This is a genomic window from Streptomyces sp. NPDC002886 (assembly GCF_042888445.1).
Taxonomy (GTDB): Bacteria; Actinomycetota; Actinomycetes; order Streptomycetales; family Streptomycetaceae; genus Streptomyces.
Window position 1 is genome coordinate 57055 of record NZ_JBIAPV010000015.1, and the last position, 56680, is coordinate 113734.

Below are 56680 nucleotides of genomic sequence, written 5' to 3' on the forward strand. Positions count from 1 at the left end.
GCAGCACGTGGAACACCCGGATCACCCGCACCACCCGGACCACGTGCACCCCGTACGGCCCGATCCGCGCGGGCGGCGCCTGCCGGAGGGGCCCGACGGGCTCTCGGCCGTGGTCGACTTCGCCGGCAGCCTGTGGGGGTCCTTCCCCGAGCCGGCCCCCTCGCCCCGGGTGGCGCTCCAGGACGCCGTCCTGTACGAGCTGCACGTCGGCACCTTCACCCCCGAGGGCACCTTCGACGCGGCCGCCGCCCGCCTCGGCCACCTCACCGCCCTCGGCATCACGCACGTCGAGCTGATGCCCGTCTGCTCCTTCCCCGGGCGGCACGGCTGGGGGTACGACGGGGTCGCGCCCTGGGCGGTGCACGAGCCGTACGGGGGCCCGGCCGGGCTGGTCCGGTTCGTGGAGGCCGCGCACACCGCCGGGCTGGGCGTGGTGCTCGACGTGGTCCACAACCACCTCGGCCCCTCCGGCAACCACCTCCCCGTCTTCGGCCCGTACTTCACCGAGACCCACCACACCCCCTGGGGCGCGGCGGTGAACCTGGACGCGCCCGGCTCCGACGAGGTGCGCGCCTACTTCCTGGGCAGCGCGCTGGCCTGGCTGCGCGACTACCGGATCGACGGGCTGCGGCTGGACGCGGTGCACGCGCTCGCCGACGACCGGGCGCTGACCTTCCTGGAGGAGCTGTCCGCGGCGGTCGACGAGCTGGCCGCCGAGACGGGCCGGCCGCTGTTCCTGATCGCGGAGTCCGACCGCTGCGATCCGCGCACCACGAGCCCGCGCGCCGCCGGGGGCCTGGGCCTGCACGCGCAGTGGAACGACGACTTCCACCACGCCCTGCACTGCGCGCTGACCGGTGAATCCCAGGCGTACTACGCGGACTTCGCCGAGGCCCCGCTCGGGGCGCTGGCCAAGACCATGACCCGGGCCTTCTTCCACGACGGGACCTGGTCCTCCTTCCGGGGCCGCCACCACGGCCGGGCGGTGGACCGCGGCCGCACCCCGGCCCACCGCTTCCTCGGCTACACCCAGACCCACGACCAGATCGGCAACCGCGCGCTGGGCGACCGGCTCGCGGCCTCCCTGTCCCCCGGGCTGCTGGCGTGCGCGGCGACGGTGGCGCTGACCGGGCCGTTCGTGCCGATGCTGTTCATGGGCGAGGAGTGGGGCGCCGGCACCCCGTGGCAGTACTTCACCGACCATCCCGACGAGGAGCTCGCCGAGGCCGTACGGGCGGGCCGGCGGCGGGAGTTCGCGGATCACGGCTGGAAGGCGGAGGAGATCCCCGACCCCCAGGACCCGGCCACCCGGGACCGCTCCTGCCTCGACTGGGCCGAGCCGGGCAGGGGCTCCCACGCCCGGCTGCTGGACTGGTACCGCACCCTGATCGCGCTCCGCCGCACCCACTCCGACCTGCGCGATCCCGATCTGGCGGCGCTGCGGATCGCCCATGACGAGGAGCGCCGCTGGCTGACGTTCCGCCGGGGCGACGTCCGCGTGGTGGTGAACCTCTCCGGGGAGCCGGTCACCGTCGCGCTCGGCCGCAACGGGGTCCGGGTGCTGGCCGCCTGGGTGCCCGTGGAACATCCGGACGCCGACGGGCGGGTCCACGTGCCGGCCGAGTCGGCGGTGGTGCTGGGCCCCTAGGGTGCGGGGGCCCCTGGGCCCCCGCAAACCGGTCGCGGAGGTGCGGGGCCTTCTGATGGGATCGGGCCCATGAAGATCGAATCCGACGAGGAATCCGCCGGCGCCGGCGGGCAGACGGGTACGGCCAAGTACGACCGGATCGGGGTGGGTTACCGGAAGGTCCGGCGGCCCGATCCCCGGCTGGCCGCGCTGATCGCGGACGCCCTGGGGGACGCCCGTACCGTGGTCAACGTCGGTGCGGGCGCCGGTTCGTACGAGCCGGAGGGCCGTGAGGTGACGGCCGTGGATCCGTCCCGGGTCATGCTCGACCAGCATCCGGGGACCCGCAAGGTCAGGGCCGGCGCGGAAGAACTACCCTTCCCCGAGGGCACGTTCGACGCCGCGATGGCCGTGATGACCGTCCACCACTGGCCTGACCCGGCGCGCGGGCTGGCCGAACTGCGGCGGGTCTCGCGGCGCCAGGCCGTCTTCACCTGGGATCCGGAGCACACCACGGAGCTGTGGCTCTTCGAGGAGTACCTGCCGGAGGCCGGGAAGCGGGACCGCTCCGCCTTCACCCCGCTGTCCGTGGTGACCGGGGAGCTGGACGCGCACACCGTGGTGCCGTTCCCCGTCCCGCACGATTTCACCGACGGGTTCCGGGCCGCCTTCTGGCGCCGGCCCGAGTCCTACCTCGATCCGGTGGTACGGGCCGCCAGTTCCACCTTGGCGAGCCTGCCGGCCTCCGTCGTGGAGCCCGCGATCGCCCGGCTCCGCGAGGACCTGCGCTCGGGGGCCTGGCAGCGGCGGCACGCCGACCTGCTGGACCGGGAGAGCGTGGACTACGGCTACCGCCTGGTCCTCGCCGGGTCCTGAGACCCGGCGAGGAGGCACCCTCCCGCTGCCGAGCGCCTACTCCACCAAGGCCAGCTCCCGGGAGGCGTTGTTGAAGCTGCGGCAGCCGTCCGCGGTGACCGTGATGATGTCCTCGATCCGGACCCCGAACCGCCCCGGGAGGTAGACCCCCGGCTCCACGGAGAAGCACATGCCGGGGACGAGGGGCTGCTCCTCCCCTTCCACCATGTACGGCGGTTCGTGCGTGGTGACTCCGATGCCGTGGCCCGTGCGGTGGATGAACTGCTCGCCGTAGCCGAACTCGGTGATCACCGCGCGCGCCGCCCGGTCCACGTCCTGGCAGGCCGCCCCCGGACGGGCCGCCGCCACGCCCGCCAACTGGGCCTCGCGGACGATGTCGTGGACGCGCTGCTCCTCCTCGGTGGGCTCGCCGACGTGGACGGTACGGGAGATGTCGGAGCCGTAGCCGTGCTTGAGGCCGCCGAAGTCGAGGACCACCATGTCCCCGTGCCGGATGACCCGGTCGCCGGCTTCGTGGTGCGGGTTGGCGCCGTTCGGGCCGGAGCCGACGACGGTGAAGTCCACCTGGGAGTGCCCGTGCACGCGCAGCAGCGCGTCCAGGTCGGCGGCGACGTCGCTCTCCCTGCGCCCGGCGAAGGGGACGTGGAGGATCTGCGCGTACGCGGCGTCCGCCGCCTCGCCGGCCGCCGCGAGCCGGGCCAGCTCGCGCTCGTCCTTGACCGCGCGCAGCATCGGCAGCGCATCGCTCAGGGAGACGTACGAGGTCGTCGGCAACTCCTTCTGCAGTCCCAGCAGATGCAGCGCCCAGGTGTTGTCGCTGACCCCGAAGCGGCCGGTCACGTCGAGCAGCGGCGAGGTCACGCCGTACGGGTTCTTCCCGTCGGCCCAGTCCCGCAGGGTCAGGGCGCCCGCGCCGGGGGACTTCGCCGCGTCGGGCGCTTCCAGCGCGGGGACGACGAGGACGGGGTCCTGCCCGGCGGCGAGGACGAGCAGGGTCATCCGCTCGGTGTCGACGGGCCGGTACCCGGTGAGGTGGGCCAGGTCGGGCCCGGGGGCGACCAGCAGGCCTGCCAGCCCCGCGTCGGCGGCGGCCTGCGCGGCGGCGGCCATCCGGGCGGCGTAGTCGGCGGCCGTGAAGGGATCGAAGTCGTGGTCCATGACTCCGATCCTCCCGCGCCCCGCCCCCGGACGGCAGGGGGCCGCGCCGATCACCCCGGCCCCACCCCACACGGCCCCGCAGGGCTTCGCCTCAGGCCGGGGTCACCGCGCGCAGGGCCCACTCCAGCGGCCCCCGCCGCAACTCCGTACCGCGCAGGAAGTGGGCCCAGGCCAGGCAGCCGATCACCGCGGCACCCGAGAAGCCGCCCAGCACCTCCCACCCGCTCCACCCCCGCAGGAACACCGCCAGGGCGAGCGCGTGCGCCACGTACACCGTCAAGGCCATCGCGCCGACGGCGGCCAGCGGCCGCAGCAGCCTCGCCGTCACCCGGCCCGCGCCGTGCGCGGCCAGGCCGAGCAGGCCTATGAGGGCCGCCCCGACGCCGGAGTTCCCGAGGGTCTCCAGCGGGGTCTGGCTGTAGGGGCCGGCCACCAGCAGCCAGTCCCAGGAGGTGCTCGGGACGGCTCCGAACTGCTCCCCCAGCACGGCCGCGACCGGGTCGGGCTCCGCCGCGGCCCAGGGGTGTTCGCGTGCGACGGCCTCCAGCAGCGGCTCGCGCCGACCGCCGGGGCCCAGCGCGAGCCAGGAGGCCCCGTAGCCGGCGAGGCCGGCCGCCGCCCCGTAGCCGGTCAGCATCCATGCCGAGCGCCGGCTCCGCGGATCGGCGAGGCGGCCCAGGGCCATGCCGGCCAGGACGTACGGGAAGTAGGTGAGCAGCGGGTACGCGCCCGAGAGCAGCAGGTCCCGCAGCATCCCCCCGGCGCCCGCCCAGCTCGCCAGGTCGGCGGGGAGCGGCGTGGCACCGCGGCCCGAGGTGCGCAGCCCGAGGGCGGGGCCCAAGAGGTACGAGAGGACCGGGCCGAGCACCACCGAGGCGCCGGCGACGGCCGCCAGGGTGCGGGTGCGCAGCCGGGTGAAGGGTTCGGCGGCCAGGAAGTAGACGGCGTAGAAGGCCAGGATCACGAGGATGCCGGGCGAGAGCGCGGCCAGACCCAGGCCGAGCGCGCCGAGGATGGCGCAGCGGGTCAGGGTGGCCCGCAGGGGCGGCGGGCCGGCGGCGCGGGAGCGGGCGAGCGCGAGGGAGAAGCCGGCGATGAGCGTGAAGACGGCCGGCGCCCGCCCGTCGGCGGCGACGAGCAGCCAGCCGGGGCCCTCGGGCGCGGGCGGCGGGCCGACGTGCACGGCGAACATGCCGAGGACGGCGATGCCGCGGGCGGCGTCGAGACCGGTCAGTCGGTTTGATCCCATACGGGTAGGGATGGGGATCCGGGGCCCGGGGTTGCCTGCGCCCCGGCCCGCGCCCCGGCCGGACCCCCGGCCGGACCCCCGGCCGGACCCCCGCCCGGGTCCGCGCGGACCTGCCCGGACCCGGGCCGGGCCGGGCCGCCGGAAAAGGCGTCGCGGGAGCACCCCGCTGATCAGCTATGCTGTGCTTGCACATCGAACGGGCGGTCCGCCGCCCTTCGTGGTGGGTGTAGCTCAGTTGGTAGAGCACCTGGTTGTGGTCCAGGTGGCCGCGGGTTCAAGTCCCGTCACTCACCCTGTTGATCCCGTGGGGGTCACGAGTTTTCCTCGTGACCCCCACGGGTTTTTTCGTTCCCCCGCGGGAGCGGCGTGGCAGGATCAACCACATGAAATGGGACATCGGGGGTGCCCCGGCGCTGTTCCTCGCCGTCCTCGTGGCGGCCGCCGTGTTCGGGGCCGCGGTGTGGCTGTGGCCCCGGCTCGCGGGACACGGGGTGCGGCCGGTGCTGGGGCGGGCCGGGCTGCAGCTCGCGATCACCCTGACGAGCGGTTCGGCGCTGCTGCTCGCGGTGAACTCCTCGTACGGTTTCTACGGCTCCTGGCACGACCTGCTGTCCCTGCGCCGCGAGGACCCGGTGACGGCGGGCGCGGACGCCTCGGGCCGGGACGCGCTGCTGTGCGGGGCACCCACTCGTGGCGGCACGCCGGCTCCGACGACCCCGCGGTGATCGGCCGGATCGAGGCGGTGACCGTGCGCGGGGCCCGCAGCGGGCTGTCGGGGCAGGGGTACGTGTACCTGCCGCCGCAGTACGTGCACGCGTCGGCCGGGCGCCGGGCGGAGTTCCCGGTGGTGCTGGCGCTGAGCGGGTTCCCGAGCACGCCGGGGGTGCTGATCGACCGGCTGCGGTACCCGCAGCTCGCGCTGGACGCGGTGCGGGCGGGCCGGATGCGGCCGGCGGTGCTGGTCCTGATGACCCCGACGGTGGCGCCGCCCAGGGACACGCAGTGCGTGGACGTCCCGGGCGGGCCGCAGGCGCACACCTTCTTCGCGCGGGACCTGCCGGCGGCGGTCTCCTCTTACTACGGCCTCGCCCGGGACGCCCGGGGGTGGGGCGTGATGGGCAATTCGGTGGGCGGCTACTGCGCGCTGAAGTTGGCCCTGCGCACGCCGGACGCCTACCGGGCGGCGGCCGCGCTGTCGGCCCCGTACGCGGCCGCGCGGGACGCGGACACCGGCGACCTGTTCGGCGGCGACGCGGGCCGCGCGCTCCAGGACGACCTGCTGTGGCGGCTGCGGAACCTGCCGCAGCCGCCGGTGTCCCTGCTGGTGGCGAGCAGCCGCACGGGCGAGCACCAGTACCCGCGGACACTGGAGTTCATCGACGCGGTACGGGCGCCGGCGCGCGCCTCCTCGATCATCCTGCCGAGCGGCGGCCACAACTACGAGACCTGGGCCCGCGAGGTCCCGTCCGCCCTGGAATGGCTGGTGGGACGGCTGAGCCCGCACTGACGCCCCACGTATCGTCGTCGCCTACGACGAGTAGACGACGGGGGAGCACGCACATGGACGGGGACGTGGAGGGTGCCGCGAGCGGCGGGTCGGACGGCTCGGCTTCACTGCTCGCCGCGGTCCGGGCAGGAGACGCCTCCCTGGTGAAGGTCCTGCTCGCCCAAGACGGCAGCATCGACTGGGTGGACGAGGCGTTCCGCCTCGCCCTCTCGACGCGCTCGGGAACCATCGCCGATCTGCTGCTCTCCTCCGGCGCCGACCGCGGCGCGTGCCCGCCGCACGAGCTCCCGTCGCTGCGCGAGGCGGTGGAGTCGGGGTCGGCCATCCTGGTCGAGCTGCTCCTGGATCCGGAGGTCCGGCAGCAGGGCGGCGAGCCCGAGCTCCTCGTGATGCGGGACCTCGCCCGCCGGCTGCACGAGACGGGGGTCGAAAGCCGGCTGCGACGCCTCACCGGCTCCCGGGACGATCTCGTCCGCACCCGGGTCCGGAACGGCGCGTACGACAGCGTCGACGCGTACTCGCTCGGTGGGATCACCGTGCGCGACGGCTACGCGGCGATCCTCACGGACCTTGAGAGCCTGCTCGGCGAGCGCACCTCGTTCGAGGAGCTGATGGCGCGAGCGGTCCGCCACGACCAGCAGCACTGCTCTTGGGGGGCCGCCACCATGCTGCTGTCCCACCGGCGCGACCAGGAGACCTGGGCTGCCGCCGCGGCGCTGCGCTCGCGTCCGGAGCCGTCCCACCGGCTGTTCGGCGCCGAGGTGCTCCGGCTGACCCACCTCTTCGACGACAGCGAAGAGGAGGTGTTCACCGACCCCGCCCGGGAACTCTTCATCGACTGGTCGGCCCGGGAAGAGGACGTCGCCGTACTCACCGAGGTGCTGATCGCACTCGGTGAGCACTGCGATCTCCGCGCCGTCGCGGCCCTCGTGCCCTTCGCCGGCCACCGCGACTCCGGGGTGCGGCGCGCGGTGGCCCGCGGCTGCGGTACGTGGCCCGAGGCGCCCGTCTTCGCCGATGATGTCCGCGCGACGCTGCTGGGGCTGATGGCGGACGTGGACGCCGAGGTCCGGCAGACCGCGTGCCACACGGTGGCCGAGGGCAAGGACCGTCATCCCGCCCTCGTCGAGGCCATGGCCGCCCTGCTGGACGACGCGGACCGCCAGGTCCGGGTCAAGGCCGTGTACGGGCTGGCGCTGCACGACGACGAGCGCTGCGTGGAAGGGGCTCGCCGCCTCCCCCCGGCACCGCCCGGAACCCGGTACGAGTTCGACCTCGACGCGGTGTGGCGCTACGAGTGGCGCCGCGACGGCCGCTGACGCCACGTCGTGCCGTTGCCCTCACGCCGTCACCCGCGCAGGAAGGCCTCCACCTCCGTGGCGAAGGCCACCGGGGTCTCGTGCGGCGGGTAGTGGCCGGCTCCGGGCAGCGGCTGGACGCGGCAGTTGGGGTACGAGACCTGCCAGGTGCCGCGCATGACGTCCACCGTGAGCGCGAGGTCGTACTCGCCGACGAGGACCAGCACCGGGACGGTGCTGCCCTTCACGGCGGCGGACAGGTCGAGCGGCTGCCAGCTCGCCAGGTACGCGGCGAAGGCCTCCGGCAGGGACACCTCGAGGGAGTGCGCGACCATCCGCTCCAGCCAGTACGGGCTCGCGCGGCGGCCGGTGACGATGTCGAGGATGGCGCGGCGGTTCTCCGCACTGGCGGCGGCCCCGTAGAAGAGGTCGTGGGTGGCGTCGTCCATCGCGTAGGGGCCGGCGGGGACCGGGTTGATGCCGATCAGCTTCTCGACCCGCTCCGGGGCGCGGACCAGGACCTGCTGGATGGCCTTGCCGCCCATGGAGTGACCGAGGAGGGAGAAGGTGTCCCAGCCGAGCTCGTCGGCGAGCGCGAGGACGTCGTCGGCGATCTCGGGGAGCGTGTACCGGCCGGGGACGTCCCTGCGGTCGCCGTAGCCGCGGTAGTCGAGGAAGGCGTACGAGAACTCCCGCGGGTCCAGGTGGTCCAGTACGGAGCCCCAGTTGGCGGACGTGCCGAACCAGTCGTGCAGCACGATGACGCGGACGGGGCCGGTGCCGGTCCTGCGGTGGGCGATGGCCATGCGTTCTCCCTCGGTGACGGGGCGGAAAGAATTGCCGCCGTACGTTCTGCCCACCGCGCCTACCATCACACCGTGACGAACCCGCCTTCCGTCGCCGTCGAACGCGTCCGGGTCCGCGACGCGAAGAGCGCCGACGGCCACCCGTACCACCCGACGCGGTACGAGATCACCGACCTGGCCGAGATCGCGGAGGTCCTCGCCGTGTGGCCCGACGAACCGGCGCCCGGGCCGGGCTCCGGAGGGCCGGCGGAAGCCGACCCCGGGGTCGACCACTTCGTATGCATGTGCATGGAGCACGAGGCCGACCCGTTCGACGCCACGGACGACCCCGCGATCCGGCCGGTGCCGCCCGTCCGGACCGGACCGCTCGCCCGGCTGCTCGACCGCGACGCCCCGGACGGCATCCCGGCCCGGCACCGGGCCCGGTGGGTGGCCGCGGCGCCCGAGGCGCTGCGCGGCTACGCCGGGGCCATGGCCCGGGGCGAGGATCCGCCGCGCCCGGTACGGGTCCCGCTGGCCGCCGCCTTCTCCTGGCAGGGGGCCATACGCGAGGCACCCACCGACGCGGCCTCGCTCCTGGCGGAACTGGCGCCCGCGCGGCTGCTCGTGGGAGCCGCCACCGAGGACCTGGCGTGGGCGGTCCGGCAGACCGACCGCCTCGGGCTCGACGCGGCCGTGCGGTTCTTCGCCGGCGAGGAGTTCACCACCCGCCACCCCAAGCGGCGCCGCGTCCCGGACACCGCCCGGGACCTGCTGCTCCGGCACGCCCGCAGCCACCGTCCCCGCGACCTCCCGGTCCTGGAACGACGGCTGCTGCGCATGCCGGACGACCGCGTCAGACGGTCTTGATCGCCGGGTCCGAGACTCCGGCCGCGCCCGTCTCCACGTGGCCGGCGAAGCGGCGCAGGAAGGTGGCGTCGGCGTCGGAGACGACGGTGACGTCGTACCAGCGGGCCGTGCCGGACAGCGACACGGTGTGCGCGACGGTGGCGCCCGCCGCGACGCGCACGACCTGGGCCGCGCCGCCGTAGGCGTTGGTGACGGTCAGGTTGACGGCCGCCGTGCCCTCGTTGGTCAGGGACAGCACCAGGTTGCCGGTGGACGCGGAGTGGCGGGCCGTGGCCTCGGGGCCGGCCTTCTTCGCCGGGCCCTTCCAGGTGCGCAGGAAGCCGTTCGGGCCCCAGACCGAGAGGTTGATCTGGTTGCCGGTGGAGCCGCTCGTGCTCCAGGTGTCCGACAGGGTCTTGCCCGCCTCGACCGTGTAGGGCCACGGGCCGTCCGTACGGTTGCCCGAGGTGCTGTGGAAGTGGGCGCCGAGGGAGGGACCCGAGGAGAAGGTCAGGGTGAACTTGCCCGTGGAGACGGCGGCCTTGCCGTCCACGTACGGGGCGTAGCCCAGGGCGCGCGTCGGCTTCCCGCCGGCCTCCTGCTTGGGCAGGGTGCCCGTCGCGGGCGGGGCCGGGTTGTAGGACGCGTGGCGGTTCTTGTCCGGCGGTACGTACGAGGCCGTGGACGGCAGGGCGGCGGGCGCGGCGTCGGCCTTGGTGAAGTCGAAGGCCGAGGTCAGGTCTCCGCAGACCGCGCGGCGCCACGGGGAGATGTTGGGCTCCTGCACGCCGAAGCGCTTCTCCATGAAGCGGATCACCGAGGTGTGGTCGAAGGTCTCGGAGCAGACGTAGCCGCCCTTGCTCCACGGGGAGACCACGATCATCGGGACGCGGGGGCCGAGCCCGTACGGGCCGGCGGCGTAGCCGGAGACGCCCCCGGTGTACAGGTCGCCGGTGACGCTCGCCGTGGACAGGCCCCAGGCGGAGGACGCCGGCGGATACGGCGGGACGACGTGGTCGAAGAAGCCGTCGTTCTCGTCGTAGGTGATGAAGAGGGCCGTCTTCGCCCACACGTCGGGGTTCGCGGTCAGCGAGTCCAGGACCTGCGAGATGTACCAGGCGCCGAAGTTCGTGGGCCAGTTGGCGTGCTCGCTGAACGCCTCGGGGGCGGCGATCCAGGAGACCTTCGGAAGGGTTCCGTTCACGACGTCCGCGCGCAGCTTGTCGAAGTAGGTGCCGCCCGCCTTGACGTCGGTGCCCGTACGGGCCTTCTCGTACAGCGCGCTGCCGGGCTGGGCGTTGCGGAAACTGTTGAAGTACAGCAGCGAGTTGTCGCCGTAGTTGCCGCGGAAGGCGTCGTTGATCCAGCCCCAGGATCCGGCGGCGTTCAGGCCGTCGCCGATGTCCTGGTAGACCTTCCAGGAGACTCCGGCCGTCTCCAGGCGCTCGGGGTAGGTCTTCCAGCCGTAGCCGGCTTCCTGGTTGCCGAGGACCGGGCCGCCGCCCACTCCGTCGTTGCCCGTGTAACCCGACCACAGGTAGTAGCGGTTGGGGTCGGTGGCGCCGATGAAGGAGCAGTGGTAGGCGTCGCACACCGTGAAGGCGTCGGCGAGGGCGTAGTGGAACGGGATGTCGTTCCGGGTCATGTACGCCATGGTCGTAGCCGTCTTGGCCGGGACCCACTTGTCGTACTTGCCGTTGTTGTACGCCTGGTGGCCGCCGGCCCAGTCGTGGTTCAGACCCGTCAGGAACTGCATGCCGAGGTCGTTGATCTGCGGGTTGAAGGGCAGGATGTCCTTCGTCCCGTTGGACTGGTAAAAGACGGACTTGCCGTTGTCCTGGACGACCGGTCGCGGGTCCCCGAACCCGCGGACCCCCTTCATCGCACCGAAGTAGTGGTCGAAGGAACGGTTCTCCTGCATGAGGACGACGATGTGCTCGATGTCCTGGATGGTGCCGGTACTGCCCTGGGCCGAAATGGCGGCGGCCCGCGCGATGCTCTCGTTCAGCATCGTGACGGCGGCGGCGCCACCGGCGATCTGCAGGAACCTGCGCCGATTCAATTCAGTCATGGAGAACGACCTCTGCGGGTGAGACGGGTGCGGGGGGATGTCGATGGGCGCCCCAAGAACAGCGGCCCCGGGGTACCGGTCGGCATTGCTGGAATGACAGTGGGCCGTACACCTGGAGAACGGAATACCTCGTCAGACGGTTCATGCCCCACGCGCCACTTCCCTTCGCGGGTGTCGCGACCCTTCGCGCCCATCGCGCCCCTTCGCGGCCATCGCCCCCGTTCGCGGCCATCGTCCCCGTGCCGCGGGGCGCAGGACCCGAGTACTCATCCGGTCCGCGGGCGGGATGAGCATCCGTACTCAGGACCGGGGCCCGGCGGCGCGTCATGGTGAGGACATGCCGAATCAGCCATCCGCACCGCGTCCGCCCGGCCCGCCGCGGCTCCGCGCCGGGATCACCGCCGTCGCCGGCATCCTGCCCGGGGACGTCCTCTCCTCCGACCGGCTCGAGCACGAGGTCGCCGGCCGGGCCGGAATCACGCTGCCGTCCCGACTACTGGCCCAGGCCACCGGGATCCGTACCCGCCGGATCGCGGGCGACGGGGTGTACGCGTCCACGCTCGCGGTGGGCGCGGCCCGCCGGGCGCTGGACAGCGCCGGGCTCGGGCCCGCCGACATCGACCTGCTGCTCTTCGCCTCCGCCTCCCGCGATGTCGCCGAGCCCGCCACCGCGCACATCGTGCAGGCCGAACTCGGCACGAGGGCGCACGCCTTGGACGTCACCAACGCGTGCAACAGCTTCGTCAACGGCATCGACCTCGCCCGCGCCATGATCCTCGCCGGCCGGGCCCGGCGGGCCCTGGTGGTCACCGGGGAGACCCCGAGCCGGGCCGTGCGGACGGCGCCCGCCGACTTCGCCGAGTTCCGGGCCGGCTTCGCGGGCTACACCTTCGGCGACGCGGGGGCCGCCGTCGTCGTGGAGCCGGTGGAGCGTGGCGGGATCCTCGACGTGGACACCGAGACCCACTCCGAACACTGGCGGGTCGGCGGCATCCCGGGCGGCGGCTCGCGCCACCCGCGCGGGGACGCGTACACGTACTTCCGCGGCGACGGGCACGAACTGCGCGGGGTCTTCGAGAAGGTGGGCACCGCCGTCATCGACCGGACCCTGCACCGCACGGGCATGGACTGGGACGACTTCTCCAAGGTGCTGGTGCACCAGGTGACCGTGCCCTATCTGGAGCGGTTCGCCGAGCTGACCGGCGTGCCGGCCGGAAAGCTGGTGGTGACCGTGCCCGAGCTCGGCAACATCGCCAGCGCGACGATCGGGGTGCAGCTCGACCGGATATTCGATGAACTGGGCTCGGGTGAGCGGGTGTTGTTCGTCGGACTCGGCGGCGGGATCAGCATCATGACGATGGTCTGGGAGAAGTCGTGAGCACGGCCGGGCGGCTGTGGGTGGTGGTCCCCGCGCACGAGGAGGAGGCCCGGCTCGCGGGCACCCTCGCCGCGCTCGCCCGCCAACGGGACCGGGACTTCACCCTGTTGGTCGTCGACAACGCCTCGGCCGACCGGACGGGATCCGTGGCACGGGAGTTCGCGGCGGAGGCCCCCTTCGCGGTGGAGGTCATCGAGAAACCGGAGAAGGGCGTCGGCTCCGCCGTGGACACCGGCTTCCGGTACGCGATCGGGCGCGGCGCGACCCTGCTCGCCCGCACCGACGCCGACTGCCTGCCCCACCCGGGGTGGACGGGCGCGGCGCGGGCGGCGCTGGTCCGCAGCCCCGGGCTGGTCTGCGGGCGGATCGTGGCCCGCCGCGACGAACACGGTCCGCTGGGCCGCGCCGGGTTCGGGGTCCTCGTCCGGCTCGCCGGGCTCTTCGGCCGGCTGCGGCCCGAGCACGCGCGGCGCCGCGGCTACCGCGCCCCGTACCGGATGCACGCCGGGAACAACATGGCCATCACCGCCGAGCTGTACCTGGCCGTCGGCGGGATGCCGCGGCGCCCCTCCCCCACCGACCGGCTCTTCCTCAACGCGGTGCGCCGCCACACCGACCGAATCACGCGCTGCCGGGCCATGGTCGTGGAGAACTCCACGCGCCGGCTGAAGGCCTACGGGATCACCGGCACGGCCCGCTGGTACCTCGGCCGCGGCAGCGGCCCGCACGGAACGGACGACCCCCGCTGATGCTGGACCGCCTCGACCACGCCCTGCGCGCCCGTCCCGATCGGCCCGCCGTCCTGACCGCCACGCGTACGGGAGCCACCCGGACCGCCGCCACGCGCGGGGAACTCGCCGAGCTGGCGGACGCGTTCGCCGCCGCCCTGCACGCGCGCGGGCTGCGCGCCGGGGACACCGTCGGGGTCGCCGTACGCCCCGGACCCCGTGCGCTCGCCGTGCTGCTCGCGCTGTGGCGGCTCGGTCTGCGCGGGGCCGTCCTGGACCCGGGGGCCGGACCCGACGTGCTGCGCGCCCGGCTGACGGCCGCGCGGCCCCAGCTGGTGCTGGCCGACGCCGCCGCGCAGGCGGTGGCCGGGTGGGCCCGGCCGCTGGCCCGGCGGGCGGCCGGGCTGGAGCTGCCGGAGCTGGCCGGGCTGGGCGCGCCGGTGGCCACGGTCGGGCGGCGGCTGCCGGGGTGCGCGCCCGGGCTGGACCGGCATGCGGGGCGGCTCGGGGTTCCGGCGGGGTTCACGGGGGACGGGGACGCCGACGCCGTCATCGTGTTCACCTCCGGGACCACGGCGCGGCCCCGGGCGGTGGTGCACACGCGGGCGAGTCTGGCCGCGGGGATGGAAACGGTGTCGGCACTGTTCTCCCCAGCCCAGGGAAAGACCTGGGCCTCCGGCCCGGCTGCCGGGCCCGTGCTCGGCGGCACCTTCTTCGTGCTCGTCCCCTCCCTGGTGCGCGGCGCCCCCGTGGCCCTCCCGGCCCGTTCGCCCCGGGTGCTGGCCCGCCAACTGGCCCGGCTGGCACCGCGGGACACCTACCTCGCCCCGCCGCAGCTGCGGGACGCGCTGCGGGCGGGAGCCCGCTTCCGGGGCCGGGTGTGGACCGGGTCCGCGCCGGCGAGCGCGGAACTGCTGGGACGGGTAAGGGAGTCGGGGGCCGATGAGGCCTGGGGGGTGTACGCGCTCACCGAGCTGTTCCCGGCCGCCGCGGTGGAGTCCCGGGAGAAGGCCGCGTACGAAGGTCCCGGCGACCTGGTCGGAGCCCCGCTGCCCGGGGTGCGCGCCGGGTCCGACGCGGACGGGCAGCTCCTGCTGACGGGACCGGGGGCCCGGCACCGCTACCTCGGCGAGGACCCCGATCCGTGGGTGCGTACGGGCGACCGGGCCCGCCTGGACGACGCGGGCCGCATCGTGCTGGAGGGCAGGACGAAGGACATGGTGCTGCGCCGGGCCGAGAACATCTACCCGGGCCTGTACGAACCCGCCCTGCACGTTCCCGGCGTGGAGCTGGCGCTGCTCGTCGGGATTCCGGCGGAGGCGGGCGACCGCCAGGGCGACGAGCGGCTCGTCGCGGTCGTCCAGCCGTGCCACGGCGCCTCCGAGCCCGCCCTGCGGTCCGCGCTGGCGGGCCCCCTGCGCCGGATGGGCACGGCAGCGCCCGACGCCCTGCTGTTCGCCCGGATCCCGCTGTCGGGACGCTCCCGCAAACCGGACCGCGCGGCGACGGCGGCCCTGGCGGCCCAGCGGCTGACCTCCGGCCCGGCACGGGACGGATCCGGATGGAACAGGTCCGCACGGAACGGGCCCGCACCGAACGGGTCGGCAGCGAAGGGGTCCGCACCGAACGGGTCCGCACAGGGCAGGTCCGCACCGAACGGCCCCCAGCGGGGCGCCGCGTGACGGCCGCACCCGCGCGGCGAGCCCGCTCCGGCACACCCTGGCGGACCCGCACCGCGGCCGTCCGGGACCGGGTCATGGCCTCCCATCGCCGCTACACCCGGGCCAACGGCGACGCCCTCGCGGGCTCGCTCACGTACGCCCTGCTCGTCGGGACGGCCCCGGCCGTCCTGCTGCTCGGTGCGCTGGCCGGCCGGGCCGGGGCGGGGGCGGACGGGGTCCGGCGGGTCGTGGACGGGCTGGCCGCGGCCCTGCTGCCCGCCGCCGCGGCTCCGCTGGCCGGGCGGCTGCCCATCGCGGCTCCGCACTGGCGGCCGCTGCTCGTCCTCGCCCTCGGCTGGTCGGCGGTGCGCACGACCCGGGCGCTGCGCACCGGGATCCGGGCCGTGTGCGGGCAGCACGCGGGCAGCGGAAACCCCGTGCGCGACGCGGCCCGCGACCTCGCGGGATCGGCCGTGCTCTGCCTCGCGGGCACCGCCGTCGCCGCCGCGGTGACGGCCGGAGGTCCGGCCCTGACCGTCCCCGCGCTGTGGGCGCTGTTCTCGGCCGTCCTGTGGCTCGCCCCGCGGCGGGCCCCCGGCAGGCCCCGGCCGGCCGCGATCGCGGGTCCGGCGCTGGCGGCCGCGCTGGCCTGCCGGCTGCTCCTCCTCGCCGCGGGCCCCTACCTCGCCGCGACCGCCGCACTGCACGACGAGCTCTACCACCGGGCCGGACCGCTGATCGGGCTCCTCGTCTGGGCCGGCCTGTGCGCCCGCGTGCTGCTCCGCGCCGCCTCCTGGGCCGCCACCGCCAACACACCGGAAGGGATGCCGAGTTGACGAACCTGTGGGTGGTCGTGCCCGCGTACAACGAATCGGCGGCCATCGGGGCGGCCCTGGCCGCGCTCGCCGCGCAGCACGACACCGGATTCACGCTCGTGGTCGTGGACAACGCCTCCACCGACGGAACGGCGCAGGCCGTACGGGACTTCGCGCGCTCGGCGCCCTTTCCCGTCGCACTCGTCGCGGAGGAGCGGCCCGGCGCCGGGACCGCCGCCGACACGGGGTTCCGCCACGCCATCGCCGCCGGCGCCACCCACCTGCTGCGCACCGACGCCGACTGCCTGCCCGCCCCGGACTGGACGGCCGTCGCGAAGGCGGAGTTCGGGCGGGGCGCCGAGATGCTGTGCGGGCGCAGCGTGCCGCGCCGCGACGAGGGGCCCGGCCTGCTCGAAGCCCGGCTGCTGCCCGCGCTGATCCGGCTCACCTCGCTCTACGGCCGCTACCGGCCCGCCCACCGGCACCCGCGCTACCGCACCCCGTACGTCCTGTGCCACGGCCACAACCTGGGCATCACCGCCGGCCTCTACCTGCGCTGCGGCGGCGCCCTGCGGGTGCCGCTGCACGAGCGGTCCGAGGACGTGGCCCTGCTGAACCGGGCCCGCGAGCACAGCGACCGGATCGTCCGCGCGGAGCACCTGGTGGTGCAGAACAGCTTGCGCAGGCTGCGGAGTTGGGGCCCGCGCCGCACCTTGCTCTGGTACTGGGACCGGCGCTACCGGCCCGCCGACACCGCGGAGGCACACGTCCGATGACCACCGACCCGACCATCCGCACCCCCACACGGGCCGCCACGAAGGCCCGCCGCCGGGACCGGCTGGTCTACCTGCGCTCCCACCCGTTCCTGTTCGCGCTGCTCGCCGCCACCCGCGGCCGGCCCGTGCGCCGGCTCGGGCGCGGCACCCTGCTCGTCCACGGCACGGCGGCCTACCGGGAGGCGCTGACCCGGCTCCCGCTGGACCGCAGCGCGCCCGGTACCACGGGCGGCGCGGCCCGGGCCGCCCGGGTGGAGGGCGTGCTCTTCGACCAGGAGGGCCCCGGCCACCGGACGGCCCGGCGGGAGCTCGCCGAGCTGCTCGGCGCCGGCGGGACCCGGGAACTGCGCGCTGCATGGCACCCGTTGCTCCTGCGGCGGCTCGAACCGCTGGCGCTCGGGGGCTCGGTGGACCTGGTCCCGCTGGCCCGGGAACTGGCCGGCTCGGTGGTGTACGCGCTCCTGCGCCCCGGCTCCTCGGACGGCGCCTCCCCGCTCGCCCTCGCGGAGGCCGCCGCCCAGGCCGCGGCCGCCTCCGTGCGCGGCCACCTCCCCGGCCCGCCCCGTCCCGGCGCCGGGGAGGCCGCGGTCCGCGCCGCCGGGCGGCTGCGCGGGCTCCTGGGGCCGGGGGCGGACGCCCGGGCGGCGATGCTGGCGGTCGCGGCCGTCAACACCACCGTCGCGGCGCTGCCCCGGGCCGTGGCCTGGTGCGCCGACGCCGGGTTGTGGGACCAGGCGGCTGACCCGGAGCTGTGCCCCGCCCTGGCCGACGAACTGCTGCGCGTGACGGCGGCCTCCCCGCTCCTGCCCCGGGTGGCCGCGGCCGACGGCTCGGTCGGGGGCTGCCCGGTCCGGGCCGGGGACCGGCTGCTCCTGGTGGCCCGGCACGCGGCCGGAGCCCACCTGCGGGACCCCGACGGGCACCGCCCCGACGGGCCGGGCGTCGCCCGCCTGGTCTTCGGCGCCGGGCCGCACGCCTGCCCCGGCGCCCGCCTGGCGCGGGAGCAGCTGGCCGGCGTACTGGCTGCGCTGGCTCCGCACCGGCCGGTCGTGACCCGGGCCCGGGTGGACCGCGGGGCCGCCCTGCCCGGGTGGCGCTCGCTGGTCGTACGGGCGGCGGCATGACATCCCGTAGGCCGTCCGCCGTGGCGGGGACCCGGATCGCCGTCACGGGCGCGAGCGGCTTCTGCGGCGGACACGTGGCCCGCGCCGCGGCGGCGGCCGGGGCCCAGGTGCTCTGCGTGGGCCGCAGGCCGGGCCCGCTCGGGGAACACCGCTTCTGGGACGCCTCCCTCGGGGATCCGGACCTCTCCGGTGTGGACCTCGTGGTGCACTGCGCGGCGGCGGTCGGCGATCCGGCCCCGGGCTCCCCCGCCGAGGCCGTCATGCACGCCGTCAACGTGACCGGCACGCAGCGGCTGTTGCGGGCGGCGGGGGCCCGCCCGGTGGTGTGGGTCAGCAGCGCCAGCGTCTACGACCCCCGCCTCGACCGCACGCTCGTCCGCGAGGACCACCCGCGTAAGGGGCACCTGAACGCCTACGGCCGCACGAAGGCCGCCGGCGAGAGCCTCGCGCTGGCCGCGGGCGCGGTGGTGCTGCGCCCGCGCGCCGTGTACGGCCCCGGCGACACCCAGCTCCTGCCCCGCCTGCTCTCCCGGGTCCGCGCCGGAACCCTGTTCCTGCCGGGCCCGGACGTCCCGCTCAGCCTGACGGCGGTGGAGAACCTCGCCGACGCCTGCCTGGCGGCGCCCGCCTGGCCCGCGGGCGCGTACAACATCGCCGACGCCGGCCCCTACCAACGCGACGCGGCCGTCCGCGAGGTCCTGCGGGCCCACGGGGTCCGCGCCCGCGTACGCCACCTCCCGCCGGCCCTGGCCCGGACGGCGGCGAGACTCTCCGAATCCCTGTCCTCGGGCGAACCGGCCCTCAGCCGCTACGCGGTGGACCAGCTCGCCCACCCGGTGGTCCTGGACCTGACCCGCTCCCGCACCCAGGGCTGGGTCCCGCCCCGCACCCTGTCGGACCACCTGGCGGCCCTGCGGGGATGAACCGCGGGAAGAAGGAAGAAGAGGGGAAAGGGAAAGCCGAAAGAGGAAGAAGGCGGCGACGGGGGCAGGATTCGAACCTACGTCCACCCGGAAATCGAGCCGGGCGCTCCTCCGCAGAGCTTCCCCGCCGCCGCTGCGATCCTCCGCGCAACGGCCGGACGGGGCAACTCATTTACCTCGGCGGCCGGCGGCTCACAGCCACTCCTGCGCGGCGGCCCGCTTGTCCTTGCCCGAGAACACCCCGGCGGACCGCAGGGCGCTCGCCATCAGCGGGTCTCTGACCGCGACGCCGTGGACGAGCTCCGGCGTCCGGCGGTAGGGGGCCGGCTCGGCGACGGGCCGCTGCGCGGTCCAGCCGCCCGCGACGGGGTTCACGCCATGCCGTCGGCAGACCTCTTCGACCAGCGAGCGAGGGCACTGCGCCTCCCCCCGCAGCACCTCCCAAGGCAAGGGGAGTTCCGCCCACACATACGTGTCGGGGTGCAGCCCGCCACCGCTCTTGCGGTGCCAGTAGGCCACGTCGGCCGCCATCAGCCGGGGTACCTTGCCCGGGCAGAAGCGGTCCAGAAGGTCCTGCTCGCCCAGTTCGCCGACCAGCGCGAACCAGTGCGCCCGCGCCGTGCTCCAGGCCTGGGCGGCCTGGTTCCAGGTCGAGGAGTCGTTGCCGGGACGCACGATCATGGTGTGCCGCTCCAGCCGGCACCGGTTCCAGGCGTCCTCCAGCATCTCGGCCACCTCCCGCAGGAAACGGTTCCAGCGCACCAGGAGCCGGGCGAGGTCCGCGTCGGAAAGGTGTCCGAGCACATCGGGGGTCGGGTACACGTGGGCGACCACGTACCAGTTCGTCCGGTCGGGCTCCGCGCACAGCCGCCGGAACAGGGCGTCGGCCACCTCGTCGTACGGCCGCCGCTGCTTTCCGTTGGTGAAGACGCTGCGCATGCCGCCCCGTGCGGTGAAGTACGCGACGAAGGCCGCGGTGGCCGGGTCGGCGGCGAACGCCTCGTACGGCACGGTGTGCGCGAGCGCCCCCTTGCCGGTCATCGTGACCTCGCGGCGGCGCTGCTCGTGCACGATCCGGGCCAGTTTGGCCTCCATGCGGCGGAGCAGTCGGAAGCGCTTGTTGTACTGGCGTTTGGAGAGCCCGCCGAGTCCTGCCCCGGCCCGCTCGGCCCGGTCGAGCCGCTCCGTACCGAAGTCGTTCTGCCCGTACTCCCGGCCTATCTCCTCGCCGGCCCGGCGGATCACCTCCTCGATGCGGGCGGGATCGTCACCTGCGTCCACCGGGAGTTCCGGAAGGTTCGGGAACAAGGCGGCCGTGCGCGCGAGTTGGCGCTGTGCGCCGACGGGCCGGGCGAACTCCTCGCTCATCGAGGTGTAGCCGTGCCACATGCTGCGCAGCGAGTGCTCGACGGCCTTGCCGAGGGCGGTGGCGGTGGCGAGATCGAGGTCGGTGCGCTGGGCGGCGAACAGGTCCTGGACCAGTTGGGCCACGTCCTCGGGACGTTTGCGGAGCCCGAGGGAGGCATGCAGCTCACGGAGGAGCCGCTCGGCGTGGAGCGTCGGCATGCGCCCACCCTGCCACCGGGCCCCCGGGAGCTCCACCGGATATGTGCCTCACCGAGCCCAAGGCGCCGGCTCCCGGACCCGTGCGGGGTCGGGGAGCCGGTCCCGGTCCGGTCACCCGGCCCGGGAGGCCGACCGGGTCAGCCCTCGGCGGACGCCGGGCCCGGGGTGAGGCGCAGGGAGATGCTGTTGATGCAGTAGCGCTGGTCCGTGGGGGTCGGGTAGCCCTCGCCCTCGAAGACGTGGCCCAGGTGGGAGCCGCACTTCGCGCACAGCACCTCGGTGCGGACCATGCCGTGGGCGACGTCCGCCTTCAGTTCGACCGCGTCGGAGTCCTTCGGGTCGTAGAAGGACGGCCAGCCGCAGTGCGACTCGAACTTCTCCGTCGAGCGGAACAGCTCGGAGCCGCAGGCGCGGCAGCTGTAGACGCCCTCCGTCTTGGTGTCCGTGTACTCACCGCGGAAGGCGGGCTCGGTCCCGGCGAGGCGCAGCACCTGGTACTCGGACGGGGTCAGCTCCGCCTGCCACTGCTCGTCCGTCTTCTCTACCTCGTACGACATGACTGATCTCCCGTTTTCGCGCTCTTCCCAGAGCCGTCAGTTCGACAGACGGGCCAGGATGGCCGGCCCCAGGTCCGTGACGTCGCCCGCACCCATGGTGAGAACGAGATCGCCGGGCTTGGCCATTCCCGCGATGACGTCCGCGACGGCTTCCTTGGAGTGTTCGGGGGTGACGTCGGCCCCGGCGGCGCGGGCCGCGGCCACGATGATCTCGCTGGTGATCCCCGGGATCGGGTCCTCGCGGGCCGGGTAGATGTCGAGGACGACCGAGGCGTCGGCGAGGGCGAGGGCCTGGCCCATCTCCTTGCCGAGTTCCTGGGTGCGGGAGAAGAGGTGCGGCTGGAAGACGACCAGGATGCGGGAGTCCCCGGCGGCGCCACGGATGGCCTCCAGGTCGGCGGTCATCTCGGTGGGGTGGTGCGCGTAGGAGTCGATGACCTGGACCCCGGCGGCCTCGCCCTTGAGCTGGAGGCGGCGCTTGACCCCGGTGTACTTGCCGAGGGCGGAGGCCAGGTTGTGCGCCGGGATGCCGAGCGCGACACCGGCGGCGAGGGCCGCGACGGCGTTGTGCGCGTAGTGCCGGCCGGGCACGGAGACGGTGAAGGTGAGCATCCGGCCGTCGATGACGACGGTGACCTCGCTGGTCAGCCCGCGCGGGGTGATCTTGGTGATCTGGACGTCGGCGGTGGGCTCCTCGCCGTACGTGACGATCATCAGGTCGGGGTTGCCGGAGACCCGCCCGGCGATCTCGGCCGCGCCCGCCTGGGCGTGGGCGATGACCAGGGTGCCGCCTGCCGGGATCTTGCCGACGAAGGTCTCGAAGGACTCGTAGATCTCGTCCATCGACGCGTAGTTCGCGTGGTGGTCGAGCTCGGCGTTGAGGATGATCGCGACCTGCGGCGTGTACTTGTGGAAGCTGCGGTCGCTCTCGTCCGCCTCGGCCACGAAGATGTCGCCCTCGCCGTGGTGGGCGTTGGAGCCGGGGGCGTCCAGGTCGCCGCCGATGGCGTACGAGGGGTCCAGGCCCAGCGCCGAGAGGGAGACGGCCAGCATCGAGGTGGTGGTGGTCTTGCCGTGGGTGCCGGCGACGGCGATCGGCCGCAGGCCGTCCATCAGCCCGGCCAGGGCGTCGGAGCGGTGCACGACGGGGATGCCGAGCTCGGCGGCGCGGGCCAGCTCCGGGTTGTCGGCGCGGATGGCGCTGGAGACGACCACGCAGGTGGCGTCGTCGGCGAGGTGACCGGCGGCGTGCCCGATGTGGACCGTGGCACCGTGGGCGCGCAGCGCCTGGGCGGTCTCGGAGTCACGGGCGTCACTGCCGGCCACCTTGGCGCCGCGCTGGGCCAGGATCTTCGCGATGCCGGACATGCCGGCGCCGCCGATGCCGATGAAGTGGGGCCGTTCCATGGCGGTCGGCAGGCCGGGCTTCATTCAGGTAGCTCCAGGATCGAGTGCGTACGTACGGCAGCCGGAGGCGCGCGATCAACCGCGATCGACGGGGACGCGCGGTCCGGCCGCCTCCACCCTATTCCTTGTGGGCGAAGAGCTTGAGCACCGGAACGCCGACCTTGTGGCGCGCCCGCGAGGCCCAGTCCCGGTGGAAGAACTCCTCGACGTAGTGCGGGGCGGTCAGCACGATCACCTCGTCGGCGTTGGTCTCGGCCACCACCGCCTTCAGCTTGTCGAGCGGGTGGTCCTCGACGATCTGCCCGACGGCCTTGGCTCCCTTGGCCCGCAGCGAGGCGAGGGAATGCTCGATCGCCAGTTCGGCGGGGCCGCGGGCCGCGTCGCCCTCCGGTTCGTCGCCCTCGTGAATGGCCTCGGGAAGCTCACCGAGCGCTACGTCGTCGATGGCGCGCAGCAGCCGGTCCCGGTCGCCGCGGGGCTGCATGAGGACGATGAAGGAGACCTGCTCGTCTCCGTGGAGGGTGGTGACGAAGTCCACGTCGACGGGGGTCAGCGGCTGCTCGATCATCAATACGCTCGTGAACACGGACGCCCTCTCCTTCGTGGGCCGAGACCGGCCGGCCGGCCCCTGCGGAAACCATCCTGCCCCGCTGTCGCACGGGGCCTGTGCGGTTATACCTGCCCACTACTGTGCCCAGCGGAAGCTAAGCGGAACGACAAATTCCGCCTCTCTTCAGATCCGACGGTAACGCGTGAACAGAAACCCGGCCTCTTCCAGCAAGCAGGCCGGTGCGAGCCGGTGCGGAACCGTGACGGAGGGGCCGCCGGAGATCCGCTGGGCGTCACCCGCCGTGAGCATCGGCGAGATCGTCAGGCACAGCTCGTCCAGCGCGTCCGCGGCCACGAACTGACCCAGCAGCCGGGGCCCGCCCTCGGTGAGCTGGCGACGCAGCCCCCGGTCCGCGAGTTCCCGTACGGCCCGGGCCGGGTCCACGGCCGCCCCGTCGCCGGCCACCACCACCTGCGCCCCGGCCTTCACGGCCTCGGCGACCCGGTCCGCAGGGGCGGCGGCTCCGGTGAGCAGCAGGGTGGGCGCCAGCGGGGCGGTGAACAGCGGCAGCGAGAAGTCCAGGTCCAGGCTCGCGGAGACCACGGCGATGGCGGCGGCGGGCCCCTGGCCGGCCGCCTCGCGGCGGGCGGCGAAGGCCTCCCGGGCCCGCGCGGGGCGGTAGCCCTCCTGGCGAACCGTTTCCGCACCGACGACGATGACATCGGCCAGCGCCCGCAGGGTGCCGAAGATCCGCATGTCCGTCTCGCCGGAGATCGGCTGCGAACGGCCGTCGTGCTGGGCCGCGCCGTCCAGGGTGGAGACCATGTTGGCCCGCAGCCAGTGGCCGCGGCCGTCCGGGCCGAGCTCGGGGTACTCGTACGCCTCGGCGAGTTCGTCCAGCGACCATTCACGGTCGGTCTGGTCCGCTGATGTCTGATCGGTCACAGGGAACAGGCGTCGCATCGGTGCAGTGTGCCACGCCCCGTAGAGTTAAGAGCTGTGTCAACCTCTCTCTCGCCCTCAGCGTCAGCCTCCGGGCGGCCCCCGATAGCCGACGCGGGACCGCAGTCCCTGTGTGCCCGCGAGCCGCGGGTGCCCGCCGAACGGCTCGTGGCCGAGATGGTGCCGCCGCCCCGCTTCGACTCGGTGCGCTTCGACACCTACGACCCGGACCCGGCGCAGCCCAGCCAGTCCGAGGCCGTCACCGTCCTCGCGGACTTCGCCGCGGGCCTCGGCGGGGCGCACGCGAGCGGCTCGGGCAAGAAGCGGTGGTTCTCCAGGACCCCGAAGAGCACGGCCCCGACCGGACCGCGCGGGGTCTACCTCGACGGCGGCTACGGCGTCGGCAAGACCCACCTGCTCGCCTCCCTCTGGCACGCCACCCCGGCCGAGCCCGCGCTCAAGGCCTTCGGCACCTTCGTGGAGCTGACCAACCTGGTCGGCGCGCTCGGCTTCCAGCAGACCGTGCAGACCCTCGGCGGGCACCGCCTGCTGTGCATCGACGAGTTCGAGCTCGACGACCCGGGCGACACCGTCCTCGTGTCCTCCCTGCTCAGCCGCCTGGTCGAGCAGGGCGTGGCGCTGGCGGCCACCTCCAACACCCTGCCCGGCAAGCTCGGCGAGGGCCGCTTCGCCGCCGCCGACTTCCTGCGGGAGATCCAGGGCCTGTCCGCGCACTTCCGCCCGCTGCGCATCGACGGCCAGGACTACCGCCACCGGGGCCTGCCCGAGGCTCCCGCGCCGTTCTCCGACGAGCAGGTCACGAAGGCGGCGTACGCCACCGAGGGCGCGAGCCTCGACGACTTCCCCGGGCTGCTGGAGCACCTGGCGCGGGTCCATCCCAGCCGGTACGGGGCCCTGACCGACGGCATAACGGCCGTCTGCCTCACCGATGTCGGCCCGGTCCCGGACCAGTCGACGGCGCTGCGGCTGGTGGTCCTGGCCGACCGGCTGTACGACCGGGAGGTCCCGGTCCTGGCGGCGGGCGTTCCCTTCGACCGGCTGTTCAGTGACGAGATGCTGAACGGCGGCTACCGCAAGAAGTACTTCCGCGCCATCTCGAGGCTCACCGCACTGGCACGCGACGCGAAGCCCCTGGTGTCCCAGTAGGTTTGGGGTCGCCGGGCCGTTCCCACGGCCCGGCCGTACCCACATTCCGTGAAGGGATCCACCATGGCCACCACGCGTACCGCCCACACCAACTGGGAGGGCAACCTCCTCAAGGGTTCCGGCGTCGTCTCCCTCGACTCCTCGGGCCAGGGCTCGTTCGACGTCTCCTGGCCCTCGCGCGCCGAGGCCGCGAACGGCAAGACCAGCCCGGAAGAGCTGATCGCCGCCGCGCACTCCAGCTGCTACTCGATGGCCCTCTCGCACGGCCTTGACGGTGCCGGAACCCCGCCCACCCGGGTGGAGACCAAGGCCGACGTGACGTTCCAGCCGGGCGAGGGCATCACCGGCATCCACCTGACCGTGGTCGCCGAGGTGCCCGGTCTCGACGCCGAGGGCTTCGCCGCGGCCGCCGAGGACGCCAAGAAGAACTGCCCGGTCAGCCAGGCCCTGACGGGCACGACCATCACCCTCACCGCGACGCTGGCCTAACCCCGCGCTCCGCCCGGGCGGGCCGATGGGTCCCGTCCAGGCGGACCCCGGCCCGCGCGGCGCGGCGAGGACGCCGGGGCGGCGTGGTACGACGGGCCGGTCGAAGACCGCTCCCCGCACCCGGAGTCACCGATGAACCTCAGCCGACGCAGCCTGATGGCAGCCGCCTCCATCTCCTTCGCCGGATCGCTCGGCGTGCTGTTCGCCGGAGCCGGACCGGGAGCGGGAGCCGGAGCCGGAGTGGGAGCGGGCTCGCGCAGCAACGGCACGGGCCCGGGTACGGGTACCCGTACAGCCGGCCCCCTCTCCGCCCGCGGCTACGGCCCGCTCGTGGCCGACCCCGCCGGACTGCTCGATCTGCCCGCCGGGTTCGCGTACCGCGTCCTCTCGCGCGCCGGCGACCCGCTGCGTTCGGGCGAGGGCACCGTCCCCGGCAACTTCGACGGCATGGCCGCCTTCGACGCCGGGCGGGGCCGCGTCCGGCTGGTGCGCAACCACGAGAACCGCACCACCGCCGCCCTGCGGGTCCCTCCCGTCGAGGGGCTCACCTACGACCCGCACGCCCTCGGCGGCTGCACGCTCCTCGATCTGGACCCGGCCGGCCGGGTCACCGCCGAGCGCGTCGCCCTCGCCGGCACCGCCGTCAACTGCGCGGGCGGCCGTACCCCCTGGAACACCTGGCTGTCCTGCGAGGAGACCGAGGACCGGGCCGGCACCGCCGGCTACACCCGCGACCACGGCTACGTCTTCGAGGTCGACCCCGCCGACCCGCACCGCTCCGGCGCCGTCCCGCTCACCGCGATGGGCCGCTTCGCACACGAGGCCGTCGCCGTGGACCCGTACCGCGGTGTGGTCTACGAGACGGAGGACGCCTTCACCGAACCCTTCGGGCTCTTCTACCGCTTCCTGCCCGCCCGTCCCCTCGGCGGGCTCGGCTCCCTGTGCGCGGGCGGCGAGCTGGAGGCCCTGCGGGTCCCCGGACTGGCGAACCTCGCGGTGGTGGACGAGCCCGGGGCCGAGTTCCCGGTGGAGTGGGTACCCGTCCCGGACCCGTCCGCGTCCGGGACCCCGATCCGGCTCCAGGACTTCGGTCCCGGCGGGATCACCCACGCCCAGAAGCTGGAGGGGTGCTATTGGGGCGACGGCGGCGTCCACTTCGTCTCCAGCTACGCCCGCACCCGCGAGGGCTCCCCCGCCGAGCACCACGGCCAGGTGTGGTTCTACGACCCGCTGCGCGCGCGGCTCCGGCTGGACGTGGTCTTCGGCCCGGCCGCCGACGTCCGGCTGCCCGGCGATTCCCCCGACAACATCTGCCTGGCCCCCGACGGCGGACTGATGGTGTGCGAGGACGGCGGCGGCGCGCAGTACGTCTTCGGCGTGACCCCCGGCGGCGAGGTCTACCCGATGGCCCGCAACGCCGCCGACATCGGTAAGCCGGGGGCGCCGGAGTGGGGCGAGTTCGCCGGGGTCACCTTCTCCCCGGACGCCCGGACGATGTACGTGAACGCGTACACGCCCGGCACCACCTTCGCGGTGACGGGTCCATGGCGGTGAGCCGTACTGCCTTCCGGCCCGCCCGCACCGCCTTCCGGCCCGCCCGGCCTGGCCTTTCGTCACGTCGCGGCGCACCGCGTTGTGGTGGAGGATCGTATGGAGTCGACGGATCGAGGTAGGTAGCGGTGGCCAAGAAGGACAGCAAGGACGAGAAGGCCGGGAAGCCTGCCAAGGCGTCGAAGTCGGCCGCCGCCAAGGCGGGGAAGTCCGCCAAGGCCGACAAGCCGGAGAAGGCTGCCAAGGCCGGGAAGTCCGCCAAGGTTCCGAAGGCCCGCAAGGCCTTCAAGTCCGCCTCCGAGGAGGCCGCGGAAGCGGCCGCCGCGCCCGCCAAGGGCGAGAAGTCCGCCAAGGCGGAGACGAAGGCCGATCCCGGCAGCGACGCGGGCACCGCCACCACCACCGCCGCGACCGCCACCGGTGGGAAGCCGAAGTCCAAGCCCCTCTCGCTGCGCGAGCTGCTCCGCATCTCCGCCGAGAACGGCAAGGGCTCCAAGGGCGCCGCCCGCAAGTCCGGCGGCCACGGGCACGGCCACGGACCGGGGTACGAGTACGGGTACGACACCCCCCTGAGCCCCGTGCTCCGCGTCCCCTCCGGCGAGCGCGTCGACCTCGGAGCCTTCCACCCCGGTGCGACCCCCGCCGGTCCCACCGACAAGGCGGCCGGCGTGGCGGACACCGCCCGGATGGGTGAACGGCTCGCCTCCCTTCAGGAACGGCTCTACGCCGCCAGCACCGCGGGCGACCGCCGGCGCGTCCTGCTCGTGCTCCAGGGCATGGACACCAGCGGCAAGGGCGGCACGGTCAAGCACGTGATCGGCCTGTTCAACCCCTCGGGCTGCCGGATCAAGGCCTTCAAGGCGCCCACGCCGGAGGAGCAGAACCACCCCTTCCTCTGGCGCGTCATGAAGGCGCTCCCCCAGCCGGGCGAGATCGGCATCTTCGACCGTTCGCACTACGAGGACGTCCTGATCGCCCGCGTGCGCGACCTGGTGCCGCGCAGTCAGCTGGGCCGCCGCTACGCGCAGATCAACCGGTTCGAGAAGTCCCTCGCCGACGACGGGGTCACCGTGGTGAAGGTCTTCCTCCACATCGGCTACGCGGAGCAGCGCAAGCGGCTCCTGGAGCGGATCGACAACCCGGACAAGCACTGGAAGTTCAACGCGGGCGACATCGAGGAGCGCTCCGTGTGGCCCGCGTACCAACAGGCGTACGAGCTGGCCCTGGAGCGCTGCTCCACGGACGCCGCGCCCTGGTACGTCGTCCCCTCGGACCGCAAGTGGTACCGCAACTGGGCGATCAGCAAACTGCTGCTGGAGCATCTGGAGGGCATCGCGCCGCAGTACCCGAAGGGTGACTTCGACGTGGAGGAGTGCCGCACCCGGCTGCTCGCCACATAGTCATATATTTTGCGCATGTGACCATCTCAGTGCGCAGGACGGCCGCCGTCGCGGCCGTAGCAGCTCTCAGTGCCGCCCTCGCCGCGTGCGGGGGCGGCACCGGTACGCCGGACGCCGGCGGCCGGGCCCGGATGGGAGCCTCCCCGGCCCCTTCCGCTCCGGCCTCCGCCGCCCCTTCCACCGCGGGCTCCGCCGCCCCGCCGGCGAGCCCCCGGAGCAGTCCGTCGGCGTCCCCGCAGGCCGGTGCCCCCGGCAAGGCGCCGACCATGGCTCCTGGTCCGGGCGGTCTGACCCCCGTCTTCGACCGGGCGAAGCAGCGGACCGACAAGACGGTGGCGCTGACCTTCGACGCCGACATGACCTCCGACCAGGGGGCGCGCGCGGCGGACGGGGAGCACTTCGACAACCCGCAGCTGATCTCCACGCTGCGCAGGCTCAAGGTGCCCTCGACGGTCTTCATGACGGGCCGCTGGGCCGAGGAGTACCCGGACCAGGCGAAGTCCATCGGCACGGACCCGAACTTCGAGATCGCGAACCACTCGTACAGTCACCACGCCTTCAAGTCCCCCTGCTACGGACTCCCCACCCTCGACGAGGCCGCCGCCCGCGCCGACGTGGACCGGGCCTTCGAGGCCTTCCGCAAGGCGGGCGCGGTCAACACCGTCCCGTACTTCCGCTTCCCCGGCGGCTGCTACGACGACCAGGCGCTGCGGGCCATCTCCACCGCCAAGGTCACGGCCGTCCAGTGGGACGTGGTCAGCGGGGACGCGTTCGCGAAGGATCCCGACGCGGTGGCCGAACAGGTCCTGGCCGGAGTGAAGCCCGGCTCGGTCGTGGTCATGCACTGCACGCGCAGCGCCGCCCCGGTCACCGAAGAGGCCATCCGCACGATCGTCCCGGAGCTGCGCAAGCGCGGCTACCGCTTCGTCAAGGTCTCCGACCTCATCGGCAAGTAGCCCGCGGCCCCCGCTCCGGCCCTGGTCCGGCCCCCGCTCCCGGCTCAGCCGGAGCAGGCCGTGCGCTGCGCGTCCTGCCACTCGCACACCGGACACAGCACCACGCCCGGGGTCGCGACCCCGTACTCGGTGGGCTTCCCGCACTCCACGCAGTCGGCGTAGGGCGGCCCGGGCACCCGCCCGGCGGGGGCCGCGGGGGCGGGGCAGTACGAGGAATCGGGCACGTGCCGCTCCGTCTGGTCCATGCGTACGAGCCTACTGCCCGGTCAGTGGGCGACGGCCGACTCGGTGGCCTCGCTCGGGCGGACGATGACGAAGCCCTCGCCGCTGAGCTTCAGCTGGACGGCCTCGCCGGAGCCGCCGCGGATCATCGAGCCGACGGACTGGGAACGATGCAGCGTCGTCTCGAGGCGGGCGCTCCAGCCGACCACCGCGTCGGTGTCCACGTACACCGGGGCCTGCGGGGTGACCGGGATGATGATCGGATTCCCGTCGCAGACGACGGCGAGCTTCCCGGTACCGGTGAAGAGGCTGTTGAAGAGGCCGCCGCCGGTCATGCCGGCGCCCTTGAGCATCTTGATCTCGTAGCCGAGGGTCGGGTCGAAGCACAGGACGTTGCGGCCGTTGACGGTCAGGGCGTCGCCGGGCTCGAACTCGATGACGAAGCAGTGGCCCGCCCGGTGCGCGAACCAGGCCTCGCCCTGCCCGCGCACGGACATCAGCGCGAGCCCCTCGCCCGTGACGGCGCGCTTGAGCATGCCGCCTATGCCCTGTCCCTTGCGCTCGAACTGCAGGTTCCCGCGGAAAGCGACCATGGAGCCCTGGCGGGCGAGCATCTCGCCGTCGACGGTGTACTTCACCGACTTGGCGTTCTGCAGGGTCATACCGGGTACGGCAGACGGCTCGACGAGGTTCTCTGACGCGAAAAGATCACTCTTCATGCCGTCGATCCTCGCCCGGCCCGGGCCCCTCGGGCATCAGCCTGGAGGTGGAGGCTGGCAAACTTGGCCGGATGAGCACCGAGGACACGCGCCACGACACGCAGGTACCCGCAGTCGGGTCCGACAGCCCCTTCCGGCAGGAGCGGATCGCCCGCGACGACGCACCGCAGTACGTCCTCCCGCTGGTCGTGCGGATCGAGAAGACGGAGCCGCCGGCCCGGACCGACGCCCTGGAGACGGCCGCCCGCGCGGTGCTCGTGCTGCTCACCGACGAGCGGTCGGCCGGCGAGGGCGAGTGGGCGGCGGCGGTCCGGGACTGGCAGGACGCGCGGATCCGCAAGGTGGTGCGCAGGGCGCGCGGGGCGGAGTGGCGCAAGGCCGGGACCCTGCCCGGCCTCACGGTGCACGGCGCGGACTCGGAGGTACGGGTCTTCCCGCCGGTCCCGCTCGACGGCTGGCCCAAGGAACTGGCCAAGCTCCAGGTGTCGGGCACCGACCTGGACGACCCGGAGCCGGTCGCCCCGGCGGAGGCCGGGCTGCCGGTCCTCTGGCTCAACCCGGACCTGGAGATGTCGGCCGGCAAGGCCATGGCCCAGGCCGGACACGCGGCGCAGCTCGCGTGGTGGGAGCTGACCGGCCCGGAGCGGACCGCGTGGCGGGAGTCCGGCTTCCGGCTGGCCGTACGGACGGCCGCGCGCGAGCGGTGGACGGAGCTGTCGGGGAGCGGGCTGCCGGTGGTGCGGGACGCGGGGTTCACGGAGATCGCACCCGGCTCGTGCACGGTGGTCGCGGACCATCCGGCGCTGCGGGCACGGCTGTAGCGCGGGGCCGCGGGCACGGCCGCGGGACGGGGTCACAGCGGCCGCGGCGGCGGGCCGCGGACCCGTGCGTCCCGGCATGCGGAACGTCGTCCGGGCCGGGAACCTCAAATGTTGCTCTGAACGTCCCCCTGGGCGGGTTGGCCCGGCTCTGCCGGGGCCATGACATCGGCACACGGACCGATGAGAGGGGGCGAGGGGACATGAAGCCCATGGCACACCTGGGGGTGGGCATCGGCTGGCGGCCGGAGATCGCGGGGGCGGTGGAAGGCCTGCCGGGGCTGGACTGGGTCGAGGTCGTGGCGGAGAACATCTGCCCCGGCCACCTGCCGGAGTCCCTGCTGCGGCTGATCGAACGCGGGGTCCGCGTGGTGCCGCACGGGGTCTCGCTGGGCATCGGCGGCGCCGACCGCCCCGACCCGGCGAAGCTGGCCGCGCTCGGGGAGCGGGCGGTGGCGCTGGGGGCTCCGCTGGTCACCGAGCACATCGCCTTCGTACGGACCTCCTCGGTGGCGCCGGGACCGGTGCTCGAAGCCGGGCACCTGCTGCCCGTGCCGCGGACCCGGGACGCGCTGGACGTGCTCTGCGAGAACGTACGGATCGCGCAGGACGCGCTGCCGGTGCCGCTCGCGCTGGAGAACATCGCGGCGCTGGTGTCGTGGCCCGGGGAGGAGCTCACCGAGGCGCAGTTCCTGACCGAGCTCGTGGAGCGGACCGGGGTGCGGCTGCTGATCGACGTGGCCAACCTGCACACCAACCGGGTCAACCGAGGGGAGGACCCGGTCGCCGTGCTGGACGGCATCCCGCTGGAGGCGCTGGCGTACGTGCACGTCGCCGGGGGCGTGGAGCGGGGTGGGGTGTGGCACGACACGCACGCGCATCCCGTGCCGGCGGCGGTGCTGGACATTCTCGCGGAGCTCCGGGCCCGGGTGGACCCGCCGGGGGTGCTGCTCGAGCGGGACGACGACTTTCCGGCCGGGGCCGAGCTGGCGGGTGAGCTGGCCGCGATCCGCGCGGTGCTGGACGGGGGCCCTGCGGGGGCTCTCCCCTCCCCTCCCTTCCCCCGTTCCCCGGAGCTCCGCCCCGGACCCCGCGCCTCAAACGCCGGCGAGGCTGCATCAGGCGACGGCGGAGCCGGATCGGACGGCATGGCCGGGGCCGGGCTTGACGCCGCGCGGACTCGGGTCGGGATCGGGCAGGCCGCGCTGTTGTCGGCGCTCGTGGCCGGGACTCCCGTGCCCGAGGGGTTCGACCGGCAGCGGGTGCGCGTGCAGGCGCGGGCACTCGCGGCCAAGCGGGCCGATGTCGTGGCGAAGCTGGCGCCCGAGCTGCCCGGGATCCTGGGCGGGGAGGACCCGTACCGGGAGGCCTTCCTGCGCTATGCCCGGCAGCGGCCCATGACCGGCGGATACCGGCGCGACGCGATGGAGTTCGCCGAGCACCTGCTGATCCGGGACCTGCCCGCCGACCCCGCCGCACGGCGCCGGCTCACTCTCTGGTGGCGGGACCGGGCCGGGGCGCGGCCACCGGGCCGGGCCGTGCGCTGGGCCCGCGCCCTGGTGGGGAGGGCGGCGTGAACTTCTTCGACTTGCTCGCCGTGGCCGTCTGGATCGGTGTCATCACCTCCTGCGTGCTGCTCCTGCGCGGCCTTCGGCGGTCGCGACCGGCCGCCGTCGGCCCCGCCCCGCGCCTGCACGACCTGTCCGAGGCCGCCTTCATGGCCGGCGGGCCCGGCGCCGTGGTGGACGCCGCGATCGTCTCGCTGCTCTGCGACGGCCGGATGCTGGTCGGCGGGCCCGGCATCGTCCAGGTCCGGCCCGGGGTGCGGGGCGGCGACCCCGCCCAGCGTGCCGTGCTCCAGGCCTGCCAGGGCGCCCCGTCCGGGTGGCTCTACCAGATCCGCTACGCCGCCATGCGGGACCCGGCCGTGCAGGAGACCGGCGACGCGCTGGCCGCCCGCGGGCTGATCGCCGCACCCGGCGGCCGCCGCCGCTGGCTGCGCCACGGGGTGGTGCAGGCCGTGGTGTGCGGGGTGCTGCTGGTGCTCTCGCTGCCGCTGTCCTTCGTCGCGTTCGCGCTGCAGGACGGGCCCGTGAGCTTCCCCGTGCCGTTCATCGTGGAGGTGCTGCCCGTACTGCTGGGCGGGATCGTGGCGGGCACCGTCGGGGCCTCCCGCGCCCGGCAGCGCATCACCCCGGCGGGGGCCGAGGCGCTGCGCGCCATGCGCGCCCACTACGGGGCCGACCAGAACCCGTACGTCCAGACCTCGCTGTTCGGGCTGCGGGGCCTGCGGGACCCGTACCTGCGCGAGCAGTTGGTGCCGGCGGCCCGCGGGACCCGGCTGGCGGCCGCCCAGTCCCGGTCGCGTCCGGGCGGCTCGGGGTCCGACTGGGACGCGGGTGCCGCGATGGTCCCCGTCGTCTGGTGCGCGGGTTCCGACGGCGGCGGGTCGGGCGGGGCGGGCTGCGGGTCCTCCGGTGGGAGCGGCTGTTCCTCGGGGTCGGGCTGCGGGTCCAGCGGGTCGAGCTGTTCCGGCGGGTCCGGGGGGTCTAGTTGCTCCAGCGGCTCCGGCGGGTCGAGTTGCTCCAGCGGATCGAGTTGCAGCAGTTCGTCCAGTTCCAGCTGCGGCAGCAGTTCCTGACCGCCCATCACGGACCCGTCACGAGCTGCTCACACCTCGGCAGAGGGCTGTACCTGGCCGTTCCACGTCTTGTAGAACTCGGACATGTTCTGGGTCCTGTTCCTCCTCCTCGCCTGGGCAGGGCTGCTGTTCGCGTGCACCCGCCTCCTGAAGGCCGCCTCCGAACTGGCGGAGCCCCCGCCGGGCACGGACGCGCGACACCACCACGACGAGCTGAACCTGTACGAGGCCGCCTATCTCGCCGGCGGCCCGGACCGGGTGGCCGAGCTGACGCTGCTGTCGATGCAGCGTCAGCGGCGGCTGCTGCTCGCGCACACCGGCTGGGCGACGGTGGTCGACCCGGTGGGACGCGATCCGCACGAGTGCGCGGTGCTCGGCGCCTTCGGGCCGGACGGGCAGGAGCCCGTGACCTCCGTACGGTCGGCCGTGGCGCGGGACGCGGCCGTACGGGCCCTCGCGGAGCGGCTCGGAGAAGCCGGGCTCGCGTCGCGCGACGAGGCCCGGCAGGACGTCGAGGCAGGGGTCCGGTCGGTCCGGCAGGCCACCGGGATGGTCCTCGGCATGATGGTCGCCGCACTGTGCGTGCCCGATCCGGGGACCACGACCAAGATGATCCTGTGCTGGTTCGCGCTGCCGCTGATCCTGGCGCTGGGCTGCCTGGCCATAGCCCGCGTCGAGGGACACGGACAGTCCGGGTGGGCCTCTCCCGCCGGCCGGCGGCTCCTCGTGGAGCTGGGGCGGGAGCAGGGTGCGCGGGGCTCGCTCACCGCGGTGGCCCTGCGGGGGCTGCGCGCCGTCACGGATCCCGAGCTGCGGGCGGCTCTCACCTACGGCAGGCGGGGGCGGATTCCGCGGCAACGGGGGCATTGAGCGCGACACCGGCCGGTGGTCCTGTACAGGAGGCCGCCCGCCGGATCTCATCGGGAGGTCCGATGAGATGAAAGGCCCGCCATGCGCATGCCCCGGGTGCCCGCCACGGTCGCGCTGGCCGCCCTCGCGCTGGCCGCCTCCCTGCCGATGACCTCCGGCGCCGAGGCCGCTCCGCCGAGCCCGCCCGGGGTGACGGCGCACGCACCGGCTCCGGGCGCACCGGCTGCGGACCCGACTGCGGACGCGGCGCCCGCGGACCCGCCCCCGGGCCCCGCCGGAGCCGCCCGGACGGCCGCCGAGGCCGCCGGGGCCGAGCTCGTGGCCCGGCTGGCCGCGGCCGCGGCCTCCCCCGCGCGCGGGGGGCCTTCCGGCCCGGACCGGGATCCGGCACCGGACCGTCAGGGTGCCCGTCACCGGCTGGAGTTCGGTCCCTGTCCCGTCGCCGAAGGGCTCGGCCCGGACGTGCGGTGCGGCTCGCTCCGGGTTCCGGTCGACTACGCCCGGCCCTTCGGGCCGCAGACCGAGATCCTCGTCAGCCGGGTCGCCGCCTCGGGCGCGGGCGGGGCCCGGCGGCAGGGGGCGCTCGTGTACAACCCCGGCGGCCCGGGCGGGAACGGCCTGTTCTTCCCGCTCGTCGCCGACCTGCCGGAGTGGCGCCGCGTCGGAGCCGCCTACGACCTCGTCGGCTACGCCCCGCGCGGGGTGGGCCGCTCGGGGCGCCCGCTGTCCTGCCAGGACCCGGAGCGGTTCGACCGGGCCCCGGCGGCGGCCGCCGGCGCGCGGCCGGACGCCGCCGCGAAGGAGACCCGGATCGCCGCCGCGCGGGCCTACGCCCGCGGCTGCGCGGAGCGGGCCGGAGCCACCCTCGGCTCGTACACGACCCTGAACAACGTCCGCGACCTGCACGTGCTGCGCGCCGCGCTCGGCGAGAGCGGGCTGACCTTCATGGGGGCCTCGTACGGCACCTACCTCGGCGCGGTGTACGCCACCCTCTACCCCGGCCACGTCCGCCGGATGGTCTTCGACTCTGCCGTCGACCCCGACCCCCGCAAGGTCTGGTACCGCAACAACCTCGCCCAGACCCCCGGCTTCGAGCGCCGCTGGGCCGACTTCCGTGCCTGGACGGCCCGCCACCACGCCGCGTACGGGCTCGGCTCCACCCCCGAAGCGGTGCAGGCCAGTTACGAGCGGGTGCGCGCCGCGCTGGCCCGTGAACCGGCGGGCGGGGTGGTCGGCACCGGGCAGCTGCACTCCGCGTACCTGCGGGCCGCGTACTACGACGAGGTCTGGCCGGGGCGCGCCGCGGCCCTGGCGGCGTTCCTGCGCGGCGATCCGCGCCCGCTCGTCTCGCTGGCCGCCCCGGACCCGGCGGCGGCCGTCGAGGGCGAGAACGCCACGGCCGTCTACACGGCGACCCTGTGCAACGACGCCCCGTGGCCCGCCGACTGGGAGACCTGGGACCGCGACAACACCGAGCTGGCCCGCACGGCCCCCTTCGAGACCTGGGCCAACGCCTTCCTGAACCTGCCCTGCGCCTTCTGGCCGGTGCGCGCACGGCAGCGGCCGGTGGACGTGGGGGTACGGCCGGACGCCCCGCTCCCCCGCACGCTGATCGTCGCGGCCGAACGGGACGGCGCCACCCCGTACGGGGGCGCGCTGGAGCTCCAGCGGCGGCTCGGGCCGCGGGCCGGGCTGGTGACGGAGGCGGGGGCCGGCACCCACGGGGTGGTCGGCGGACGCAACGACTGCGTGGACGCCCACGTGGAGCGGTACTTGCTGACGGGTGACACGGCGGGGTCACGTGTCACGTGTGCGCCGCATCCGGAGCCCGCACCGGTGTCGCTGGACGACCGGGCAGCGAGTGTCCGGGGGCACCCCAGGGCACTGCTGCCGCCAGTCGTCTGAACTTCCGGGCGGGATCTCCGGCTGCGTCGATTCGGGGGCAGGGCCTCCCGATCCCCGGAGGACGCCGGTCAGGCGGTCCTCCGGTCCTTCCCCCCAGGGGAGGTCTCTAGGCGAGCCCGTCCACCAGATCGGCGACGGACTTGCGGCGCCCGGTGTAGAAGGGCACCTCTTCGCGGACGTGCATGCGGGCCTCGGAGGCGCGCAGGTGGCGCATGAGGTCGACGATGCGGTACAGCTCGTCGGCCTCGAAGGCGAGCAGCCATTCGTAGTCGCCGAGCGAGAAGGAGGCGACGGTGTTGGCGCGCACGTCGGGGTAGCCGCGGGCCATCATGCCGTGGTCCTTGAGCATGCGGCGGCGGTCCTCGTCGGGCAGCAGGTACCAGTCGTAGCTGCGCACGAAGGGGTAGACGCTGACGTAGTCGCGCGGCGTCTCGTCGGCCAGGAAGGCCGGGATGTGGGACTTGTTGAACTCGGCCGGGCGGTGCAGGGCCATGTTCGACCAGACCGGCTCCAGCGCGCGTCCCAGCTTGGTGCGGCGGAACAGGTTGTACGCGGTCTGCAGCTCGTCGGAGGTCTCCGCGTGCCACCAGATCATGATGTCCGCGTCGGCGCGCAGGCCGGAGACGTCATAGGTGCCGCGGACGGTGATGTCCTTGGCGGCCAGCTGGTCGAACAGCTCCTGGACCTCGTCGGCGAAGCCGGCGCGGTTCTCGGGGAGCACGTCCTTCAGCTTGAAGACGGACCACAGGGTGTAGCGGATGACCTCGTTGAGGTCCTTCGCCTTCTTCCCCGCGTTGGGAATCTTCTCTGGTGCAGTCATGTGTCTATTGTCCCGTGTGCTGATCAGTGGTCGGTGCCAGGGGTACCCCACCGGCCCCCAACGTGGCGATCACCACGTCCACGGCCTTGCCCGCGCTCGCGATGCAGGCGGGGATGCCGACCCCGTCGTAGAGCGCTCCGCACACCGCGAGGCCCGGCAGGGCCGCGACGGCGGACCGGATCCGGGCCACCTTCCCGAGGTGGCCGACGGGGTACTGGGGCAGGCCGCCGTCCCAGCGGGTGACCGTGGAGGCCACCGGGCGGACGGTGGGCGCGAGGCCCACGGCCTCGCCGAGGTCGGCGCGGGAGACCTCGACCAGTTCCTCGTCGGAACGCTTGAGATCGCCCTCGTCGCCGTGGCGGCCGACGGAGGTGCGCAGCAGGAAGAGGTCGGGATCGGTCCCGGCCCAGGCCCACTTGTTGCTGGAGAAGGTCGAGGCCTTGATCGTCCGGCCGTCCACGGGCGGTACGAGGAACCCGCTCGCGCCGCCGTCGGCGATCCCGCCCGGCAGGTCGGAGCGGCGCAGGGCCATCGTGACCAGGGCCATGGAGGCGTACTCGACCCCGCGCAGTTCGGTGGCGGCGGCGGGCGCGATCCGCTCGAGCAGCCCGGCGGCGGGCCCGGCCTGCACGGCCACGACCACCCCGTCGGCCTCGATGACCTCGGCGCCGCCCGGGGCGTCGGCGACCACGCGCCAGCCGGTGGCGGTACGGGTCAGCTCGCGCGCGGGGCTGTCGAGGAGGATCCGGGCTCCGGCCGCGCGGCAGGCCTCGGCGACGGCGAGCGGGAGCCTGCCGATGCCGCCGTCGATGCCGGAGAAGACGGGACCGGTCTGCCCCGCCCGGGCCGCCCGGGCCTGCAGGTCCCGTACGCCCTCGCCCAGGGAGGCGTGGGTGCGGGCGGCTTCGAAGAGCTGGGGGACGGCGGCCCGCATCGAGATGCGGTAGGAGTTGCCGGCGTAGACCCCGCCGAGCAGCGGTTCCACGAGCCGGTCGACGACCTCGTGGCCCAGCCGCGCGGCGACGTACTCGCCGAGGGCCACGTCGTCGCCGATCTCCTGCGGCTCCAGGGCGTCTTCGGCACCGGCCCGGGCCAGGCCTTCGGCGGAAAGCACTCCGGACGCGGCGAGCGGGCCCAGGTCGCCGGGGACGCCCATGACGTGACCGCCGGGCAGGGGCCGCAGGGCGCCGCGGGTCCAGAGGCGGGCGGTGGCGGTGGCGGGCGGCTGCAGGGCCTCGCCGAGGCCGACCGCGCGGGCCAGTTCGAGTGCTTCGGGGCGGCGGGCGAGTACGGATTCGGCGCCGAGGTCCACGCGCAGGCCCGCCAGTTCGCCCGAGCGCAGCTTGCCGCCGAGGCGCGGGCCGGCCTCCAGGAGGGTGACGCGAAGGCCCTCGGCGAGCAGCCGGTGGGCCGCCGCGAGGCCCGCGATACCGCCGCCGATGACGACGACGTGGGCGGCGGGGGCCGACCGGTCCGTACGCGTGTCCGCTTCGTGCATGGACACATCGTCTCAGACCGCTCACCGGGCGGTCGCCGAGGCCTGACCGTGACCGCTTCGGCATCAGCTCGGGACCGGGCGTACGAAACCCGGGAGGGGACGCCGGACGTCAGAACGGCGACAGCGGCGCGGCGGCCTGTTCGCGCATCCGGCGATTCCTCGGGGGCACACACGATGCACACCCAGCACAGACGGTTCGGACGGCGCCCGGCGACGGCTCTGGCCGCGCTCTCGTTGGCAGGGGCGCTCGCGCTCACCGGCTGCTCGGCGGCGGGCGACGACAAGTCCATGGCCAAGGCGGACGCGGCCCCCCAGCAGGAGGCGGCGGTCGGGAACGGTGCGGCGCCGGCTCCGGCGGCTTCGGGCGCACCGGCGCCGTCCGCGGACAAGAACCAGCCGCAGGCTCCCGCCGTCCGCACGCAGATCATCCGCACGGCGACGCTCGGCGTGGAGACGGCCGACGTCCAGAAGGCGACGGCCGGTGCCCGGACGGCGGCGGAGAACGCGGGCGGATACGTGGGCAACGAGGGCACCACGCGCGCGCCCGACGGGTCGATGACCTCGACGGTGACCCTGCGGGTGCCGGGCGAGCGCTTCGACGCGGTGCTCGCCTCGATGGAGGGCGCCGGGAAGCTGCTGGAGCGCAAGGTCGAGGCGCAGGACGTGACGCAGAAGGTCGCGGACGTCGACAGCCGGGTCAAGTCCCAGCAGGCGAGCGTGGTGCGGGTGCGCGAGATGATGGAGAAGGCCTCGGGGCTGAGCGAGGTGGTGACGCTGGAGTCCGAGCTCAGCAAGCGCCAGGCCGATCTGGAGTCGCTGCTCGCCCAGCAGACGGCGCTCAAGGACCAGACCTCGCTCGGCACGATCACCCTGACGTTCTCGGAACCGGGGAAGCAGCCCGTCAAGGAGAAGGAGAAGCCGGATCCGGGCTTCTCCGACGCCCTGGCCGGCGGCTGGAAGGTCTTCGCCGCGGCGGTCCTGTACCTGCTGATGGCGCTCGCCGCGGCTTCCCCGTTCCTGCTCAGCGGCGCGTTCTTGCTGCTCGCCTTCCGGCTGTACCGCAAGTGGCGGCCGGCGAAGGTGAAGCCCGGCGCCGCGCGGCGCCTTCCCGCACAGGGCGGACCGGCGTGGCCGGGGCACACGGCCGCCACCCCGGCCCAGCCGGACGCGACGCCGCCCCCGGTCCGGGACTGATCACCCGTGCGCCCGTAGCGTGGTCCCCGCAGACTTCGGCGGTGGGGAAGGACGGTACGGGCACATGGGGAACGGCACGGAACGACTGGTGGTGGTCGGCGGTGACGCGGCGGGGATGTCCGCCGCGTCACAGGCCCGGCGGCTCAAGGGCCCGGCGGAGCTGGAGATCACCGCCTTCGAGCGCGGGCACTTCACCTCGTACTCCGCCTGCGGGATCCCGTACTGGATCGGCGGCCTGGTCGACGGTCCGGACGAGCTGATCGCCCGGACGCCCGAGGAGCACCGCGCGCGGGACATCGACCTGCGGACCCGGACGGAGGTCGTGGAGCTGGACCTCGCGGGGCAGCGGGTGCGCGCCCGGGATCTGGAGTCGGGCGCCGAGTACTGGACGGGGTACGACAAGCTCGTCCTCGCGACCGGCGCCCGCCCGGTCCGCCCCCGGCTGCCCGGCATCGGCGCGCACGGGGTGCACGGGGTGCAGACGCTGGACGACGGGCAGCGGCTGATGGCGGACCTGGAACGGACGGCGGGCCGCCGGGCGGTGGTCGTGGGCGCCGGGTACATCGGTGTGGAGATGGCGGAGGCCCTGCTCGGGCGGGGCTTCGAGGTGACCGTGCTGCACCGGGGCGAGCAGCCGATGTCCACGCTGGACCCGGACATGGGCGGCCTCGTGCACAGCGCGATGAACGCCATGGGCATCCGTACGGTCGCCCGCGCCGAGGTGACGGAGATCCTCACCGACGCGGAGGGCCGGGCCCGTGCGGTGGTCACGGCGGCCGGGGAGGAGCACCCGGCGGACGTGGTCGTCCTCGGCATCGGCGTCGAGCCGCGCACGGCGCTGGCCCGCGCGGCGGGGCTGCCGCTGGGCGAGTCGGGCGGGCTGCTGACCGACCTCTCGATGCGGGTCCGCGGCCACGAGAACATCTGGTCGGGCGGCGACTGCGTGGAGGTCCTGGACCTGGTGGCGGGCCGGATGCGGCACATCGCGCTGGGCACGCACGCGAACAAGCACGGCCAGGTCATCGGCTCGGGCGTGGGCGGCGGCTACGCGACCTTCCCGGGCGTGGTCGGCACGGCCGTGAGCAAGGTGTGCGACCTGGAGATCGCCCGTACGGGGCTGCGCGAGCGCGACGCCCTGGCCGTCGGGCTCCGCTTCGTCACGGCGACGATCAGCTCGACCAACACGGCGGGCTACTACCCGGACGCGACGGAGATGACGGTGAAGATGCTGGCGGAACGCCGCACGGGCCGTCTCCTGGGCGTCCAGATCGTCGGCGGCCCGGGCTCCGCGAAGCGGGTGGACATCGCCGCGGTGGCCTTGACGGCCGGTATGACGGTGGACCAGATGGTCTCCCTGGACCTGGGCTACGCCCCGCCGTTCTCCCCGGTCTGGGACCCGGTCCTGGTCGCCGCCCGCAAGGCGGTCTCCGCGGTGCGGGCGGCGGGGGTCTAGCCGGCGGCGTCGGATCTGCGAAACGTCGGCCCGTGCCATGTCCTGCGGGGCACGGGCCGACGTCGGCGCAGCCTCGGGTCAGACCGCCGTCTGCGTGTGGACGTAGTCCACCAGGCGGGTCAGGGCGTCCGGGTTCGTCGTCGGGAGGACGCCGTGGCCCAGGTTGAAGATGTGGCCCTCCAGGCCCGCCGCCGCGTCCAGGACCTCGCGGGCCTTGGTCTCGATCGCCTCGGGGGTGGAGAAGAGGACCGCCGGGTCCAGGTTGCCCTGGAGCGCCTTGCCGGGGCCGACGCGGTGGACGGCGTCGCTCAGGGAGACGCGGTAGTCGACGCCCATGACGTCCGCACCGGCCTCGCCCATGAGGCCGAGCAGCTCGCCCGTGCCCACGCCGAAGTGGATCCGCGGGACCCCGTACGAGGCGACGGACTCCAGGACCTTCGCGGAGGCGGGCATTACCGAGCGGCGGTAGTCCGCCGGGGCGAGCGCGCCGACCCAGGAGTCGAAGAGCTGGACCGCCGAGGCGCCGGCCTCGATCTGGACCTTCAGGAAGGCGGAGGTGATCTCGGCGAGGCGGTCGAGCAGGTCGGCCCAGAGCTCGGGGTCCCCGTACATGAGGGCCTTGGTGTGCTCGTGGTTCTTCGAGGGGCCGCCCTCGACGAGGTAGCTCGCGAGGGTGAAAGGCGCGCCGGCGAAGCCGATCAACGGCGTGGAGCCCAGTTCACCCGTGAGCATGCCGATCGCCTCGGTGACGTACGAGACGTCCTCCGGGGTGAGGTCGCGCAGCTGTGCGAGGTCCTCGCGGCGGCGGATCGGCTGGGCGACGACCGGGCCGACGCCAGGCTTGATGTCCAGGTCGATGCCGATGGCCTTCAGCGGGACCACGATGTCGGAGAAGAAGATGGCCGCGTCCACGTTGTGGCGGCGGACGGGCTGCATCGTGATCTCGGTGACCAGGTCGGGCCGCATGCAGGATTCCAGCATCTGCGTGCCCTCGCGCACCTTGCGGTACTCGGGGAGCGAGCGCCCCGCCTGTCGCATGAACCACACGGGGGTGTGCGGCACCGGCTCGCGCCGGCACGCCTTCAGGAAGGCGGAATCGTACGTCTGGCTCGGCGTGCCCGTGGGGCGGGTGTTGGCGCTCACGACTCAAATCTTCGCACGTATGAAGAAGTGCCCGGCCCGGCACGGGTGTGGCTGCGCCGTACGGGGGCTCGTTCCGCCTAGTCTTCCCCGCATGGCTGCGGCTCAGGGACGATTTTCAGATGGCGCTGACGGTACGGACAGCGCGAAGGACAGCTCCGTCCCACTCCCGTTCCGGCGGGCGGTCGACGGCTTGAAGAAGGCGAGGCTGCGGCAGGGGATCGAGATCGACCCCACCAAACCGCCACAGAGACTGGCGCCCCACGCGTACGCCCTGGAGGCGGCGGTCGTGGACGGCGACGAGGACCTGGCCGACGGCCGGCTCATCCTCCTGCACGACCCGGCCGGGCACGACGCCTGGCAGGGCACCTTCCGGCTGGTGACGCTCGTACGGGCGGAACTGGAGCCGGAGATGGCCGTGGACCCGCTCCTCCCGGAGGTGTGCTGGTCCTGGCTGACGGGGGCGCTGGACGCGCGCGGGCTCACGTACGGGGAGGCGAGCGGGACCGTGACCATGGCCGCCTCGCACTACTTCGGCGGGCTCGGAGAGCGGCGGCCGGCGACCCAGATCGAGATCAGGGCCTCGTGGACGCCGCGCGAGGGAGTGGGCGGCGTGCCCGACACCGCCGCACACCTGTCGGCCTGGTGCGAACTGCTGTGCCAGATCGCGGGGCTGCCGCCGGTCGGCCCGACCGAGACGGTGACCGGCGTGGTCTCGCTGCCCCAGCGGCGCGGCCCGCATCACCCTCAGGGGTAGTTCCGGGGTGGTTCCGGAGTGGCTCCCGGGTCGTTCCTCGAGGCCGGGGCCCTGCCGGACCCGCGCCGGACGCCCGCCGGACCCGCGCCGGCCCGCACCCCGATGCCGGGCCGGATGTCGTTACGGGGCGTCCGTTGCGGGCTTCTGATCACCCTATGATCGATCGTGCGTCCGAATTGCCCGAATTGTTACTCACCAAATCGTGATCATTCCCTAAAGCCGGGCGGGTGACGTGCCGAAGGAGTCATAGACCATCCGCACGGTTCGCACCGGCTTCCTTCCCCGAGCCGGCCGTCCCGCCACTCCCCCCCAGGAGGCCTAGGTGTCCGTTCTTCTCGAGCAGCCCGCAAGCCTGGTCGCCTACCGCCCGAACAAGCCGACGGCCATGGTCGTCGTGGCCGACCCGCGCGTGCGTTCCACCGTGACCCGCCATTTGTGGGCCCTCGGAGTACGCGACGTGATCGAGGCTTCGTCCATCGCGGAGGCCCGTCCACGCATCGGCAGCCCGCGCGACATCTGCGTGGCCGACGTACACCTGCCCGACGGCTCCGGTCTCACCCTGCTGTCCGAGACCCGGGCCGCCGGTTGGCCGAACGGCCTGGCCCTGTCCGCCGCCGACGACATCGGCGCCGTGCGCAACGCCCTCGCGGGCGGAGTGAAGGGTTACGTCGTCACCGGCACCCGGACCAACATCGGGCTCCCGTCCCGGCCCGGCGCCGCCCCCATCGGCGCCGCCGCCGCCCGCATGCACCGCCGCCCCCCGGGTGCCCCGAGCCACCCGGGCGGCTACCGAGAGCTCTCCGGCCGCGAGGTCGAGGTCCTGCGCCTCGTCGCGGAGGGCCAGTCCAACAAGGCCATCGGCGTTTCGATGGGCCTTTCCGCCCTGACCGTCAAGTCCCACCTCGCACGGATCGCCCGCAAGCTGGGCACCGGCGACCGGGCCGGGATGGTCGCCGTCGCCCTGCGGACCGGGATCATCCACTGACCCGGCCGATATCCGCCGGAGGACCCCGGGAGAATTCCCGGCGAACCCGCGGAAACGTCCGCACTTCCCCCTCGCGCCCGTCGCCGGAACGTTCCGGCGACGGGCGCGTTGCATCCACGGATACCCTTGACCGGTGACAGACGCCCAAGAAACCGCAGCAGGCCTGCGCACCACCACCGGGGGCGGCCCCCCGGACGACGAGGTTTCGTCCGACGGGCTGCCGATTCCCTTGCTAGAACCCCGTGAGGGCATCCCTCCGGTGGTGGCCGACGCGGCCGCGCTCGCCGAGGTGGTCGCGGCCTTCGCCGCGGGCACCGGCCCCGTCGCCGTGGACGCCGAGCGCGCCTCCGGCTACCGCTACGGCCAGCGCGCCTACCTCGTACAGCTGCGCCGCGAAGGCGCGGGTTCCGCACTGATCGACCCGGTGGGCTGCCCCGACCTCTCCTCCCTCGGCGAGGCCCTGGCCGGTACCGAGTGGATCCTGCACGCAGCCACCCAGGACCTGCCCTGCCTGCGCGAAATAGGCATGGCACCCACCTCCCTCTTCGACACCGAGCTGGCCGGCCGCCTCGCCGGCTTCCCGCGGGTCGGACTCGGCGCGATGGTCGAAGGGGTCCTCGGCTACTCGCTGGAGAAGGGCCACTCCGCCGTCGACTGGTCGACGCGTCCGCTCCCCGAGCCGTGGCTGCGCTACGCCGCGCTCGACGTGGAGCTGCTCGTGGACCTGAGGGACGCGCTGGAGAAGGAGCTGGACCGGCAGGGCAAGCTGGAATGGGCCCACCAGGAGTTCGACGCCATCTGCGCCGCTCCGCCCGCGCCGCCGCGCAAGGACCCGTGGCGCCGCACCTCGGGCATGCACAAGGTGCGCCGGCGCCGGCAGATGGCCGTGGTCCGGGAGCTGTGGGAGTCCCGGGACCGGATCGCGCAGCGACGTGACGTGTCGCCGGGCAAGGTGCTGGGTGACGCCGCGATCGTCGAGGCCGCGCTCTCCATGCCGCTCAACGTGCAGGCCCTCTCCGCCCTGCCCGGCTACGGGCAGCGCATGGGCCGGCGCCAGCTGGACCAGTGGATGGCGGCCGTGGACCGGGCGAAGGCCCTGCCCGAGGCCGAACTGCCGCAGCCGGGGGCGACCCCGGCGGGTCCGCCGCCGCCGCGTTCCTGGGCGGACAAGGACCCGGAGGCCGCGGCGCGGCTGGCGGCGGCCCGGACGGCCGTGTCGGCGCTCGCGGAGGGGCTGAACCTGCCGCAGGAGAACCTGATCACCCCCGACACGGTCCGCCGGCTGTGCTGGGAGCCGCCGCTGCGGCTGGAGGCCGACGCGGTGGCCGAGGCCCTGGCGGGCTACGGAGCCCGCCCGTGGCAGATCGAGCAGGTGACGGACGCCCTGGTCACGGCCCTGGCCGCGACCGCGCCCGTGGCGCCCGAGCCCGAGCCCGAAGACTGACGCACCCGCGCCCGTGACGTGTGGCGGAGCCCCCCGGTCCTGGGACCGGGGGGCTCCGCCATGTCCCGGTTCCGCTACAGCCGACCCCCGGCTCCTTTTGAACACGCTCAAAGAGCATTAGTTTTTGAACGTGATCAAACATGGGTGGGGACACGACACGTGGCTGGCCGACTTCGAGGCCGAACGGGAGCGGCGGGCCGAGCGCGGCGATCCGGACTGGCACCGGACCGCCGCGCTGCCACCGGAGCTGGTGCGGAGCCTGCAGCGGTTCCAGGTCGGAGAGGACGGGGACGGCTCCGCACTGATCGGCAAGGCCGACCGGGCGGGCGACCCGGTGTACGCGCGGGCCGTACGGCTCTTCGTGGCCGAGGAGCAGAACCACGCGCGGATGCTGGCGCTGCTGCTGGAGGCCGGGGGCGCGGGGACGCTGGCCGGGCACTGGAGCGACACCGCGTTCGTCCGGCTGCGGCGGCTGCTGGGCCTGCGGGTGGAGCTGCTCGTCCTGATGGTGGCGGAGGTGGTGGCGCTGCGGTACTACCGGGCCGTGCGCGACGGGGCCGCCGATCCGCTGGCCCGCGAGGTGGCGGGCCTCATCCTGGCCGACGAGGAACGCCACGTCCCCTTCCACTGCCTGCGGCTGCGCGAGGCCCTGGCACCCCTCCCCGCGCCCGCCCGCCGGGCCGCCCTGCTCGGATGGCGGGCCCTGCTCGCCGCCGCGGCCGCGGTGGTCGCGGTCGACCACGGCCCGGCGCTGCGCACCCTCGGCGTCCGGCGGCGCGCCTTCACCGCGGACACCGTCCGCTCCTCGGCGCCCCTGGCCGCCGCCATCGCGGCCGCCACCACCGCGGCCTCCGACGCCGCCGCGCGCTCCTTCGCACCGCGCGTGCGGCGGGGCGGCGGAGTGTGACCTTCGCCGCTCCTCCCAGGGGGGCTGTGCATGCCGGTTACCGGCAAGTAGCATGATGAGGTGAGCGGGCGCTCAGTGATTGGGCGCGCCCCCGCGCAGCAGTGCACACCCGCACCTGGAGGAGAGCCAACGTGCCTCGTACCGTCAGGGACGTCGTCTTCGTCGACGGCGTCCGCACCCCGTTCGGCAAGGCGGGCCCGAAGGGCATCTACAACGAGACCCGCGCCGACGATCTCGTCGTCAAGGCGATCCGGGAGCTGCTGCGCCGCAACCCGGACCTGGACCCCGCGAAGATCGACGAGGTCGCCATCGCCGCGACCACGCAGATCGGCGACCAGGGCCTGACGCTGGGCCGCACGGCCGGCATTCTCGCGGGCCTCCCGCAGTCCGTCCCGGGCTACTCCATCGACCGCATGTGCGCCGGCGCGATGACCGCCGTGACCGCCGTCGCGGGCGGCGTGGCCTTCGGTGCGTACGACGTCGCCCTCGCCGGCGGTGTCGAGCACATGGGCCGCCACCCCATGGGCGAGGGCGTGGACCCGAACCCGCGCTTCGTCTCCGAGAAGCTGGTCGACGAGTCCGCCCTGTTCATGGGCATGACCGCCGAGAACCTGCACGACCGGTACCCGACGATCACCAAGCTCCGCGTCGACGAGTACGCCGTGCGCTCGCAGGAGAAGGCCGCCAAGGCGTACGCCGACGGCAAGATCCAGCCGGACCTGGTGCCGATCTCGGTGCGCAACAACAACGAGGCGGCCGGTGAGACGGGCTGGGGCCTGGTCACCGCCGACGAGCCGATGCGTCCGGGGACCACCCTGGAGAACTTGGCGGGCCTCAAGACCCCGTTCCGGGTCCACGGCAACGTCACCGCGGGCAACGCCGCCGGTCTCAACGACGGTGCCACGGCCGCGATCATCGCGTCCGAGGACTTCGCCCGCGAGAACAACCTCCCGGTCAAGATGCGCCTGGTCTCGTACTCCTTCGTGGGTGTCGAGCCGGAGGTCATGGGCTACGGCCCGATCCCGGCCACCGACAAGGCCCTCGCGCAGGCCGGTCTGACGATCGACGACATCGGCCTCTTCGAGGTCAACGAGGCCTTCGCGGTCCAGGTCCTGGCGTTCCTGGAGCACTACGGCATCGCCGACGACGACGCCCGCGTCAACCAGTACGGCGGGGCCATCGCCTTCGGTCACCCGCTCGCCTCCTCCGGCGTCCGTCTGATGACCCAGCTGGCCCGCCAGTTCGAGGAGCAGCCGGAGGTCCGCTACGGCCTGACCACCATGTGCGTCGGCTTCGGCATGGGCGCCACGGTCGTCTGGGAGAACCCGAACTTCACCGCCGAGGGAGACAGCAAGTGAGCACCACCACCACTGAGCTCCTGAAGGGCGCGGCCGAGCTGTTCCCGGACGAGGTCGTCACGCGCGCGCTCGTACGCCACCTGGACCTGCCCTTCGGCGCCGGGCGCTTCGCGCTCGTCACGCTGGACAACGGCCTGGACCACACCAAGCCGACCACCTTCGGCCCGCAGTCCCTCGCCAACCTGAACGCGGCGATCGACCAGGTCGAGCAGGAGGCCCTCGCGGGCTCCATCGTCGGTGCGGGCATCACCGGCAAGCCGTTCATCTTCGCGGTCGGCGCCGACCTCAAGGGCGTCGAGCTCCTGAAGAAGCACGACGAGGCGCTCGCCATCGGCAAGGGCGGCCACGACGTCTTCAAGCGCCTCGCGGCGCTGGCCGTCCCCACCTTCGCGTACTACAACGGCGCGGCGATGGGCGGCGGTGTCGAGGTCGGTCTGCACTGCACCTACCGCACCGTCTCCAAGGCCATCCCGGCCTTCTCGCTGCCCGAGGTCTTCCTCGGCCTGGTTCCCGGCTGGGGCGGCTGCGCCCTGCTGCCGAACCTGATCGGCGCGGACCGCGCGGTCTCGGTCATCATCGAGAACTCGCTGAACCAGAACCGCCAGCTCAAGGGCAAGCAGGTCTTCGAACTCGGCATCGCGGACGCGCTGTTCGAGGGCGCGGACTTCCTGGAGCAGTCGCTCCTGTGGACCGCGAACGTGCTGAACGGCACGACCGAGGTCGTCCGCGACGAGATCGACCGCGGCGAGGCCTGGGACGCGGCGGTCGCCCGCGGCCGCTTCATCGCCGACTCCAAGGTGCACGGCGCGGCCCCGGCCGCCTACCGCGCGCTGGAGATCATCGAGGCTGCCAAGGACGGCGACCTGCAGAAGGGCTTCGACGCCGAGGACGCGGCCCTGGCCGACCTCATCATGGGCGGCGAACTGCGCTCCGGCATCTACGCCTTCAACCTGGTCCAGAAGCGCGCCAAGCGCCCGGCCGGTGCCCCGGACAAGAACCTGGCCCGCGCGGTCACCAAGGTCGGCGTCGTCGGCGCGGGCCTGATGGCCTCGCAGCTGGCGCTGCTGTTCCTGCGCCGCCTGGAGGTGCCGGTGGTCCTCACCGACATCGACCAGGAGCGCGTGGACAAGGGTGTGGGCTACGTCCACGCCGAGATCCAGAAGCTGCTCGGCAAGGGCCGCATCAACCAGGACAAGGCCAACCGCCTGACCGCCCTGGTGACCGGCGTGCTGGACAAGGCCGAGGGCTTCGCGGACGCGGACTTCATCATCGAGGCCGTGTTCGAGGAGATGTCCGTCAAGCAGAAGGTGTTCGCGGAGGTCGAGGCGGTCGCCCCGGCGCACGCGATCCTCGCCACCAACACCTCCTCGCTGTCGGTCTCGGAGATGGCCTCCAAGCTCCAGCACCCGGAGCGCGTGGTCGGCTTCCACTTCTTCAACCCGGTCGCGATCCTCCCGCTGCTGGAGATCGTCCGCGGGGAGCAGACCGACGACGCCTCGCTGGCCACGGCCTTCGGTGTCGCGCGCAAGCTGAAGAAGACCGCGGTCCTCACCAAGGACGCCCCGGCGTTCGTCGTGAACCGCATCCTGACCCGCTTCATGGGCGAGATCCAGAACGTCATCGACGAGGGCACCCCGGTGGTCACCGCCGAGAAGGCCATCGAGCCGCTCGGCCTGCCGATGTCCCCGCTGGTGCTCCTGGAGCTCGTGGGCCCGGCGATCGGTCTGCACGTCTCCGAGACCCTGAACCGCGCCTTCCCGGAGCGCTTCACCGTCTCGCCGAACCTGGCGGCCGTGGTGAAGGCCGGCAAGCGCGGCTTCTACAAGTACGACTCCGGTAAGCCGGAGCTGGACCCCGAGGTCGCCGCCCTCCTGGTACAGGGCGATGTCGTCCTGACCGAGGAGCAGGTCCGTGACCGCGTCCTGGACGCGGTGGCGCAGGAGATCGGCCTGATGCTGGAGGAGGGTGTCGTGGCCGAGGCCCAGGACATCGACCTCTGCCTCATCACGGGCGCGGGCTGGCCCTTCCACCTGGGCGGCGTGACCCCGTACCTGGACCGCGAGGGCGTCTCCGAGCGGGTGAACGGCAAGAAGTTCCTGGCCCCGGGCCTGGCGAGCGTTCCGGTCTGATCCGGACCTCACGTACGACGAAGGCCGGTGCCCGCCGCCCCGCGAGGGGTGGTGGGCACCGGCCTTCGTCGTACGGCCGTGGTGACGCGCGGCCCGCGGGGCTCAGCGCGGGAAGAGGGCCAGTGCGTTGGCCACGGGCCGTTCGATGACCTTCCCCGGGGTCTCCCGCGGGTTGTTGCGCAGTTCCCCGAGCACGACCATGCTCGTGGACCCGCCGCCGTCGAGGCCGATCGCGTCCTGGGCGCCGAGCGAGGCCATGAGTTCGGCGGCCTCGGCGAGCGTGGCTCCGGCGTCCACACCGGGGTTGCGGCCGTCGATCGTGACCAGGAGCAGCGCGCCGTCCTCGGTGATTCCGGCCAGTGTGCGCGGAGCCTTCCTGGGGGTGGAGGCGGCGGCGCCGAGTGCGGACTCGCCCTCCTTCAGCAGCCGGTAGCGGCCGCCCACCGCCGTCTCGACCTGGCCGCCCACGGGCAGGCCGACCATGTCGTTCATCTGCACGGAGCGCTTGAGCCGGTCGCCCCTGCGGGCGTGGGACTGCAGCCAGTCCACCGATTCGCCCGTGGCGTAGAGCGTGCTGCCCTTCGCGGGTACGCGCCCGCCGGCGGGCTTGCGGAGGTCCACGACCCGCCCGTCGGCGTCGAGGACCGCTTCCATGCTGCCCGCGGGACCGGGGGGCGTACGGTCGCCCCATTCCTCGGTGAAGGCGACGAGCTCGTCCATGTCCGTGCACAGACCGCCGTACGGCTCCTCCATCGGCTCTTCCGTGACGGCCAGGCGGTCGCCGCCCACGCCGCCGCAGCCCAGGACCCGGCCCGCGACCCGGTTGATGCCGTCCAGTTCCCCGCGTGCGCCGTCGTCCGAGATCACCTGGCCTTCGGTGGTGACCTCGTCGATGCGGGCGTCGAGCCTGCCGTCCCGGGTGGAGAGCAGCAGGGCCGTCCGGCCGTTCGTCGCCTCGCTGAGCAGCCGGCCGCCCTCGGTGTAGAGGCCGAGCGGGTCCCCGTCGTAGCCGCCGTAGTTCTTGCCGGTGCTGATGTCGAAGTAGGAGGCGTTGACGGCGGCCACCGCTCCGGCGGCCTCGGCCATCTCCCGTACCGTCTCGGCGTGGGCGAGGGACGTGCCGTGCACGGCCCCGACCCGGACCTCCGCGTCGGGGCGGATCGCCAGCATCTGGACGTGGGACACCGCGCGGCCGTCGAGTTTGCGGGTGAACTCCTTGTAGGTGACCCCTCTGGGCAGTGCTCCGTCCGGGACCGGCGCCCGGGAGGAGAACCCGGGCTCCGGGAAGCCGTCCGATCCGCTGGAACATCCCGCCAGTGTCACGGCCATGACCGTGGCCAGGGCGGCTGCCAGGCGCGCGCGCCTAGCCACGGAAGGCACTCAGTGCCCCCGGTGACATGCCCAGGTCGCCTATCCGGATGGTGACGTGCGAACGCACGGAGTGGCCGGCCTCGTCCTCGTAGGTGCAGGTGAAGAAGTCGTAGCCCTGGTAGGCGGCGGGGGCCTGGTAGACCACCGTGCCGTCCGGGGCGCAGTGCAGCATGCCCTGCCGGGGGATGCCCACGCCGGTACGGCGCAGACCGTGCTCGGCGTCCGGGGGCAGCGTGACCTGGGCGCCGGGCGGCAGGTGCAGGGCCCGGCCGGGCACGCTGTGGCGGCGGACCCAGAACCCCTGGTCCTCGATGCCGGAGCTGGGGATCAGCTTGTCGCCCTCGGCGGGCATCAGGCCGACCACCACGCGCGGGAGCGTGATCGCGCCGTCGGGGGCGTCCGGCTTCACCTTCACGGTGCAGGTGTGGGTGACGGCCTCGGTGCCGGAGGCGAAGCCCATGTAGCGGCCGTTCTTCAGCAGCCGCAGGCCGTTCAGACCGCCCATGACCACCCAGTCGCCCAGGGTGTCGCCGAGGACGTAGCCGTAGGTGCGGTACGCGCCGCCGCTGGGCGTGAGGGTCATGGCCAGGGTGAACTCCTGGCCGGGGACCAGCGGCCGGCCCGGGTCGGCCGAGGCCGCCAGGTCGAGCACGCCGCTGAAGGCGCCCTGGGTGATCCAGGCGCGGACCACGGGGAACCAGGTCGTCGCTTCGCTGCTCATGCCGCCGCTCCCACCATCGCCGCGCCGACCCGCTCCTTGGTAAGCCGGTCGAATTCGACGTCGTCCAGGAACTGCACGGCCTGGTTGGCGTCGAACTGGTTCTCCAGGTTGCGGAAGAACGGGGCGGGCAGCAGCTCGCGCGAGCGCAGCTCGCCGGCGACGAACCGCGCGCACTCCACGGCGCCGACCGGCCGCATGTGCGAGTTGTCCCCCACCCCGTCGGGGTAGTTGGGGTGCTCGCCTGGTTCGAGGTAGAGGAAGACCTGCTTGCAGCCCTGCGGGCCGAGCTGGCGCCACCAGGCGACGCTCCACTCGTTGAGGTCGATCAGCGGCACGGACATCTGCGCCGCCACCTCGCGCTTGGCTGCCGGGTAGAGCTTCAGCGGGCGGCGGAAGTTGCCGAACCGGTCGAAGACCGCGCGCTCGTGGCTGGGGACGAGCACGGGGTGGGCGCCGCGCAGCCGGGTCTCGATGACGTAGCGGCGCAGGTTGCCCTGGTAGTCGTCGAAGGGCTCGGTGTGCAGTCCGGCGCCGGGCTTCATGTCGTTGGGACCGAAGGAGATCAGGTGCAGGTCGCCGGGACGGATGTTCTCCATGATCCAGCCGAGCCTGCCGCGCTCCATGAAGCTCTTGGTGCTGGCCCCGGCCCGGGCACAGTTGATCACGTCCGCGCCCTGCATGAAGATCGGCATCGCCTGTCCCCAGCCGGTCATGGGCGCCATGCTGCCCTGGCGGCTGCACACGCTCGATCCGCCGGACAGGAAGATTGCCGTCATGGTGCGTCCTTCATGTGTCTCAGAACTCCCCGAAGCCTCGTGCCCCGAGGTGCAGCTGCGCCCGCTGGTCGCCGACGATGTTGGCGTCCATGGATTCGATGACCTGGAAGGCCCGTTCGCAGTTGGAGGTGTCGCGCAGGACGAAGAACTCCTCGGCGCGCCGCCGGTACTGCGGTTCCACCTCGAACTGCCGCTCGATGGTGGCGATGATCTCCTGGACGGCGTGGTCGACCGTCCGGCAGGCCGGTCCGAAGCCGTCCCGCGCCAGATCGAAGTAACCCCGCTTGTAGTGCTTGCTGTAGAAGGACTCGTCGTCGAAGTTCGTGTAGACGATGGGCTTGCCCATGTACGCCACGTCGAAGAACACCGATGAGTAGTCCGTGACCAGCATCGAGCACTCGCGCATCGCGAGCTGCACGTCGCGGCCCGTCGTGGACACCGTGACCGACGGATGGTCGATCTTGAAGTGGTTCAGGTAGGGGCGGATCTCGTAGTGCGGCATGAACTCCAGTTCCACGCCGTAGTACTGGATCGCGCTCAGCAGCCGTTCGTTGCGCAGCAGTGCGGAGAAGAACCGGTAGTACTCGGACGCGGCGAAGGGGATCTCGGGCTTGGCCGCCTTGTTGTACGAGGGCGCCACGATGTCGCGGCGCCAGGTCGGCATGACCAGGATCCGCCGCGGTCCGTTCACCGGCTCCAGGGCGTCGAAGCGGGGCAGGCCGGTCGCGGCGACGCGCGGGTAGCCGTAGCCGCAGTGCTCGGCGTAGTACGAGCGCTCGCTGCGCCCCGTGGTGAGCACCATGTCGACGTTGGTGGCCTGGCCGTGGATGGAGGCCACGACGTCGTTGTAGACGACCCCGTGCTGGAGGAACACCCGCTTGTAGCGCAGCAGGTCACCGTAGCCGCGCAGGAACGCCCGCTTGAGGAGGCCCGGGAAGCCCAGGTAGGCCTCCAGGTCGTAGGCGTTGATCAGCCGTTCCGCGTGGAGCAGGTAGGCACGGTGCTTCCATGACAGCCGGTCGATGACCTGCCCGTACCGGGCGACCTTGTCCCAGTCGGGGGAGTCGCCGTTGATCGAGTAGTAGACCTTGGTCTTGGGCCGGTTCTGCCGGATCCACTTGAACAGGTGGTAGCTGTTGTCCTGGGCCGTGTCCTCGCGCTCGCCGATGATCCAGATGCCCCGGTTGTGCAGGTAGGGGTACGTGAACCAGTACATGAGGCGGGTGCGCCAGCCGGGCCGGCCCGGCAGCGAGTTGCGCAGCTCCCACTTGAACCGGCGCAGCTTGTCCTTGCACCGGGCCCCGAAGCCGCGTACCCAGCGGACGGTGACCTGCTCCTCGTCGTCGATGGACACGACGAAGCGCTTCTTGCCCTGGGTGTGCACGCCCTTGAAGCGGTGGAGCATCTGGCGGGCCGCGAGCAGGACGTCGTGGTGGCGGTCCTGGTCGACGACCCGGATCACCATGGACAGCTCGGTGTTGGCCAGCGCGTCGAGGGTGCCCGGACGGGCCGTGGCGCGCCAGCCCGAGAACCAGTCCTGGTTCTTGCGGGTGCGCCAGCGGTCGCGGCGGTAGTTCTGCTCCACGGGGAGCGCCACCTCGCGCTGCCCGTCGGAGAGCACGAGCTGGATCCGGTTGGTGTACCGGGCGTTGATGTCCACGCCCGAGAGGACCAGGAGCCCCTCGAAGTGGATCTCGCCGCCGGTCCAGTCGAAGGTCTCCAGGACGGCGCTGGCCCGCGGGACGCGCAGCAGCGTGGTGCGCACCGGGTCGGACACCAGTCTGCGGTAGACGCCCTCTTCGTCGAGGAAGAGCGTGGGCAGGTACTCCGGTGCGCCCAGCGGGTCCGCGAAGAGGTCGAGGTTGCCCGTGACGATCGCGTGGTGCTGGACCTTGGACTGCGGGTGGACGGCGTACTGCAGGATCACGTCGTCGGGTATCTGGCTGTAGACCGATCCCAGCAGGGGCAGTACCGAGGCGAGCTCGGGCCTGCTCATGATGCGGTGCATGTTGCGCACGTAGGGCTGGAGGGTACGCACGACGAAGCGCTGGGCCAGGACGAGGGTCCGCGGCGGGGCTCCCTGCACCGAGGCCAGGACGTGCGCGGCCAGCCGGACCCGGTCCACCGTTTTGACGGGGTCGTTCCAGGGCGAGTCGAAGAGCGAGTTCTGGTTCTGCTCGTCACGCTCGAAGAAGCGGGCGTCCGGGGCGATGGCCATGCCCCGCGCGTAGAGCACGGCCGGGACGGTGAACCAGTCGTCCTCCATTCCCGGGCCCGGGCCGCCGCGGAAGCCGTGCTCCCGGATGTAGGAGGTCTTGAAGAGCTTCCCGCCGAGCTGGGTGGAGAAGACGAGGTACGGGGCGTCGGCCAGCCGGCGGACGTTGTCCTTGGCCGTGAAGTACCGCTGCCACGGCTCGTCCTCGCTGCGCCAGGGGCCGGGGAAGTTGTCGGCCTGGCCGGCGATGACATCGGCGGTCTTGACCTTGCGGGCGGCCGCGAGCAGCCGGCCGATGGAGTCCTCGCCCAGGATGTCCCGGGCGCGCGCGAACATCACGTAGGGCGCGGCGGCGTACTGCAGCCCGTGGTCGAAGGCGGCGCTGGCGCCGAGGCTGTGCTGGGTGACGACGTGCGCGTTGGGGTAGTAGGCGGCGAAGGCCGCGAGCTGGCGGCCGGTGCTGTCGTTCGATCCGTCGTCCACGAACACGGTCTGGGTGCGGGCGAAGCTGCGCTGGGCCACGAGCGAGGAGAGGAACTCGCGCAGGTGGTACTCGTCGTTGTGGCAGTGGACGACCAGGGTGGCGCCGTAGCTCTCGGGCAGTTCCACGGGGCCGGTCGGGGCGACTTCCTGCCACCAGCGCCACGGGGTGCCCCGGTCCGAGGTCTTGACCCGCTGTTCCCCGGTCTCCGGGCGCAGGCCCAGGTTGCCGCTGACGGTCTCGTAGACCTCGAAGACGCCCGCGTCGCAGGTGTGCCGCATGCCGGCGACGTCCACACCGCTGATGTTCAGCGCGGTGGAGACGCGCTCTCCGGCGTGCCGGAGCTGGACGAAGAAGTTCCAGTTGCCCACCCGGTCGGTCTTGTCCAGGGTGGCCTTGAGGTCGATGGTGGTGTGGTACCGGATCCAGTCCTTGTCGATCTCCACACCGGAGACGGGGAAGTGGTGGTCGGCCTTGGTGCTGCGGCGGCGCAGCACGGCGATGAGCTCGGCCTTGTCGTCGGCGGCGAACCGGCCGAACTGGTTGCGGATCGCGCCGGAGATGTGCAGCTCGCCGTCGACCATCTCGATCGACTCGGCCTTGTTGTACATGCGGGAGTCGGCGAGCTTGTGGCCGGTCAGCTCCAGCTCGGTGACTTCGAGGAAGCTTTCCGCATCCGGGTAGCCGAGCAGCGACCGGGACCAGAACACCCGGCCGTCGCGCTCCACGATGTCCGAGCTGATGACGCTGCGGCGCTTCATGTAGTCGGAGGCCGACACCGCGATGTCGACCCGTCCGTGCATGAGGCCGAAGGCGCGGATCCGCTCCATGGGGCCGCACAGTTCG

Annotated in this window: 49 protein-coding genes and 2 tRNA genes (2 of these 51 running past the window's edge); 32 read left to right on the forward strand and 19 right to left on the reverse strand. The window is 73.5% G+C overall.

Translation table 11 applies throughout. The annotated features are described in order from the left end of the window. Positions 1 to 1648, forward strand: the 3' portion of a protein-coding gene (gene treZ, locus ACFYYB_RS39395) for a malto-oligosyltrehalose trehalohydrolase (RefSeq protein ID WP_389443013.1). 209 nt of this gene lie to the left of the window's left edge; the window shows 1648 of its 1857 coding nt (coding positions 210-1857); its start codon lies beyond the left edge, outside the window; the stop codon is at positions 1646 to 1648. Between the two features lie 69 nt (positions 1649 to 1717). Next, positions 1718 to 2503, forward strand: a complete 786-nt coding sequence (locus ACFYYB_RS39400) for a class I SAM-dependent methyltransferase (protein WP_389443015.1) — start codon at positions 1718 to 1720, stop codon at positions 2501 to 2503. A gap of 36 nt (positions 2504 to 2539) precedes the next feature. Here the strand turns inward: ACFYYB_RS39400 and ACFYYB_RS39405 are convergent, their stop codons facing one another. Together ACFYYB_RS39405 and ACFYYB_RS39410 are read right to left on the reverse strand one after the other, a co-directional pair. Continuing rightward, entirely contained in the window at positions 2540 to 3661 is a 1122-nt protein-coding gene (locus tag ACFYYB_RS39405) for a M24 family metallopeptidase (RefSeq protein WP_389443017.1), read from the reverse strand. 91 nt (positions 3662 to 3752) lie between these two features. After that, positions 3753 to 4910: a heparan-alpha-glucosaminide N-acetyltransferase domain-containing protein gene (locus ACFYYB_RS39410; protein ID WP_389443019.1), complete on the reverse strand. Its 1158-nt coding sequence runs from the start codon at positions 4908 to 4910 to the stop codon at positions 3753 to 3755. 220 nt (positions 4911 to 5130) lie between these two features. Here ACFYYB_RS39410 and ACFYYB_RS39415 point away from each other — a divergent pair. From ACFYYB_RS39415 to ACFYYB_RS39430, 4 genes are all read left to right on the forward strand, one after another. Further along, positions 5131 to 5203: transfer RNA gene (locus ACFYYB_RS39415), tRNA-His, on the forward strand. A 90-nt stretch (positions 5204 to 5293) separates the two neighbouring features. Beyond that, positions 5294 to 5635 (forward strand): hypothetical protein, encoded by a 342-nt coding sequence (locus tag ACFYYB_RS39420; protein WP_389443021.1) that lies wholly within the window; start codon positions 5294 to 5296, stop codon positions 5633 to 5635. Further along, complete coding sequence (locus ACFYYB_RS39425; protein ID WP_389443023.1) at positions 5584 to 6417, forward strand: alpha/beta hydrolase; 834 nt, start codon at positions 5584 to 5586, stop codon at positions 6415 to 6417. Before ACFYYB_RS39420 ends, ACFYYB_RS39425 begins: the two co-directional genes overlap by 52 nt. A 53-nt stretch (positions 6418 to 6470) precedes the next feature. Beyond that, a complete protein-coding gene (locus tag ACFYYB_RS39430) occupies positions 6471 to 7736 on the forward strand; it encodes a hypothetical protein (protein ID WP_389443025.1) in 1266 nt (421 codons plus the stop codon). Between the two features lie 29 nt (positions 7737 to 7765). On the opposite strand, the gene ACFYYB_RS39435 is transcribed toward ACFYYB_RS39430, so the two are convergent. After that, entirely contained in the window at positions 7766 to 8521 is a 756-nt protein-coding gene (locus ACFYYB_RS39435) for an alpha/beta fold hydrolase (protein ID WP_389443027.1), read from the reverse strand. A gap of 72 nt (positions 8522 to 8593) precedes the next feature. Between ACFYYB_RS39435 and ACFYYB_RS39440 the strand changes: the two genes are divergently transcribed. Further along, entirely contained in the window at positions 8594 to 9370 is a 777-nt protein-coding gene (locus ACFYYB_RS39440; RefSeq protein WP_389443029.1) for a hypothetical protein, read from the forward strand. Here the strand turns inward: ACFYYB_RS39440 and ACFYYB_RS39445 are convergent. Further along, entirely contained in the window at positions 9357 to 11420 is a 2064-nt protein-coding gene (locus ACFYYB_RS39445) for a phosphocholine-specific phospholipase C (protein WP_389443032.1), read from the reverse strand. The genes ACFYYB_RS39440 and ACFYYB_RS39445 overlap by 14 nt on opposite strands. A 337-nt stretch (positions 11421 to 11757) precedes the next feature. Here ACFYYB_RS39445 and ACFYYB_RS39450 point away from each other — a divergent pair, with 337 nt between their 5' ends. From ACFYYB_RS39450 to ACFYYB_RS39480, 7 genes are all read left to right on the forward strand, one after another. Further along, complete coding sequence (locus ACFYYB_RS39450) at positions 11758 to 12798, forward strand: 3-oxoacyl-ACP synthase III family protein (RefSeq protein WP_389443034.1); 1041 nt, start codon at positions 11758 to 11760, stop codon at positions 12796 to 12798. Beyond that, positions 12795 to 13547, forward strand: a complete 753-nt coding sequence (locus ACFYYB_RS39455; protein WP_389443036.1) for a glycosyltransferase family 2 protein — start codon at positions 12795 to 12797, stop codon at positions 13545 to 13547. Before ACFYYB_RS39450 ends, ACFYYB_RS39455 begins: the two co-directional genes overlap by 4 nt. Beyond that, positions 13547 to 15208, forward strand: coding sequence for an AMP-binding protein (locus ACFYYB_RS39460; protein WP_389443038.1), 1662 nt, complete (start codon positions 13547 to 13549; stop codon positions 15206 to 15208). Before ACFYYB_RS39455 ends, ACFYYB_RS39460 begins: the two co-directional genes overlap by 1 nt. A 74-nt stretch (positions 15209 to 15282) precedes the next feature. Continuing rightward, positions 15283 to 16023, forward strand: a complete 741-nt coding sequence (locus ACFYYB_RS39465) for a YhjD/YihY/BrkB family envelope integrity protein (protein WP_389443041.1) — start codon at positions 15283 to 15285, stop codon at positions 16021 to 16023. Then, entirely contained in the window at positions 16020 to 16778 is a 759-nt protein-coding gene (locus ACFYYB_RS39470; protein ID WP_389443043.1) for a glycosyltransferase family 2 protein, read from the forward strand. The genes ACFYYB_RS39465 and ACFYYB_RS39470 overlap by 4 nt, the downstream gene beginning before the upstream one ends. After that, entirely contained in the window at positions 16775 to 17902 is a 1128-nt protein-coding gene (locus ACFYYB_RS39475; RefSeq protein WP_389443045.1) for a cytochrome P450, read from the forward strand. The genes ACFYYB_RS39470 and ACFYYB_RS39475 overlap by 4 nt, the downstream gene beginning before the upstream one ends. Continuing rightward, positions 17899 to 18825 (forward strand): NAD-dependent epimerase/dehydratase family protein, encoded by a 927-nt coding sequence (locus tag ACFYYB_RS39480; protein ID WP_389443047.1) that lies wholly within the window; start codon positions 17899 to 17901, stop codon positions 18823 to 18825. Before ACFYYB_RS39475 ends, ACFYYB_RS39480 begins: the two co-directional genes overlap by 4 nt. 56 nt (positions 18826 to 18881) lie before the next feature. Here ACFYYB_RS39480 and ACFYYB_RS39485 read toward each other — a convergent pair. The 6 genes from ACFYYB_RS39485 to ACFYYB_RS39510 all read right to left on the reverse strand — a co-directional run bounded on the left by ACFYYB_RS39485 (position 18882) and on the right by ACFYYB_RS39510 (position 23868). Beyond that, positions 18882 to 18954 (reverse strand) — tRNA-OTHER (locus tag ACFYYB_RS39485). 63 nt (positions 18955 to 19017) lie between these two features. Further along, positions 19018 to 20391: a hypothetical protein gene (locus tag ACFYYB_RS39490; protein ID WP_389443049.1), complete on the reverse strand. Its 1374-nt coding sequence runs from the start codon at positions 20389 to 20391 to the stop codon at positions 19018 to 19020. A 137-nt stretch (positions 20392 to 20528) separates the two neighbouring features. Beyond that, on the reverse strand, positions 20529 to 20948 hold the full coding sequence (gene msrB, locus ACFYYB_RS39495) for a peptide-methionine (R)-S-oxide reductase MsrB (RefSeq protein WP_327303843.1): 420 nt from the start codon (positions 20946 to 20948) through the stop codon (positions 20529 to 20531). Between the two features lie 36 nt (positions 20949 to 20984). Continuing rightward, positions 20985 to 22379, reverse strand: a complete 1395-nt coding sequence (gene murC / locus ACFYYB_RS39500) for a UDP-N-acetylmuramate--L-alanine ligase (RefSeq protein ID WP_389443052.1) — start codon at positions 22377 to 22379, stop codon at positions 20985 to 20987. A 94-nt stretch (positions 22380 to 22473) separates the two neighbouring features. Then, positions 22474 to 22941 (reverse strand): indole-3-glycerol phosphate synthase, encoded by a 468-nt coding sequence (locus ACFYYB_RS39505; RefSeq protein WP_327303845.1) that lies wholly within the window; start codon positions 22939 to 22941, stop codon positions 22474 to 22476. A gap of 147 nt (positions 22942 to 23088) precedes the next feature. After that, positions 23089 to 23868 carry a pyrimidine reductase family protein gene (locus ACFYYB_RS39510; RefSeq protein ID WP_389443054.1) on the reverse strand — a complete coding sequence of 260 codons (780 nt, stop codon included), beginning with the start codon at positions 23866 to 23868 and terminating at the stop codon, positions 23089 to 23091. A 36-nt stretch (positions 23869 to 23904) separates the two neighbouring features. Between ACFYYB_RS39510 and zapE the strand changes: the two genes are divergently transcribed. The 5 genes from zapE to ACFYYB_RS39535 all read left to right on the forward strand — a co-directional run bounded on the left by zapE (position 23905) and on the right by ACFYYB_RS39535 (position 29410). After that, entirely contained in the window at positions 23905 to 25014 is a 1110-nt protein-coding gene (gene zapE / locus ACFYYB_RS39515) for a cell division protein ZapE (protein WP_389443056.1), read from the forward strand. Positions 25015 to 25077: 63 nt separating this feature from the next. Next, positions 25078 to 25503, forward strand: coding sequence for an OsmC family peroxiredoxin (locus tag ACFYYB_RS39520; protein ID WP_266885705.1), 426 nt, complete (start codon positions 25078 to 25080; stop codon positions 25501 to 25503). A gap of 132 nt (positions 25504 to 25635) precedes the next feature. Then, positions 25636 to 27057 carry an alkaline phosphatase PhoX gene (locus ACFYYB_RS39525; protein WP_389443059.1) on the forward strand — a complete coding sequence of 474 codons (1422 nt, stop codon included), beginning with the start codon at positions 25636 to 25638 and terminating at the stop codon, positions 27055 to 27057. A gap of 566 nt (positions 27058 to 27623) precedes the next feature. Then, complete coding sequence (locus tag ACFYYB_RS39530) at positions 27624 to 28454, forward strand: PPK2 family polyphosphate kinase (protein ID WP_389443157.1); 831 nt, start codon at positions 27624 to 27626, stop codon at positions 28452 to 28454. 17 nt (positions 28455 to 28471) lie between these two features. Continuing rightward, complete coding sequence (locus ACFYYB_RS39535; RefSeq protein WP_389443061.1) at positions 28472 to 29410, forward strand: polysaccharide deacetylase family protein; 939 nt, start codon at positions 28472 to 28474, stop codon at positions 29408 to 29410. 44 nt (positions 29411 to 29454) lie between these two features. Here ACFYYB_RS39535 and ACFYYB_RS39540 read toward each other — a convergent pair whose 3' ends face one another. Further along, positions 29455 to 29655 (reverse strand): hypothetical protein, encoded by a 201-nt coding sequence (locus tag ACFYYB_RS39540; protein WP_327303851.1) that lies wholly within the window; start codon positions 29653 to 29655, stop codon positions 29455 to 29457. Between the two features lie 21 nt (positions 29656 to 29676). Next, positions 29677 to 30351, reverse strand: coding sequence for an AIM24 family protein (locus ACFYYB_RS39545; protein ID WP_389443063.1), 675 nt, complete (start codon positions 30349 to 30351; stop codon positions 29677 to 29679). A 71-nt stretch (positions 30352 to 30422) separates the two neighbouring features. On the opposite strand from ACFYYB_RS39545, the gene ACFYYB_RS39550 reads away from it, so the two are divergent. The 5 genes from ACFYYB_RS39550 to ACFYYB_RS39570 all read left to right on the forward strand — a co-directional run bounded on the left by ACFYYB_RS39550 (position 30423) and on the right by ACFYYB_RS39570 (position 36585). After that, positions 30423 to 31172, forward strand: a complete 750-nt coding sequence (locus ACFYYB_RS39550) for an aminoacyl-tRNA hydrolase (RefSeq protein ID WP_389443065.1) — start codon at positions 30423 to 30425, stop codon at positions 31170 to 31172. A 200-nt stretch (positions 31173 to 31372) separates the two neighbouring features. Further along, on the forward strand, positions 31373 to 32746 hold the full coding sequence (locus ACFYYB_RS39555) for a DUF692 domain-containing protein (protein WP_389443067.1): 1374 nt from the start codon (positions 31373 to 31375) through the stop codon (positions 32744 to 32746). Further along, positions 32743 to 33810 (forward strand): TIGR04222 domain-containing membrane protein, encoded by a 1068-nt coding sequence (locus ACFYYB_RS39560; RefSeq protein ID WP_389443069.1) that lies wholly within the window; start codon positions 32743 to 32745, stop codon positions 33808 to 33810. Before ACFYYB_RS39555 ends, ACFYYB_RS39560 begins: the two co-directional genes overlap by 4 nt. Before the next feature lie 84 nt (positions 33811 to 33894). Further along, on the forward strand, positions 33895 to 34680 hold the full coding sequence (locus ACFYYB_RS39565) for a TIGR04222 domain-containing membrane protein (protein ID WP_389443071.1): 786 nt from the start codon (positions 33895 to 33897) through the stop codon (positions 34678 to 34680). 81 nt (positions 34681 to 34761) lie between these two features. Continuing rightward, on the forward strand, positions 34762 to 36585 hold the full coding sequence (locus tag ACFYYB_RS39570; RefSeq protein WP_389443073.1) for an alpha/beta fold hydrolase: 1824 nt from the start codon (positions 34762 to 34764) through the stop codon (positions 36583 to 36585). 106 nt (positions 36586 to 36691) lie between these two features. On the opposite strand, the gene hemQ is transcribed toward ACFYYB_RS39570, so the two are convergent. Both hemQ and hemG read right to left on the reverse strand, forming a co-directional pair. Further along, the gene (hemQ, locus tag ACFYYB_RS39575) at positions 36692 to 37405 is read right to left on the reverse strand and encodes a hydrogen peroxide-dependent heme synthase (RefSeq protein ID WP_327303858.1); all 714 of its coding nucleotides are present in this window, start codon (positions 37403 to 37405) and stop codon (positions 36692 to 36694) included. A gap of 4 nt (positions 37406 to 37409) precedes the next feature. Next, positions 37410 to 38903, reverse strand: a complete 1494-nt coding sequence (gene hemG, locus ACFYYB_RS39580) for a protoporphyrinogen oxidase (RefSeq protein WP_389443075.1) — start codon at positions 38901 to 38903, stop codon at positions 37410 to 37412. 174 nt (positions 38904 to 39077) lie between these two features. On the opposite strand from hemG, the gene ACFYYB_RS39585 reads away from it, so the two are divergent. Both ACFYYB_RS39585 and ACFYYB_RS39590 read left to right on the forward strand, forming a co-directional pair. Continuing rightward, on the forward strand, positions 39078 to 40097 hold the full coding sequence (locus tag ACFYYB_RS39585) for a DUF4349 domain-containing protein (RefSeq protein ID WP_389443077.1): 1020 nt from the start codon (positions 39078 to 39080) through the stop codon (positions 40095 to 40097). A gap of 64 nt (positions 40098 to 40161) precedes the next feature. Next, the gene (locus ACFYYB_RS39590) at positions 40162 to 41550 is read left to right on the forward strand and encodes an FAD-dependent oxidoreductase (protein WP_389443079.1); all 1389 of its coding nucleotides are present in this window, start codon (positions 40162 to 40164) and stop codon (positions 41548 to 41550) included. A gap of 78 nt (positions 41551 to 41628) precedes the next feature. Here ACFYYB_RS39590 and hemE read toward each other — a convergent pair whose 3' ends face one another. Next, positions 41629 to 42693 carry a uroporphyrinogen decarboxylase gene (gene hemE, locus ACFYYB_RS39595; RefSeq protein ID WP_389443081.1) on the reverse strand — a complete coding sequence of 355 codons (1065 nt, stop codon included), beginning with the start codon at positions 42691 to 42693 and terminating at the stop codon, positions 41629 to 41631. 91 nt (positions 42694 to 42784) lie between these two features. Here hemE and ACFYYB_RS39600 point away from each other — a divergent pair, with 91 nt between their 5' ends. From ACFYYB_RS39600 to ACFYYB_RS39625, 6 genes are all read left to right on the forward strand, one after another. Next, positions 42785 to 43447, forward strand: coding sequence for a DUF3000 domain-containing protein (locus ACFYYB_RS39600; RefSeq protein ID WP_243331447.1), 663 nt, complete (start codon positions 42785 to 42787; stop codon positions 43445 to 43447). Positions 43448 to 43769: 322 nt separating this feature from the next. Continuing rightward, the gene (locus tag ACFYYB_RS39605; protein ID WP_214956508.1) at positions 43770 to 44432 is read left to right on the forward strand and encodes a response regulator transcription factor; all 663 of its coding nucleotides are present in this window, start codon (positions 43770 to 43772) and stop codon (positions 44430 to 44432) included. A 133-nt stretch (positions 44433 to 44565) separates the two neighbouring features. Beyond that, the gene (locus ACFYYB_RS39610; RefSeq protein ID WP_389443084.1) at positions 44566 to 45876 is read left to right on the forward strand and encodes an HRDC domain-containing protein; all 1311 of its coding nucleotides are present in this window, start codon (positions 44566 to 44568) and stop codon (positions 45874 to 45876) included. A gap of 124 nt (positions 45877 to 46000) precedes the next feature. After that, positions 46001 to 46783: a ferritin-like domain-containing protein gene (locus ACFYYB_RS39615; RefSeq protein ID WP_389443086.1), complete on the forward strand. Its 783-nt coding sequence runs from the start codon at positions 46001 to 46003 to the stop codon at positions 46781 to 46783. A gap of 131 nt (positions 46784 to 46914) precedes the next feature. Next, positions 46915 to 48141: a thiolase family protein gene (locus ACFYYB_RS39620; protein WP_389443088.1), complete on the forward strand. Its 1227-nt coding sequence runs from the start codon at positions 46915 to 46917 to the stop codon at positions 48139 to 48141. Beyond that, complete coding sequence (locus ACFYYB_RS39625; protein ID WP_389443090.1) at positions 48138 to 50270, forward strand: 3-hydroxyacyl-CoA dehydrogenase NAD-binding domain-containing protein; 2133 nt, start codon at positions 48138 to 48140, stop codon at positions 50268 to 50270. The genes ACFYYB_RS39620 and ACFYYB_RS39625 overlap by 4 nt, the downstream gene beginning before the upstream one ends. A gap of 102 nt (positions 50271 to 50372) precedes the next feature. Here ACFYYB_RS39625 and ACFYYB_RS39630 read toward each other — a convergent pair whose 3' ends face one another. The 4 genes in view from ACFYYB_RS39630 to ACFYYB_RS39645 are tightly spaced (at most 19 nt apart) and all read right to left on the reverse strand, a layout consistent with a single transcriptional unit that may run on beyond the window. Continuing rightward, positions 50373 to 51641, reverse strand: a complete 1269-nt coding sequence (locus tag ACFYYB_RS39630) for a phosphodiester glycosidase family protein (protein ID WP_389443092.1) — start codon at positions 51639 to 51641, stop codon at positions 50373 to 50375. Next, entirely contained in the window at positions 51634 to 52362 is a 729-nt protein-coding gene (locus ACFYYB_RS39635; RefSeq protein ID WP_389443094.1) for a hypothetical protein, read from the reverse strand. Before ACFYYB_RS39635 ends, ACFYYB_RS39630 begins: the two co-directional genes overlap by 8 nt. Next, a complete protein-coding gene (locus tag ACFYYB_RS39640; RefSeq protein ID WP_389443096.1) occupies positions 52359 to 53138 on the reverse strand; it encodes a rhamnogalacturonan acetylesterase in 780 nt (259 codons plus the stop codon). Before ACFYYB_RS39640 ends, ACFYYB_RS39635 begins: the two co-directional genes overlap by 4 nt. A 19-nt stretch (positions 53139 to 53157) precedes the next feature. Beyond that, positions 53158 to 56680, reverse strand: partial view of a glycosyltransferase gene (locus tag ACFYYB_RS39645; protein WP_389443098.1) — the 3' portion only. It continues 917 nt past the right edge of the window; the window shows 3523 of its 4440 coding nt (coding positions 918-4440); its start codon lies beyond the right edge, outside the window — the gene reads right to left on this strand; it ends in the stop codon at positions 53158 to 53160.

Excerpts from the sequence above, each read along its gene's own strand:
- ACFYYB_RS39400 (WP_389443015.1), top strand. The coding sequence starts at position 1,718 with ATGAAGATCGAATCCGACGAGGAATCCGCCGGCGCCGGCGGGCAGACG.
- ACFYYB_RS39405 (WP_389443017.1), bottom strand. The coding sequence starts at position 3,661 with ATGGACCACGACTTCGATCCCTTCACGGCCGCCGACTACGCCGCCCGG.
- ACFYYB_RS39410 (WP_389443019.1), bottom strand. The coding sequence starts at position 4,910 with ATGGGATCAAACCGACTGACCGGTCTCGACGCCGCCCGCGGCATCGCC.
- ACFYYB_RS39420 (WP_389443021.1), top strand. The coding sequence starts at position 5,294 with ATGAAATGGGACATCGGGGGTGCCCCGGCGCTGTTCCTCGCCGTCCTC.
- ACFYYB_RS39430 (WP_389443025.1), top strand. The coding sequence starts at position 6,471 with ATGGACGGGGACGTGGAGGGTGCCGCGAGCGGCGGGTCGGACGGCTCG.
- ACFYYB_RS39435 (WP_389443027.1), bottom strand. The coding sequence starts at position 8,521 with ATGGCCATCGCCCACCGCAGGACCGGCACCGGCCCCGTCCGCGTCATC.
- ACFYYB_RS39445 (WP_389443032.1), bottom strand. The coding sequence starts at position 11,420 with ATGACTGAATTGAATCGGCGCAGGTTCCTGCAGATCGCCGGTGGCGCC.
- ACFYYB_RS39450 (WP_389443034.1), top strand. The coding sequence starts at position 11,758 with ATGCCGAATCAGCCATCCGCACCGCGTCCGCCCGGCCCGCCGCGGCTC.
- ACFYYB_RS39460 (WP_389443038.1), top strand. The coding sequence starts at position 13,547 with ATGCTGGACCGCCTCGACCACGCCCTGCGCGCCCGTCCCGATCGGCCC.
- ACFYYB_RS39465 (WP_389443041.1), top strand. The coding sequence starts at position 15,283 with ATGGCCTCCCATCGCCGCTACACCCGGGCCAACGGCGACGCCCTCGCG.
- ACFYYB_RS39475 (WP_389443045.1), top strand. The coding sequence starts at position 16,775 with ATGACCACCGACCCGACCATCCGCACCCCCACACGGGCCGCCACGAAG.
- ACFYYB_RS39480 (WP_389443047.1), top strand. The coding sequence starts at position 17,899 with ATGACATCCCGTAGGCCGTCCGCCGTGGCGGGGACCCGGATCGCCGTC.
- ACFYYB_RS39490 (WP_389443049.1), bottom strand. The coding sequence starts at position 20,391 with ATGCCGACGCTCCACGCCGAGCGGCTCCTCCGTGAGCTGCATGCCTCC.
- msrB (WP_327303843.1), bottom strand. The coding sequence starts at position 20,948 with ATGTCGTACGAGGTAGAGAAGACGGACGAGCAGTGGCAGGCGGAGCTG.
- murC (WP_389443052.1), bottom strand. The coding sequence starts at position 22,379 with ATGAAGCCCGGCCTGCCGACCGCCATGGAACGGCCCCACTTCATCGGC.
- ACFYYB_RS39510 (WP_389443054.1), bottom strand. The coding sequence starts at position 23,868 with ATGCGACGCCTGTTCCCTGTGACCGATCAGACATCAGCGGACCAGACC.
- ACFYYB_RS39520 (WP_266885705.1), top strand. The coding sequence starts at position 25,078 with ATGGCCACCACGCGTACCGCCCACACCAACTGGGAGGGCAACCTCCTC.
- ACFYYB_RS39525 (WP_389443059.1), top strand. The coding sequence starts at position 25,636 with ATGAACCTCAGCCGACGCAGCCTGATGGCAGCCGCCTCCATCTCCTTC.
- ACFYYB_RS39540 (WP_327303851.1), bottom strand. The coding sequence starts at position 29,655 with ATGGACCAGACGGAGCGGCACGTGCCCGATTCCTCGTACTGCCCCGCC.
- ACFYYB_RS39545 (WP_389443063.1), bottom strand. The coding sequence starts at position 30,351 with ATGAAGAGTGATCTTTTCGCGTCAGAGAACCTCGTCGAGCCGTCTGCC.
- ACFYYB_RS39550 (WP_389443065.1), top strand. The coding sequence starts at position 30,423 with ATGAGCACCGAGGACACGCGCCACGACACGCAGGTACCCGCAGTCGGG.
- ACFYYB_RS39555 (WP_389443067.1), top strand. The coding sequence starts at position 31,373 with ATGAAGCCCATGGCACACCTGGGGGTGGGCATCGGCTGGCGGCCGGAG.
- ACFYYB_RS39565 (WP_389443071.1), top strand. The coding sequence starts at position 33,895 with ATGTTCTGGGTCCTGTTCCTCCTCCTCGCCTGGGCAGGGCTGCTGTTC.
- ACFYYB_RS39570 (WP_389443073.1), top strand. The coding sequence starts at position 34,762 with ATGCGCATGCCCCGGGTGCCCGCCACGGTCGCGCTGGCCGCCCTCGCG.
- hemQ (WP_327303858.1), bottom strand. The coding sequence starts at position 37,405 with ATGACTGCACCAGAGAAGATTCCCAACGCGGGGAAGAAGGCGAAGGAC.
- hemG (WP_389443075.1), bottom strand. The coding sequence starts at position 38,903 with ATGCACGAAGCGGACACGCGTACGGACCGGTCGGCCCCCGCCGCCCAC.
- ACFYYB_RS39585 (WP_389443077.1), top strand. The coding sequence starts at position 39,078 with ATGCACACCCAGCACAGACGGTTCGGACGGCGCCCGGCGACGGCTCTG.
- ACFYYB_RS39590 (WP_389443079.1), top strand. The coding sequence starts at position 40,162 with ATGGGGAACGGCACGGAACGACTGGTGGTGGTCGGCGGTGACGCGGCG.
- ACFYYB_RS39600 (WP_243331447.1), top strand. The coding sequence starts at position 42,785 with ATGGCTGCGGCTCAGGGACGATTTTCAGATGGCGCTGACGGTACGGAC.
- ACFYYB_RS39635 (WP_389443094.1), bottom strand. The coding sequence starts at position 52,362 with ATGAGCAGCGAAGCGACGACCTGGTTCCCCGTGGTCCGCGCCTGGATC.
- ACFYYB_RS39640 (WP_389443096.1), bottom strand. The coding sequence starts at position 53,138 with ATGACGGCAATCTTCCTGTCCGGCGGATCGAGCGTGTGCAGCCGCCAG.